At 50.8% G+C, this 54,630-nt stretch carries 54 protein-coding genes, 2 pseudogenes and 3 riboswitches; of the genes and pseudogenes, 15 read left to right on the top strand and 41 right to left on the bottom strand.

All coding sequences use genetic code 11. The features are described from left to right. Window positions 1-279 (top strand): ATP-binding protein (locus tag LZ11_RS07725; RefSeq protein WP_170240332.1); only part of this gene is annotated, 279 nt, incomplete at its 5' end. On the opposite strand, the gene LZ11_RS07720 is transcribed toward LZ11_RS07725, so the two are convergent. From LZ11_RS07720 to LZ11_RS07695, 7 genes and pseudogenes are all read right to left on the bottom strand, one after another. After that, the gene (locus LZ11_RS07720; RefSeq protein ID WP_148867321.1) at window positions 260-1,090 is read right to left on the bottom strand and encodes an ABC transporter permease; all 831 of its coding nucleotides are present in this window, start codon (window positions 1,088-1,090) and stop codon (window positions 260-262) included. The two genes, LZ11_RS07725 and LZ11_RS07720, sit on opposite strands and share 20 nt — an antisense overlap. Further along, a complete protein-coding gene (locus tag LZ11_RS07715) occupies window positions 1,083-2,582 on the bottom strand; it encodes a sugar ABC transporter ATP-binding protein (protein WP_246110753.1) in 1,500 nt (499 codons plus the stop codon). The genes LZ11_RS07720 and LZ11_RS07715 overlap by 8 nt, the downstream gene beginning before the upstream one ends. 449 nt (window positions 2,583-3,031) lie before the next feature. Beyond that, window positions 3,032-3,305: pseudogene (locus LZ11_RS13175) on the bottom strand (IS21 family transposase); the annotation flags it as partial. A gap of 30 nt (window positions 3,306-3,335) precedes the next feature. Beyond that, window positions 3,336-3,639: pseudogene (locus LZ11_RS13170) on the bottom strand (IS21 family transposase); the annotation flags it as partial. A gap of 10 nt (window positions 3,640-3,649) precedes the next feature. Further along, window positions 3,650-4,669 carry a LacI family DNA-binding transcriptional regulator gene (locus LZ11_RS07705; RefSeq protein WP_148867320.1) on the bottom strand — a complete coding sequence of 340 codons (1,020 nt, stop codon included), beginning with the start codon at window positions 4,667-4,669 and terminating at the stop codon, window positions 3,650-3,652. Between the two features lie 484 nt (window positions 4,670-5,153). After that, a complete protein-coding gene (locus LZ11_RS07700) occupies window positions 5,154-6,698 on the bottom strand; it encodes an AbgT family transporter (RefSeq protein ID WP_148867319.1) in 1,545 nt (514 codons plus the stop codon). Continuing rightward, window positions 6,695-7,900 (bottom strand): M20 metallopeptidase family protein, encoded by a 1,206-nt coding sequence (locus tag LZ11_RS07695; RefSeq protein WP_148867318.1) that lies wholly within the window; start codon window positions 7,898-7,900, stop codon window positions 6,695-6,697. Before LZ11_RS07695 ends, LZ11_RS07700 begins: the two co-directional genes overlap by 4 nt. Window positions 7,901-8,214: 314 nt before the next feature. Here LZ11_RS07695 and LZ11_RS07690 point away from each other — a divergent pair, with 314 nt between their 5' ends. The 4 genes from LZ11_RS07690 to LZ11_RS12880 all read left to right on the top strand — a co-directional run bounded on the left by LZ11_RS07690 (window position 8,215) and on the right by LZ11_RS12880 (window position 13,636). Further along, on the top strand, window positions 8,215-9,369 hold the full coding sequence (locus LZ11_RS07690) for an MGDG synthase family glycosyltransferase (protein ID WP_148867317.1): 1,155 nt from the start codon (window positions 8,215-8,217) through the stop codon (window positions 9,367-9,369). A 105-nt stretch (window positions 9,370-9,474) separates the two neighbouring features. Beyond that, complete coding sequence (locus LZ11_RS07685) at window positions 9,475-10,155, top strand: heparan-alpha-glucosaminide N-acetyltransferase (protein ID WP_148867316.1); 681 nt, start codon at window positions 9,475-9,477, stop codon at window positions 10,153-10,155. 105 nt (window positions 10,156-10,260) lie between these two features. Beyond that, window positions 10,261-13,230 (top strand): phosphodiester glycosidase family protein, encoded by a 2,970-nt coding sequence (locus LZ11_RS07680; protein WP_148867315.1) that lies wholly within the window; start codon window positions 10,261-10,263, stop codon window positions 13,228-13,230. A 277-nt stretch (window positions 13,231-13,507) separates the two neighbouring features. After that, on the top strand, window positions 13,508-13,636 hold the full coding sequence (locus LZ11_RS12880) for a hypothetical protein (RefSeq protein ID WP_281282722.1): 129 nt from the start codon (window positions 13,508-13,510) through the stop codon (window positions 13,634-13,636). A 57-nt stretch (window positions 13,637-13,693) separates the two neighbouring features. Here LZ11_RS12880 and LZ11_RS07675 read toward each other — a convergent pair whose 3' ends face one another. Both LZ11_RS07675 and LZ11_RS07670 read right to left on the bottom strand, forming a co-directional pair. Beyond that, complete coding sequence (locus LZ11_RS07675) at window positions 13,694-14,812, bottom strand: DUF362 domain-containing protein (RefSeq protein ID WP_148867314.1); 1,119 nt, start codon at window positions 14,810-14,812, stop codon at window positions 13,694-13,696. A 162-nt stretch (window positions 14,813-14,974) separates the two neighbouring features. After that, window positions 14,975-16,312: an NCS2 family permease gene (locus LZ11_RS07670; RefSeq protein WP_148867313.1), complete on the bottom strand. Its 1,338-nt coding sequence runs from the start codon at window positions 16,310-16,312 to the stop codon at window positions 14,975-14,977. A gap of 60 nt (window positions 16,313-16,372) precedes the next feature. Next, window positions 16,373-16,476, bottom strand: a riboswitch (purine riboswitch). A 155-nt stretch (window positions 16,477-16,631) separates the two neighbouring features. On the opposite strand from LZ11_RS07670, the gene LZ11_RS07665 reads away from it, so the two are divergent. The 3 genes from LZ11_RS07665 to LZ11_RS07655 all read left to right on the top strand — a co-directional run bounded on the left by LZ11_RS07665 (window position 16,632) and on the right by LZ11_RS07655 (window position 20,401). After that, window positions 16,632-17,558 carry a hypothetical protein gene (locus LZ11_RS07665; RefSeq protein ID WP_148867312.1) on the top strand — a complete coding sequence of 309 codons (927 nt, stop codon included), beginning with the start codon at window positions 16,632-16,634 and terminating at the stop codon, window positions 17,556-17,558. 28 nt (window positions 17,559-17,586) lie between these two features. After that, window positions 17,587-17,880, top strand: coding sequence for an EscU/YscU/HrcU family type III secretion system export apparatus switch protein (locus LZ11_RS07660; RefSeq protein ID WP_148867311.1), 294 nt, complete (start codon window positions 17,587-17,589; stop codon window positions 17,878-17,880). Window positions 17,881-18,229: 349 nt separating this feature from the next. Continuing rightward, entirely contained in the window at window positions 18,230-20,401 is a 2,172-nt protein-coding gene (locus LZ11_RS07655; protein ID WP_148867310.1) for a YcdB/YcdC domain-containing protein, read from the top strand. 46 nt (window positions 20,402-20,447) lie between these two features. Here the strand turns inward: LZ11_RS07655 and LZ11_RS07650 are convergent, their stop codons facing one another. The 7 genes from LZ11_RS07650 to LZ11_RS07620 form a co-directional block, all read right to left on the bottom strand. Continuing rightward, window positions 20,448-22,175 carry a PEP/pyruvate-binding domain-containing protein gene (locus LZ11_RS07650; protein WP_148867309.1) on the bottom strand — a complete coding sequence of 576 codons (1,728 nt, stop codon included), beginning with the start codon at window positions 22,173-22,175 and terminating at the stop codon, window positions 20,448-20,450. Window positions 22,176-22,649: 474 nt separating this feature from the next. Next, the gene (locus LZ11_RS07645) at window positions 22,650-23,201 is read right to left on the bottom strand and encodes a DedA family protein (protein WP_246110752.1); all 552 of its coding nucleotides are present in this window, start codon (window positions 23,199-23,201) and stop codon (window positions 22,650-22,652) included. A 78-nt stretch (window positions 23,202-23,279) separates the two neighbouring features. Next, the gene (locus LZ11_RS07640; RefSeq protein WP_148867308.1) at window positions 23,280-24,425 is read right to left on the bottom strand and encodes an NAD(P)/FAD-dependent oxidoreductase; all 1,146 of its coding nucleotides are present in this window, start codon (window positions 24,423-24,425) and stop codon (window positions 23,280-23,282) included. After that, complete coding sequence (locus tag LZ11_RS07635; protein ID WP_148867307.1) at window positions 24,409-24,693, bottom strand: (2Fe-2S)-binding protein; 285 nt, start codon at window positions 24,691-24,693, stop codon at window positions 24,409-24,411. The genes LZ11_RS07640 and LZ11_RS07635 overlap by 17 nt, the downstream gene beginning before the upstream one ends. Continuing rightward, window positions 24,690-25,187, bottom strand: coding sequence for a 4Fe-4S binding protein (locus tag LZ11_RS07630; protein WP_148867306.1), 498 nt, complete (start codon window positions 25,185-25,187; stop codon window positions 24,690-24,692). The genes LZ11_RS07635 and LZ11_RS07630 overlap by 4 nt, the downstream gene beginning before the upstream one ends. Before the next feature lie 15 nt (window positions 25,188-25,202). Next, entirely contained in the window at window positions 25,203-26,294 is a 1,092-nt protein-coding gene (locus LZ11_RS07625) for an NAD(P)/FAD-dependent oxidoreductase (RefSeq protein WP_148867305.1), read from the bottom strand. Then, window positions 26,291-26,596 (bottom strand): (2Fe-2S)-binding protein, encoded by a 306-nt coding sequence (locus tag LZ11_RS07620; protein ID WP_148867326.1) that lies wholly within the window; start codon window positions 26,594-26,596, stop codon window positions 26,291-26,293. The genes LZ11_RS07625 and LZ11_RS07620 overlap by 4 nt, the downstream gene beginning before the upstream one ends. Before the next feature lie 274 nt (window positions 26,597-26,870). Here LZ11_RS07620 and tsaD point away from each other — a divergent pair, with 274 nt between their 5' ends. Beyond that, a complete protein-coding gene (tsaD, locus tag LZ11_RS07615; RefSeq protein WP_148867304.1) occupies window positions 26,871-27,884 on the top strand; it encodes a tRNA (adenosine(37)-N6)-threonylcarbamoyltransferase complex transferase subunit TsaD in 1,014 nt (337 codons plus the stop codon). Between the two features lie 104 nt (window positions 27,885-27,988). On the opposite strand, the gene rimI is transcribed toward tsaD, so the two are convergent. From rimI to tsaE, 3 genes are read right to left on the bottom strand one after another with little or no spacing between them, the layout of a single operon-like run. Next, window positions 27,989-28,459 (bottom strand): ribosomal protein S18-alanine N-acetyltransferase, encoded by a 471-nt coding sequence (rimI, locus tag LZ11_RS07610; RefSeq protein ID WP_148867303.1) that lies wholly within the window; start codon window positions 28,457-28,459, stop codon window positions 27,989-27,991. Further along, window positions 28,425-29,159: a tRNA (adenosine(37)-N6)-threonylcarbamoyltransferase complex dimerization subunit type 1 TsaB gene (tsaB, locus tag LZ11_RS07605; protein ID WP_148867302.1), complete on the bottom strand. Its 735-nt coding sequence runs from the start codon at window positions 29,157-29,159 to the stop codon at window positions 28,425-28,427. The genes rimI and tsaB overlap by 35 nt, the downstream gene beginning before the upstream one ends. Continuing rightward, complete coding sequence (gene tsaE / locus LZ11_RS07600; protein ID WP_148867301.1) at window positions 29,156-29,614, bottom strand: tRNA (adenosine(37)-N6)-threonylcarbamoyltransferase complex ATPase subunit type 1 TsaE; 459 nt, start codon at window positions 29,612-29,614, stop codon at window positions 29,156-29,158. Before tsaE ends, tsaB begins: the two co-directional genes overlap by 4 nt. 293 nt (window positions 29,615-29,907) lie before the next feature. Between tsaE and LZ11_RS07595 the strand changes: the two genes are divergently transcribed. Then, window positions 29,908-30,303: a nucleotidyltransferase domain-containing protein gene (locus tag LZ11_RS07595; RefSeq protein ID WP_170240331.1), complete on the top strand. Its 396-nt coding sequence runs from the start codon at window positions 29,908-29,910 to the stop codon at window positions 30,301-30,303. Then, window positions 30,300-30,722: a type VII toxin-antitoxin system HepT family RNase toxin gene (gene hepT, locus LZ11_RS07590; protein WP_148867300.1), complete on the top strand. Its 423-nt coding sequence runs from the start codon at window positions 30,300-30,302 to the stop codon at window positions 30,720-30,722. Before LZ11_RS07595 ends, hepT begins: the two co-directional genes overlap by 4 nt. A gap of 54 nt (window positions 30,723-30,776) precedes the next feature. Here the strand turns inward: hepT and LZ11_RS07585 are convergent, their stop codons facing one another. The 10 genes from LZ11_RS07585 to acpS all read right to left on the bottom strand — a co-directional run bounded on the left by LZ11_RS07585 (window position 30,777) and on the right by acpS (window position 39,636). Further along, window positions 30,777-31,394, bottom strand: a complete 618-nt coding sequence (locus LZ11_RS07585; RefSeq protein WP_148867299.1) for an ECF transporter S component — start codon at window positions 31,392-31,394, stop codon at window positions 30,777-30,779. A gap of 68 nt (window positions 31,395-31,462) precedes the next feature. Beyond that, window positions 31,463-31,593, bottom strand: a riboswitch (FMN riboswitch). A gap of 90 nt (window positions 31,594-31,683) precedes the next feature. Then, entirely contained in the window at window positions 31,684-32,844 is a 1,161-nt protein-coding gene (locus LZ11_RS07580) for an amidohydrolase (protein WP_148867298.1), read from the bottom strand. A 19-nt stretch (window positions 32,845-32,863) separates the two neighbouring features. Further along, on the bottom strand, window positions 32,864-33,682 hold the full coding sequence (locus tag LZ11_RS07575; protein WP_148867297.1) for a M55 family metallopeptidase: 819 nt from the start codon (window positions 33,680-33,682) through the stop codon (window positions 32,864-32,866). A gap of 60 nt (window positions 33,683-33,742) precedes the next feature. Then, a complete protein-coding gene (locus tag LZ11_RS07570) occupies window positions 33,743-34,453 on the bottom strand; it encodes a gamma-glutamyl-gamma-aminobutyrate hydrolase family protein (RefSeq protein ID WP_148867296.1) in 711 nt (236 codons plus the stop codon). Continuing rightward, window positions 34,413-35,693 carry an HD-GYP domain-containing protein gene (locus LZ11_RS07565; RefSeq protein ID WP_148867295.1) on the bottom strand — a complete coding sequence of 427 codons (1,281 nt, stop codon included), beginning with the start codon at window positions 35,691-35,693 and terminating at the stop codon, window positions 34,413-34,415. Before LZ11_RS07565 ends, LZ11_RS07570 begins: the two co-directional genes overlap by 41 nt. Window positions 35,694-35,820: 127 nt before the next feature. Continuing rightward, complete coding sequence (locus tag LZ11_RS07560) at window positions 35,821-36,171, bottom strand: type II toxin-antitoxin system PemK/MazF family toxin (protein WP_148867294.1); 351 nt, start codon at window positions 36,169-36,171, stop codon at window positions 35,821-35,823. Window position 36,172: 1 nt separating this feature from the next. Then, window positions 36,173-36,448, bottom strand: a complete 276-nt coding sequence (locus tag LZ11_RS07555) for a CopG family ribbon-helix-helix protein (RefSeq protein ID WP_148867293.1) — start codon at window positions 36,446-36,448, stop codon at window positions 36,173-36,175. A 60-nt stretch (window positions 36,449-36,508) separates the two neighbouring features. Further along, entirely contained in the window at window positions 36,509-37,684 is a 1,176-nt protein-coding gene (gene alr, locus LZ11_RS07550; protein WP_148867292.1) for an alanine racemase, read from the bottom strand. Continuing rightward, window positions 37,647-39,260 (bottom strand): NAD(P)H-hydrate dehydratase, encoded by a 1,614-nt coding sequence (locus tag LZ11_RS07545; protein WP_148867291.1) that lies wholly within the window; start codon window positions 39,258-39,260, stop codon window positions 37,647-37,649. Before LZ11_RS07545 ends, alr begins: the two co-directional genes overlap by 38 nt. Continuing rightward, a complete protein-coding gene (acpS, locus tag LZ11_RS07540; protein WP_148867290.1) occupies window positions 39,208-39,636 on the bottom strand; it encodes a holo-ACP synthase in 429 nt (142 codons plus the stop codon). The genes LZ11_RS07545 and acpS overlap by 53 nt, the downstream gene beginning before the upstream one ends. Before the next feature lie 228 nt (window positions 39,637-39,864). Between acpS and LZ11_RS07535 the strand changes: the two genes are divergently transcribed. Then, window positions 39,865-40,299, top strand: coding sequence for an Hsp20/alpha crystallin family protein (locus tag LZ11_RS07535; RefSeq protein ID WP_148867289.1), 435 nt, complete (start codon window positions 39,865-39,867; stop codon window positions 40,297-40,299). A 54-nt stretch (window positions 40,300-40,353) separates the two neighbouring features. Here the strand turns inward: LZ11_RS07535 and pilO are convergent, their stop codons facing one another. From pilO to LZ11_RS07480, 11 genes are all read right to left on the bottom strand, one after another. Then, window positions 40,354-41,592: a type 4a pilus biogenesis protein PilO gene (pilO, locus tag LZ11_RS07530; protein ID WP_170240330.1), complete on the bottom strand. Its 1,239-nt coding sequence runs from the start codon at window positions 41,590-41,592 to the stop codon at window positions 40,354-40,356. A gap of 37 nt (window positions 41,593-41,629) precedes the next feature. Then, complete coding sequence (locus LZ11_RS07525; RefSeq protein WP_148867287.1) at window positions 41,630-42,196, bottom strand: PilN domain-containing protein; 567 nt, start codon at window positions 42,194-42,196, stop codon at window positions 41,630-41,632. A 6-nt stretch (window positions 42,197-42,202) separates the two neighbouring features. Further along, window positions 42,203-43,099, bottom strand: a complete 897-nt coding sequence (pilM, locus tag LZ11_RS07520; RefSeq protein ID WP_148867286.1) for a type IV pilus biogenesis protein PilM — start codon at window positions 43,097-43,099, stop codon at window positions 42,203-42,205. A 54-nt stretch (window positions 43,100-43,153) separates the two neighbouring features. Continuing rightward, complete coding sequence (locus tag LZ11_RS07515) at window positions 43,154-44,329, bottom strand: PilX N-terminal domain-containing pilus assembly protein (RefSeq protein WP_148867285.1); 1,176 nt, start codon at window positions 44,327-44,329, stop codon at window positions 43,154-43,156. A 14-nt stretch (window positions 44,330-44,343) separates the two neighbouring features. Continuing rightward, entirely contained in the window at window positions 44,344-44,883 is a 540-nt protein-coding gene (locus LZ11_RS07510; RefSeq protein ID WP_148867284.1) for a type II secretion system protein, read from the bottom strand. Further along, window positions 44,880-45,308, bottom strand: coding sequence for a type IV pilus modification PilV family protein (locus tag LZ11_RS07505; protein ID WP_148867283.1), 429 nt, complete (start codon window positions 45,306-45,308; stop codon window positions 44,880-44,882). Before LZ11_RS07505 ends, LZ11_RS07510 begins: the two co-directional genes overlap by 4 nt. Before the next feature lie 108 nt (window positions 45,309-45,416). Beyond that, complete coding sequence (locus LZ11_RS07500) at window positions 45,417-46,163, bottom strand: prepilin peptidase (protein ID WP_148867325.1); 747 nt, start codon at window positions 46,161-46,163, stop codon at window positions 45,417-45,419. A gap of 179 nt (window positions 46,164-46,342) precedes the next feature. Beyond that, the gene (locus LZ11_RS07495; RefSeq protein ID WP_148867282.1) at window positions 46,343-46,855 is read right to left on the bottom strand and encodes a prepilin-type N-terminal cleavage/methylation domain-containing protein; all 513 of its coding nucleotides are present in this window, start codon (window positions 46,853-46,855) and stop codon (window positions 46,343-46,345) included. Window positions 46,856-46,959: 104 nt separating this feature from the next. After that, entirely contained in the window at window positions 46,960-48,228 is a 1,269-nt protein-coding gene (locus LZ11_RS07490; protein WP_246110751.1) for a type II secretion system F family protein, read from the bottom strand. Between the two features lie 7 nt (window positions 48,229-48,235). Beyond that, window positions 48,236-48,323: riboswitch (cyclic di-GMP riboswitch) on the bottom strand. A 24-nt stretch (window positions 48,324-48,347) separates the two neighbouring features. Then, complete coding sequence (locus LZ11_RS07485; RefSeq protein WP_170240329.1) at window positions 48,348-49,376, bottom strand: type IV pilus twitching motility protein PilT; 1,029 nt, start codon at window positions 49,374-49,376, stop codon at window positions 48,348-48,350. A gap of 39 nt (window positions 49,377-49,415) precedes the next feature. Further along, entirely contained in the window at window positions 49,416-51,116 is a 1,701-nt protein-coding gene (locus LZ11_RS07480; RefSeq protein ID WP_148867280.1) for a GspE/PulE family protein, read from the bottom strand. 225 nt (window positions 51,117-51,341) lie between these two features. Here LZ11_RS07480 and LZ11_RS07475 point away from each other — a divergent pair, with 225 nt between their 5' ends. From LZ11_RS07475 to LZ11_RS12365, 3 genes are all read left to right on the top strand, one after another. After that, window positions 51,342-51,650 (top strand): ArsR/SmtB family transcription factor, encoded by a 309-nt coding sequence (locus LZ11_RS07475; RefSeq protein WP_425473436.1) that lies wholly within the window; start codon window positions 51,342-51,344, stop codon window positions 51,648-51,650. Window positions 51,651-51,740: 90 nt separating this feature from the next. After that, complete coding sequence (locus tag LZ11_RS07470) at window positions 51,741-54,254, top strand: FAD-dependent oxidoreductase (RefSeq protein WP_148867322.1); 2,514 nt, start codon at window positions 51,741-51,743, stop codon at window positions 54,252-54,254. Between the two features lie 50 nt (window positions 54,255-54,304). Continuing rightward, window positions 54,305-54,454 (top strand): hypothetical protein, encoded by a 150-nt coding sequence (locus LZ11_RS12365; RefSeq protein ID WP_170240328.1) that lies wholly within the window; start codon window positions 54,305-54,307, stop codon window positions 54,452-54,454. Here LZ11_RS12365 and LZ11_RS12520 read toward each other — a convergent pair. Then, window positions 54,451-54,630 (bottom strand): hypothetical protein (locus LZ11_RS12520; RefSeq protein WP_222927214.1); only part of this gene is annotated, 180 nt, incomplete at its 5' end. The two genes, LZ11_RS12365 and LZ11_RS12520, sit on opposite strands and share 4 nt — an antisense overlap.

Genomic DNA, 54,630 nt, shown 5'->3' with positions numbered 1-54,630 from the left:
CAGCTTTCTAAACCAGATCTTCTGATCTGCGACGAATGGGGCTATGTTCCTTTGGACCGCGAAGGGGCGCAACTGCTGTTTCAGGTGATTTCGGACTGCTATGAACGTCGCAGTGTAGTAATTACCACTAACCTGGAATTCAGCCGCTGGGCGAGCATTTTCTACGATGAGCAGATGACAGCAGCAATGATTGACCGACTAATACACCACAGTTACCTGTTGATCTTTGATGGTCAAAGCTACCGGATGAGGCAATCGCTCATGAGGCAATTAAGTTAACATAAAAATTCCCCACCGGTGCCTGGGGAAAAATCTTTGCAAAAATGGGGAATTTCCTCTTGCAAAAAACAGCCAGTACTATACCAGATATTCCAGCGAATATACCAGATATTGTATAAATTATTATTTTATACTTATTAACATCTACACCTGATAGCTTTGTTGCTTCTTCATTACCACCAATTGCATAGGCATATCTACCTAATTTTGTTTGTGAAAGAATAATATGGGTAATTATATATATACCACCCCCTATTATGACTGGTACTGGAATCCCCAATATCTTTCCTGCCCCTAAAAATCTCACCATTGGGGGTAAACCAGAAATAGGATAACCTTTCGTAATGATCAGAGCAAAACCACGAGCTATACTCATCATTCCTAGAGTTACTATAAAGGGTGGAAGATCTAACCTAGTAATTAATAAGCCATTTGTTAAACCGCACAATGAACTTACTAATAAACCTAGTAAAATTGCAAAAAATACATTGCTCAGATTTTGTAAAACGATACCCATAGTAACACCGCCAAGCGCCAGTATTGAACCAACCGACAAATCTATACCTGAAGTAATGATTACGAATGTCAATCCGAATGCTAAAATTGCATTTATTGAAGATTGTAATAGAATATTTATGATATTACCTATTTTTAAGAAATGGGGTGAAATTATGCTTAATATAGCGCACATTAAAAATAGCGCTAATAGTATTCCATACTTTTGTAAATATTCTACGCTTGTCAGTTTTTTAAATTCATTTATTATTTTATCATTTTCTCTTAATAAAATTTGACCTTGACTTTTATCCAACTTTCTTTAACCTCCCCATAGCATAAGCTAATATTTTTTCTTCACTTGCATCCTGTCTCAACAATTCCCCTGTTATTTCCCCTTCATGCATTACCAATATCCTATCACTCATGCCAAGTATCTCCGGTAATTCCGAAGATATCAATAATACAGCTTTTCCTTCTCGGACAAGCTGATTTATTAATTTATAAATTTCAACTTTCGCTCCTACATCGATACCTCTAGTGGGTTCGTCAAATATCAACACCTGAACATTTGCGCAAAGCCATTTTGCTAAAACAACTTTTTGCTGATTACCTCCGCTTAAATAACGCACCTCTCTTAAAGGAGAAGGGGTTTTAATGTTTAATTTTTTAATATACTCAGCAGTTGTACATTTTTCTAGTTTTTTATTAATAAAAAATCTTTTTATGAAGTTATTTAAACTCGGGAGTGTAATATTGCTCGTAATGCTCATTATTTGAATTAAACCCTGCATTTTTCTATCTTCAGGTAATAAACCTATCCCATGCTTTATGGCCTCTAATGGTGAGTTGATATTTACCTTAACACCATTTATATAAATTTCTCCACTATCAATAGGATCTGCTCCAAAAATTGCTCTCGCTAGCTCAGTTCTTCCAGCTCCCATTAAGCCAAACAAACCCAAAACTTCACCTTTTCTCAAACAAAAAGATATGTTTTTTAATATACCTCCTCTATTAATGTTTTTTACCTCAAGAACTTTTTCTGAGATAGTAGCAATCTCTTTTGGGAATTTTTCTTCAATTTTCCTTCCTACCATTAACTGTATTATTTTATCTAGATTGAGACTGTTCACTTCATAAGTTCCAATATACGTGCCGTCTCTTAAAACAGTTAATCGATCTCCAATTTTTTTTATTTCTTCCAATCTATGTGAAATATATATTATCGATACTCCCGAATTCTTTAATTGGTTTATTACTTTAAAAAGTTGTTCAATCTCCTTTTCCGCCAAAGCAGAAGTAGGTTCATCCATAATTATTAACTCTGACTTGAACGATAAAGCCTTTGCGATTTCTATCATCTGTTGTTGGGCAATTCCAAGATTCTTTACTTTAACTCTGGGATCCAAATTGAGGTTCAACCTTTTTAATAACTCTTCAGTATTTTTATACATATTTTTCCAATCAATTAAACCATTGCCATTAAGTGGTTCCCGACCTAAAAAAATGTTTTCGGCTATACTTAATTGTGGCACCAAATTTAACTCTTGATAAATTATGCTTATTCCTATGTTTTGGGCTTCTTTCGGATTTTTTATATCTATTTTTTCTCCTTTAAAAATTATTTCCCCCTCATCTTTGCTATAGACGCCTGTCAGGATTTTCATTAGCGTAGATTTACCTGCACCATTTTCTCCAACTAAGACATGAACTTCTCCTGGTTTTATATAAAGATTTACTCTGTTCAAAGCTCTAATTCCAGGAAAGTCCTTTGAAATATTTCTCATTTCTAGAATATAATCCAATTAAGTTTAACCTCCTCCCTACATAAGTTTTGGGTTACCATAATAAACTAGTTGATATTTACTTTAATTATTCGAATTCTTGAGTTTTTTAGCGTACTATTACCCTACTCTGGTCAAAAAGAGAATATATAATTCTTGATGAATAATGCTGAATATGTCAATAGTAAATTTAAATTGACCTATTATCACCGGTTTTAAATTGACCCACCCTGTCCTTCAGGCAGTAGCTGTTGCCCTTCATAAAGTCTTCAATGAGCCGCGCGAAGCTCGTAAAGTATTGATAAACTTTCGCCTTTTCCTATCAGCAAGTTCAGTTTCAATTAGGCTGTTTTTGAACGCTATATACTTGCTATTTTTGCGCTGGGCTCTTTAAAGGAGGGCATTGAGGAAAGACGCTGCTTTTAAAAATTCCCAATTCTTTAAGGTGGGCTTGGTTTTTTCAAGGTCTATCATGCTCTGCTCATCTCCAGCAGGCCTTCATAAACCCCAAGAGAACGCTTTTCAACTTCGGTGAAGATAACTTAATTACCCGCGATCTGGGAAAAAGCATTCCTTCGACTTCTTTTAGACCTATATACCGGTCTTTGAGAAAACCGCAGTCCTTGAGTGTAATGCTTCTCGTAAGTAGCGTCACTTCCCATAATAGAGGATTTCAATTTTACCGTTTTTGTCCCTCACAACTACGTCTTTTCCGCTATACTGCAATGAAACGCCGCATCTTAGCTCGAAAGGCCTTCTTGTGGCCTTTCCCTGGTGAATTCTCCTGTTTTTTACACTACACTATTGCCAGACGGTTTAAGTCTCCGTAATCTATGAACTTCTTACCCGACAGAAAGTTGCTGTTGACAAAGTCTATTCCGCCCTCTACCTTGCCTTTGGTCTGGAGACGTCGTGCCCTGCATATTTTAGGGGTAAATCCAAGGGTTGCAGCCAGGTCTTCGAAAATTGAGTTCCATATGGGCTTTCTGTTTCCGCCAGTGCTCATTATTACAGTTTTCATTCTGTCAGTGAGGACTATATCGGTTATCTCGCCGAAGTATTCAATGCCGTGGACCAACTTAATTTGTTCAACCCCTATTAAAAAGTTCACCCGTTGACCTTCTAACAACGAGATCAACATCAAGTACTATTTTCTGACCCGGAGACCTCTTACCTTTTATCCTCTTTATCAAAAGCTCGGTCGCCATGTAACCCATCTTCCTCATCTGCTGGTTGATTGTAGTTAGCGGTGGGTCTACCATTTCCGCCAGCATGGTATTATCGTAACCCACTACCGATATATCCCGTGGGACTTCCAAGCCCATGTACCTGGCCGCCTTAATTACCCCTATAGCCGTTAGATCGTTAGCAGCAAAAAATGCCGTAGGTTTGTGTACCGAGTTCAGTATCTCTATGGCTTTTCTAAAACCAAACTCAACCTTAAATTCTCCAAACGCTACCAGTTCAGGCCTTACTTTTAGATTCGTTTCCTCCAACGCCTTTAAGTAACCCTTTTCCCTCTCGAGATTCACCTTTATTTGGGGAGGCCCGAGGAGGCAGGCGATATTCTTGTGTCCGAGGTCTATCAGGTGTTTTGTAGCGATATAACCGCCCCTGACGTTATCGGATACCACCACATCTACCGGCATATCCGCACGGTCTATGTCCCGACCCATAAGTACCAGTGGTGTATTTGACTTGATAAGGTTGATAACATTCTCGTCATTATAATAAGCTGTAGATATAATAAAACCATCGATGCTCTTCTGTTTCAGTAGGCGAATATATTCGGTTTCCTTATCGGACCTGTAGTCGGTATTACAAATTATAATATTAAAGCCGAAATCCACACTTGCATCTTCCACACCTCGCGCTAGTTCTGCGAAAAATGGGTTTGCTATATCGGGGATTAAAAGGCCCAAAGTTAGAATTGATTTTTTAGTCAATGCGGAGGCGATTACGTTCGGTGAATAATTCAATTCTTCCATTGCTTTTTTTACTCTTTCTCGCGTTTTTTCAGAAACCAGATCGCTGTTGTTTAAAACCCTCGATACGGTAGCTATAGAAACTCTTGCCCTTTTAGCCACATCGTAAATAGTAGCAGGCATACGTGTACACCTCTCGTTTAAACATTGCGTTTTTTATTACAGTGTTGCATTATTCGGCTAATAATTTTTAATTGTATATCTTGTAAGATAAATGTAAGCGGTTTCATTTAGTAACTTTAATTCACCCCTTCTCTTTTAGGAAAGAAGAGGTATTAAAATCATTTTCTGAAATTTCTTTTTTGTAAGGGGTTTCATTTTATTTTAAACCAATTTTTTATTGTATATAATTCGACATTTGATTTAGAATTCCTGCTAATTAAATCAAAAAAATTTATCATAAAAGCAAACTTTCTAAACTAACTGCAGAATTATATTTAAAAATAACCCTCTCTACCACCGAAGAACCCGCCGCTGAACATGCCTCCATCTTTCTCCACCAGTTCTACAAATTCTATCGGAACGGCACTATAGGGGGCAGTCACCACTTTTAAAAAAAAAACAAAATCCCCGACCGATATAACCGGTCGGGGACGAAAAAAATTTACTACAGCCTTATCATGTTCCCCGGGCCCAGAGGCAGGTCGAGGAAATACCAGATAGAAAATAATATGAACCATGTCACGGCAAAGTAAATTGAAAAAGGAAGAAGTGTAGATATAAGCGTTCCCATCCCCAACTTTTCGTCATATTTGCGCGCGTGCGAAAGGACAATGGGGAAATAGGCAAGCAGAGGGGTGATGGGGTTGGTAATGGAGTCCCCGATCCTGTAGGCCAGCTGGGTAAAGGCCGGGGAATACCCCAGCAGCATGAGCATCGGAACAAAGACCGGCCCGAGTACAGCCCACTTGGCTGAAGCACTGGCAACCAGCAGGTTGATCATAGAGGAGAAGATAATTATGCCGAGCAACAGGGGCAAACCGGTAAAGCCGATATTCCGGAGGAGTTCAGCACCTTTGATAGCCAGGATAGTACCCATATTGCTCCAGTTGAAATAAGCCATAAACTGGGCGGCCAGGAAGGCTAAAACGATATACGATCCCATTGTGCTCATAGCTTTCCCCATCATTACGGCCAGATCTTTATCAGATTTTATGGTTCCTGCAGCAATGCCGTAGCCGATAGCCGGAAACAGGAAAAATCCGGTCATTATCGGCACTAAGCTTTTCATAAATGGGGAGATGATCAAAGAGCCGGTTTGAGGGTCTCGCAAAAGCGCATGTGGCGGCAAAGTCAAATAAGCAATAAGACCTACATAGGCCAGGGCAACGAGACCGGCAACCCCCAGGGCTTTCTTTTCTACATCGTTTAAGGGGTGGAACTTCTCATTCTGGCCCTGGAAGGCGCCCAAACGGGGTTCAACGATTTTCACGGTCACCCAGCTACCCACAAAGGTGAGAAGGAATGTGGAAGCGATGAAGAAGTAGTAGTTCATTGCCGGATTGGCAATATATTTGGGGTCGATTATTTGAGCTGCCTTTTCCGTAAAACCTGCCAGCAGTACGTCCAGCATATTAATAAATAGATTCGCACTGAAACCGGCGGCTACTCCGGCATAAGCAGCTGCAATTCCGGCAATGGGATGCCTGCCGACGCTTAGAAAAATCATGGCAGCCAGGGGCGGAAGTACTATGAGAGCCGAGTCACCGGCTGCGTTTCCTAAAATTCCTGTAAATACCACCGCCGGCACGATAACCGACGTAGAAGCGCCGATTAATAGCCTGCGAAGCAGTGCACTTATCAAACCGCTGTACTCGGCGACGCCGACACCTAACATTACTACCAGTACCAGCCCCAGAGGTGGAAATGTGGCGAAGTTATTGACCATTTCTGTGAGAATCCTGACTATATTCTCTCTCTGAAGCAAGCTGACCGCTTTCACCACTTCCTTAGTTGCGGGATTCACCGCCTGCCACCCGGCAGCCGCAGCCAAATGGGAAAGAATAATTACCAACATTGCAAGCCCGAAGAACATGGTGGCGGGGTCCGGCAGTTTATTACCGCTTTTTTCTATAAAATTCAAAAATTTATCCAAAAAAGATGTTCTGGTCTTTTCGGGTTTTTCGGCTAATTTTTTTGTTGCTACGCTCATCTGCATACCTCCGTCTTATTATTGTATATTTTTTCATTATTTAAAACATAACTTGCAAACAGTTCCACCCCAATAGCCAGGGCATCCTCATCAATGTCAAATTCCGGGTGGTGATGGGGAGCCACAATACCTTTAGCCTCGTTTTTAGCTCCCACAAAGGCAAAGGTACCGGGAACCTTCTGCAAATAGTAAGCGAAGTCTTCACTGCCCATCACCGGTTCGGCGTCGATGACATTTTCCGCCCCCACCACCTCTGCGGCAATTTGCCGGGCGTAGCCTGTCACCTTTTCGTCGGTAATAACCGCCGGATAACCACGCGTATAGTTAAAGCGATAATCGGCCCCATAAGCCCCAGTTATCCCTTTCAGAATTTCCTCCATTCTCTTCTGAATGAGGGTACGCACTTCCTCGCTGTAGCTGCGAACAGTACCGGAGATTTTGGCGATGTCGGCGATTATGTTGAAGGTGTACCCCGCCTGCAATGTACCGACGCTGACTACCGCCGGTTCGCTTGGTTTTACAGACCGGCTGACAATGGTCTGCAGGGCGGTAACCACCTGAGCGGCCACCACCACGGCATCAACGGTTTCATGGGGCGCGGAACCGTGCCCTCCTTTGCCGATGATCTCGGCTGTAAATGAATCAACGGCTGCCATAAAGGGACCGGCTTTTAACCCGACAGTGCCGGCAGGGTAATTGGTCCACAGGTGAAGGCCGAACATGTTATCCACTTTAGGATTTTCCAGCACCCCGGCTTCAACCATAAATTTCGCCCCGCCGGGAAGTATTTCTTCACAGGGTTGGAAGATGAATTTCACTTTTCCGGTAAAAGTGTCTTTCAACGATGACAGAACCATGGCCGCCCCTAACAGCATGGCGGTATGGCCGTCATGACCGCAGGCATGGCAGACCCCTTCCACGGTAGAGGCATAAGGTACCTTTTTGGCATCCCTTACCGGAAGGGCATCCATATCAGCCCGCAGGGCTACCGTTGGACCGGGCTTTCCGGTATCCAGCAGCCCAACAACCCCCGTTTTGGCGATTCCGGTCTGCACCTCAAGGCCCAGACTTTTAAGGGTTTCAGCTACAATTTTTGAGGTACGCACTTCCTCAAAGCCGAGCTCCGGATGCGCGTGAAAATCGCGGCGTAAAGCCTGCACTTTCGGGAAAATTTTTTGTACTTCTTCTCGAATTTCTTTCATGTTCTTCCCTCCTTAAAAAAATAGGATTAAAGTTGCTTTGACCCTTCCGCAGAGATATTGCGAAAAATTATATATAATACTTTATATTTATGCAAGCAAAAAGATATTCGTAAAAACTCGTATGACTCAAATTATCATGGGTTTTCAAGCCATTTTCGGTCGAAGGTCTCTTTTTCGACCGTATTTGAAACACTCCCGAATACACCGGACGAAAAAAGTCCGGGCACGACGGCATAAAAATTCCTAAAGCTTTACTCTATATTAATTTTGTGTTAATGTTATCTTAATTCCCTTCAGAAACGGGGGTAATTTTGATGAACAGCAAAAAAGTCCTGATACTGTCGGAGAAATTCGGGGCCGGTCACGAGAGGGCCGCCATCGCCCTCTCAAAAGGCATAAAGAATATATCGCCCAACACCAGAGTCAGGGTTATCAACTTTTTTCAATTTTTACATCCTCATGTTTCAAAAGTCACTCTGAAGATGTACCTGAACGCCATCAACATGAAGCCCGAAATCTGGGGCTATTTTTATGAGAGGGAAAGAAATAAAAAGAGGGCCGGGCTTGCAAAGAAACTGCTCCGGGTGGGTATGTCCTTTTTTCTCAGGGAAATCCTTGAAAGGGAGAGGCCCGATGTAATCGCCTGCACCCATCCCTTCCCAGCCTGCGTGGCGTCCCGTTTGAAGCAGAAGGGACTCGAAACCCCGCTGGCCGTCGTGATCACCGACTTCGACGTCCACGGCTTCTGGATAAACGACCACACGGATGCCTATATCACCGCCGACGAATCCCTGCTGAAACCCATGCTGGATTTCGGGATCAATCCCGCCATTATACACCCCACCGGCATACCCATAGACCCCAATTTCGACCGGGAGGTGATCGGGTCCGACGCCAAAAGGGCGTTAGGGTTCAGGGAAGACCTGCCCCTTTTGCTTGTAACCGGAGGAGGCCTCGGCCTCACGGTCCTGGATGAATATACCGTTAAACAGCTGGCTTCGGCGCCGGTACAGCTCGCAATAATTTGCGGTAAAAACCCGCCTCTGCGGCAGGCCCTTCGGAGAGTCGTCGCGGAAAACAACCTGGACAACGTAAGGGTGCTGGGCTTTGTGGGAAACATGTGGGATTACATGGGAGCAGCCGATCTGCTCATCACAAAAGCCGGCGGTCTCACCATCGCTGAAGCCATCTCAAAGGAGTTGCCCGTCGTCGTATATAACCCCCTGCCCGGCCAGGAGGAGAGAAACGCCGCGTTCCTCCTTAAAAAAGGCGTGGCAAAAAAGGCCGGAAATCCAAAAGAACTGGTAGGTCTGGTAAAAGAATTGATCCGCAACAAGCACCTCGTTCATACCATGAAAGGGAACGCCGCAGGCTTAAAAAAGACCCGGTCGGCGGAGAAGGCGGCGGAAATAGTACTCAGCCTGGCGGATCACGGCAATAAAACCGCATTGATTTCCTTTCGATATTGACGAAATATAAAATCCCCTGCCCTCGAGACCGGGGATTTTGCACTATATTTTTCCCCTCCGGGATGGTATACTAGGATAAAGACAACCCGGAGGGCTGGAATTTTTATGAAGCGCATCGTTGAACTCGACTATTTCCGCGGCATAGCCATCGTCCTGATGGTAATATTCCATGCCGTATTCGACCTTTCATACTACTTCGGCATCGACATAGATTATACAAGAGGGTTCTGGTACTACGAAGGGAAGCTTTCAGCAATCATGTTCATCGCCATCGCCGGCGTAAGCTCCTGTTTCAGCCATCGCCCCGTTTTAAGAGGCGTCCGGCTCTTCCTGCTCGGAATGGTCCTCACGGCGGCAACCTACACCCTGGATAAAACCAACTATATAAAATTCGGGATACTGCACTTCCTGGGCTCGGCCTATACTATATCTGGGCCTCTAAAAAGAATGAAACTGGCGGCGGTGATCCTCCTCGGAACCGCCGCAATTGCAACCGGAATCTATTTCAATGCCCTTGCGGTCCGGAATCCATATCTTTTCCCTTTCGGGCTTACCACCCGGTCTTTCGCTTCTCTGGACTACTACCCCCTCTTACCCTACTTCGGTGTCTTCCTATACGGCACGGCTCTCGGGCGGCTGTTTTACGCCAGGGGCTTCAGGCTTCTTGGAGGTCTTACCGACAACCCCTTATCCCGCCTGGGCCGGCACTCCCTTTTCATCTACCTGGTTCACCAGCCTATCCTCCTGCTTCTGCTATACCTCGCCGAGAGAACGGGTCTTTTATAATGAATATTACAAGTTTGTTACAAAAAAAGGAAATTCCCCGGGGACATAGAAATAGAATATTTAGATAGGGACACTGCAAAAAATTAACAAGGAGTTGAATTAAAAATGCACCGCTTACTACAAAAGCCCGTGGGAATTGCCGTCAGGCGGATTCTACCGGCTTTTCTCGTGTTTCTGCTGCTTTTCACTTCGGCATTCCAGGGTTTCGCCCAGGAAATTCTCCTGCATGAAGAGGTGGACGGATTTCCGGTAACCCGCGGAGTCACCTATGAGGGCAGGACGGTATTCACATCCCTCGGGTGGCAAAAAATACATATCCTGAAAGTAGACCTGGCTTCGCAAAATGTGGACATAGATGCCATAATGAACAGGAACGGGCTTTCAGAGCGCCAGATTCTGAGCAGGATGGTGGCGGAAAACGGCGCCGTTGCCGGCGTAAACGGCGATTTCTTCGTAATGGCCAACCCCTCTTCGCCTATAGGCGTGCAGGTAACTGACGGCGAACTGGTTTCGTCTCCATCCGGCAGAAAGGACATGGCCGCTTTTGCCCTCACCTATGAAAAGATACCTCAGCTGCTGCGCCTGGAATTCACCGGGAGGCTGGAGGCTCCCGACGGCACATCCTTTGAAATCGGCGGTGTAAATAAGCTCGGTAACGGATACGGCAGGATAATGGTCTACACCCCCGAATTCGGAAAAACGACACCGGCGCTCCCGGCGGCCACTCCCGACATAACCTTCGCCGTTGTCAGAAACGGCGAGCTTGTAAATATCTTTGACGGCAGATCGACCGAAATTCCGCAGGACTCTCTTATACTCGCCGCCGGAGGAGAAGGTTCGGCGTTCTTAAAAAATAAGTTCGCGATTGGAGACAGGGTAAAGATCGACCTGCATATTACGCCCGATATCTCCAACTTAAAAATGGCCCTGGGCGGCGGCGCGGTTCTTGTGGAAAACGGGGCCATACCCCCTACCTTCTCCCACAACATAGCCGGGCAACACCCCCGAACCGCCATAGGTTTTACGAAAGACGCCAGGACTCTCATACTGGCGGTGGTGGATGGAAGGCAGGCGGGAAGCAGGGGTATGACCCAGGAAGAGATGGCCCGACTGATGCTGAACCTGGGAGCTTACAACGCCCTTAACCTGGACGGCGGCGGCTCGTCCACCATGGTAGTGAGGGCCCCGGGCGAAAAAGCTCCCGCCGTCATAAACAGCGTTTCGGAAAAAACCGAAAGGCCCGTCGTCAATGGCCTGGGCATCTTCGCCAAGTTACCTTCTTCGGGAAAGGTCCACGGCTTTAGAATAGTCGCCAGTTCCTTCAATATACCGAAAAAAGGCCACCGAGTATTTGATATAAAGGCTTTCGACGAGAACTACAATCCCATCGACGTAGACCCTAACCTTATCAGATGGAGCGTTTCGGGAGGGCTGGGCACTTTTAGCGGGAACGTGCTTTACGCCGAAAAGAGCGGCACCGGCACCGTTACGGCTTCTCTGGGTGACCTCAAAGCCTCCGTCGACGTCAGGGTGCTGGGAGATGCGGCGGAAATCGCCGTCGAACCTGCCAGGGTTCAGCTTTCACCGGGCGGGAAGAAATCCTTCGCCGTTTATGCGGTCGACGCAATGGGGTACAGAGCTCCTGTTGATCCGGTTGACATTACCTGGGAGGTCATGGGAAACCCCGGACACTTTGAAAACGGAGAATTTGTTGCATCGACCGGTCCCGGGGCGGGTGCGGTGATCGCCCGGTTCATGAATCTTAAGGCTGGCGCCCTGGTAAAGGTAGGAGAATCCGGCGAATTCGACGAATCGCTTTTACCCCCTGTTACTTTTCGGATTGACGGGGCAAACGCCCCGTTCCAGAGTGGAGGCGTAACTTTCGGCGTTTTCGGCGACCTTTTGATGGGCGCAAATTACAACCCAGCCTACCAAAAGACCTTCAATATTGCGTCTTCGGTTTTTGACCGTTTCAAGACAGGGTTGAACGTCATTGCAGGACGCACCTACGCAGGCGGCTCTACACCGCAAAACGGCAGTGTTGCGGCGACCTTAAAAAATTACCGGATGGCTGGATCCGGATATTCCACCCACGCCGAAGCCGGCACCTTCTTTATATTCCTGGACGCTTCGATGGGCAGCCTCAGGCTTACGGACCCCGGCCAGTGGTTAAAACTTAAAGAGGACGTAAAATCCGCCGCCTCCAAATACAAGAACCTCCTGGTGGTCCTCGACAGGGCTCCCGAGGCTTTCCAGGACCCGCTGGAGGGCGACCTCCTCAAAAAGATCCTTTCAAATCACAGGGATGCTTACCGGAACGTGTGGGTGATATCCGGCGGGGCAGAAAAATTCTCCACCAGGATGCAGGATGGGATCAGGTACGTAAACGTGCCGGGAGTAAACGCCGGAGAACCGGCAGCGGTACTGGTCAATGTTCAGGGAGACAGGATCAACTACAGAGTGGTACCGTTACTTGAAAAGATCATCACCGAGACGCCGGCGGTTAAAAAAGGCCTGCCGGCGGCTCTTAAGGTCTACGGTATCTCGCCGACCGGTCGCAAAATCCCGCTGGGATACTCGTATTCCGTAGAATACGCCGTGTCACCGGCCGAGTCGGTGAAGTTCGACGCAAAAACCCTTATCATCAACGCCCAAAAGACCGGCGAAATTTACCTCACCGTCAAAACCGAGGGTTTGACCGAAAAAATAAGGCTTCAGGTGGTGGACCTTACCGTGAAGGTCAACGGCGCCGAGATGGCCTTCCCGGACCAGCAGCCCTACATTAACAGCGAACATCGCACCATGGTGCCCGTCAGGTTCATCTCGGAGAGCTTGGGGGCCAGGGTTAACTGGGACGAAAAAAACAAGATGGTCATAATAGAGGGGAACGGGCATAAAATCAGCCTGAAGGTAGGCGATAAAAAAGCGACCGTGAACGGCAGGACCGTGCCTTTCGACACCAAGGCCGAGCTGAAGAACTCCAGGACAATGGTTCCGCTGAGGTTCGTGAGTGAGGTACTCGGGGCAAAGGTGTTATGGGACCCGGCCACAAGAACGGTGGAAATAAGCCGTTAGTTCCGACTGAATAAGAAGGGGGAATTTCATATCCCTCTTCTTTTTTTATGTAACTCGGGGAAATACGAGGGCATATAATATATTAACCACAGCACCGGAGGAAGGATTCAAATGCTGAATGGCCGGAGGCTTTACTGGGGCCATCGCAAGGCTTTTATAGCTTTTCTGATACTGATCCTTCTCTTCCTCGGCTATTAAAGTGTTACCTTAGAAAAGTAACCCCGATTACCGCTTTATAATATATTATAACTAGAAAATGTGAAAAGGAGGTACCGGAATGACCGGTGGATTTTTTGACGACCGCAAGGGATTTTTTGACGATCGCAGGGCGTTTCTAGTATTTCTGATACTGATTCTTCTCCTGTTGGGCGACTTTAGAGACAAAGACTTTCATGATAAATGCTAAATAAGAGCCGTGCCCTAGGCACGGCTCTTATTTTTGTAGATCCTTTGTCCTCCCTCTCTAGTTTAACTCCACCAGCTCGTATTTCCTGGTACCCATCCCCAGTTTTTCGGCGTATTCCAGCTGCACCAGACCGTTGGCCTCCGGATGCACAGCGGCGAACTTGTCCTCGCCGGGCTCGAAACCCCTATTTGCCTCCCCCAGAGCACTGTTCCTGTGGCCGTGCTGGTTCGTTACCAGGTCATAGCTCGCCTGGTCTATGGCCACCGGGTCCAGGGACGCCAGGATGCCAACATCGGGCACCAGCGGTGCGTCGCTCCAGGGGGTGCAATCGCACAGCGGCGTCACGTTCATTACGAAGTTCATAAACGCTATTTTGCCCTTTTTTGTGAGAAAGGCTCCGCAGGCGTACTCAGTCATTCTCTCGATGAACTCCCGGTTACCGGTCTTCCACTGGGGTTTAATCACGCCGAAGTAGCACATCGAGATGCACTCGCCGCATCCGACGCATTTTTCAGGATCGATGTACGCCGCCCCGTCAACCAGCGAAATTGCCTCCTCGGGGCAATTCCTGATACACGAGAGACACCTCCTGCAGTTTTTGTCCACGAAGGGCTTCACGGTGGAGTGCTGCTGCTGCTTGCCCGCGGCAGGGGCGCATCCCATGGCCAGGTTCTTTATGGCTCCGCCAAAACCCGCCATCTCATGGCCTTTAAAATGGGACATTACTATCATGGAATTGGCGTAATAAATGCCGGAAGCGATCTTCACAGTCTCGAAATGCTTTTTTTCTATCTTAACCTCAACAGAGTCCTTGCTCACAATCCCGTCGGCGATGACTACAGGAGCCCCAGCCACTGCATACGCAAAACCGTTTTCAATTGCGGTCACAATATGGTCAATGCCGTTGCTCCTGGAACCCTTGTAGAGGGTGTTCGTATCCGTGAGGAAAGGTTTGCCTCCACTATTTTTAATCTTTTCCACAACCTGCCGGACGAATACCGGGTTTATGTAGGCGTTGTTTCCCTTTTCTCCGAAATGAATCTTTATCGCTACAAGGTCGTTTTCAGATATGATGTTTGCAAATCCGGCGGCATCGAAGAGCTTCGCGACCTTCGCTGAAAGGCTTTCGGACCTCCTCTTTGCGCGCATGTTGAAAAAATATACTTTTGCACTCATGGCATTACCCCCACCCTTTGTATGCCGTGTTTTCTATAATTATACCAAAAAACGCCGCTATTTGCATGAAGCTCGCGGATACCCTGCAGGTCCTCCAAAGTCCAAATTTTTAGCCCGCACCCTTGGTCGGTGCGGGCTAAAAGTCCCCGCTCATCGCTCCTGTTATCTTACGAACACGAAATACAGCGCGAAGGTCACCGTGAGCACGTACATCATCCAGTGGACATCTTTTCCCCTGCCCGACAGGAACATCAGCAGGGTATAGGATATGAAGCCTACGGCAAGTCCCATCGAGATGCTGAAGGTCAAGGGCATGAGCACGGCGGTGATAAAGGCGGGGAAAGCCTCGTAAAAGTTGTCGAATTTTATCTCATTAAGGCTGCTCGCCATGAAAATACCTACTATTATCAGGGCCGGAGCGGTGGCCTGGGCCGGTACAGCCAGCGCTAAGGGCGAGAATATTATGCTGGCTGTGAAAAGCAGCGATACCACCACCGAAGTGAGGCCCGTCCTGCCCCCCGCGCTGACGCCGGCGGCGCTTTCCACATAGGTGGTAGTGTTACTGGTGCCCAGCAGTGAACCTATGACGGTACCCAGGGAATCGGCAAACAGGGCTTTGTTGCCATTCTTTAAATTGCCCTTCTCATCTATCATACCGGTGCGGCTGGCAACCCCGACGAAGGTGCCGATGGTATCGAAGAGATCGGCAAAGAAAAGGGAGAATATCACCGGATACATCGAGAACTTCAGGGCTCCAGCTATATCGAGCTTTAAAAGGCCGGGCGCCATGCTGGGGGGTGCGGATATCAGAGAACCGGGTAATTTCGTTATTCCCATGGGTATCCCGATTATGGTGGTTATTATTATTCCCAGGAGCATTCCGCCCCTGACCCCCCGCGCCACCAGAACCGCCGTAACGACGAGGCCGATGGTGGCGAGCAGAGTGCCCGGATCCTTGAAGTTGCCCAGATCCACGAAAGTGGCCGGATTTGACACTATTATACCTGCGTTTTTAAAGCCTATAAATGCTATGAAAAGTCCTATACCGGCGCCCACGGCGTGCTTCAGGTGCAGCGGAATCGCTCTGATAAGCATCTCCCTGAGGCCGGTCAGCGTAACGATTACGGCGATTATACCCGAGATAAATACTGCACCAAGAGCGGTCTGCCATGGAATCTGCATATTGCCTACCATTACGTAAGCGAAGAAGGCGTTGAGGCCCATCCCGGGCGCAAGGGCAAAGGGGTAATTGGCATAGAGCCCCATGAACAGGGTCGACACTGCGGCAGCCAGAGCGGTAGCCATAAACACCGCCCCCTGGTCCAGGCCCGCATCCTTGAGGATTATCGGATTGACCAGGAGTATATAGGCCATCGTGACAAAAGTGGTGAGACCTGCGGTGACTTCAGTCTTGACGTCGGTTCCGCTTTCGGAGAGGTTAAAGAACCTGTCCGCCAGACTACCGGATGTTTTGCTGGAAATCGCCATCTCCTCCTTCAACTGAATCCCTCCATGGTTTATTATTCCCCCTGTTAAAAAGAAAAAAGTCCCCGACTATGGGGGAAATAAACTTTCCCCTATAGCCTGCGGTGGTTTACGGCCACCCGGTAGAGACTTCCGGGCCATATTCCCGGAATTATATAGGGGGTTAAAGGATGAACGATTTTTTATGAATATATATTACCAGATACCGTCGATAAAGTCAATATATAATCGAACATTTAATAGAAATTTTTCGTGATTGTTCGCTCATATACTGTATCTTAAATGGAAAAATTTTTATATAATAAAGGTAAATATATTAAAGGGTGACAACGCTATGAGAACCTTCCTGGTCGAGAACCTGAGTACGAACCTTCCGGTATCGATGGATATGACCTGCAGGGCCGTTGTCTGCAATAAAGTTGAAGGCGGCTATATCATTGATATAAACGGGGAAAAAATCTTTGCCAGGACCGGCCTCTTGTTTGCGGAAGGGCAGACCGTCACTCTAAAGCCAGTCCGGTTTTTTGAGAATCAGGTCGTGTTTAAAGTCTTAAACCGGCAGGATAAAGCATCCGGCCAGACTCAGACCGCCGCCCCCACTGCCGGGGATTTTTTATCTCTCCTTACCCTGTCAAAACTGAACATACCCATAACTCGTAACAGGCTGAAAATACTCTCCCGGTTCATTGAACAATTGCTGGAGGAAATCGACCGTCCCGGTGAAAACCCGGCCCGGTCCGAACGAGCCCAATTCCGGGAGCCCGGGAGCCTTCGAAATAATTCGGTCGAAGAAACCACCGGTGCTGTGACCCGGGAATCTACGGAACCCACCACCTCCGCCCTGATCGCGGTGAGGGTTCTGAATGCGGCCCACGCCAACCTTAAAGACGTACAGGTGGCGTTTTTCTCTTTGAACCATCCCTTTTTTGGAAATATCCTGCTGAAGGTAAAAAAGCGGCGGGAAGAAGGCCCTGATTCATTACCCGTCACCCTGTCTTTCCTGGTGAACGCAGCCAGCCTGGGAAGAATTCTCGTTAATCTTACTTATTCAAAGGGAGTTATAGGCGGTAGTTTGGTATTCGAAGACCGGGAAAAGCTGGACATTGCAAGGAAAAGATACGAGAATATAAAGGAAAAGGTCTCTTTTTCTCGGGTGATCGAATCCCTCAGCTGGCAGTGGCACAGAATAGCAGCCGATAAATTCCTTTTAGAAGACCTGGACGCCCTAGGCGTCAACAGCGGCGTGGACGTCACCGTATGAATAAAACCGCGAAAAAGGAGAGGTTGTCGTGAGTGAAAGGGAAAAATTTCCCCAAAAGAAAGCCGTAGCTTTAAAATACGACCCCGAAAGGGACGGTGCTCCCAAGGTGGTGGCTTCGGGCAGGGGTGAAACCGCCGAAAGGATAATAGAAACAGCAAAGGAATACGGAGTTCCCATCCACTCGGACCCGGAGCTGGCCCAGGCCCTTCTTTCAGTGGAAGTCGGATTTGAAATTCCACTCGAACTCTACAGAGCGGTTGCCGAAATTCTCGCCTTCCTATACCAGCTGGATGATAAAAATTCTCAACATATTCTTGATTGAGAATTGTTTTCATGTTATAATATAACCAGCAGCAATATTGATAATAATTATCAACGGGAGGCGACTATAATGCTACGGCTGCTATTTTCAGAGGACCGGGTGGCTATGGAAAAAATCCATAAAGCCATAAAAGATACGGAAAAAATTCTTAAGATCGTATGGGAACAAAATTAAGGGGCCGGACAGGCCCGTTATTTTTTATAATTAATTTGTAACATTAAATTAACTGGAAATCGGCCCCTGCCGATAGAAGACTTTTATAAATAATGTTATAATTTCAATAACGGGAGGTGATTTGAACGGTTCCAGAAAAGCGCACCTTAAATATCATATCAGGGAGGGAAAACATGTGAAGAGATTCAAGGCCCCTTTTGTATGGGCGCTTATCCTTCTTTTCATTCTTTCAACCGTTCCCGCTCTTGCTCTGGCCGGTGAAAATCCCAAATTCTCGCAGGAGCAGACCGTCGAGCTCGTAAAAAAGTTTTTCGACACCAGCATCTATGACAAATTTTCTATAGACTTTAGAGAAACGCCAGAAGGCAGGATGTGGAATCTGAACTGGAGTACTTCCAAAGAACCCTATAAGAGGCTCTACGTTACGGTGGACGCCGAGAGGGGATACATAATCCAGCTGTCCAATTACTCCGGAGAAGATACTAGAAAGAGCACTCTTTTGCCTAAGATTTCTGAAGAGGATGCGAAAAAGATTGCCCAAGAGTTTGCGGCAAAACTCCAGCCCCAAGAATTTGCAATGACCGTTTACCGCCGGCAGGATGTCCCGCCGGTAAGGCCCCTAATCGACATTTACACCCGCCATTACAACTTATATTTCCAAAGGATGTATGAGGGTATCCCGGTAATCGATAACGGTTTTAATATCACCGTGGACGCCTTTACCGGCGAAATTATCAACTACAACTTCCGGTGGACCTTTGAAGAACTGCCGTCTCCGGAAAAAATAATATCAAAAGAGGATGCTGAAAAGGTATTCCTTGAAAAATCCGGACTGACTTTGATGTACAGGCGGTTTTACAATTACGAAACAAGAGAGCAAAAGGTTAAACTGGTATATCAGGTTAACAATCCCCACAACTTTTACGTGGACGCCTTCACCGGAGAGGTGCTGAGCCGGGGATCTTACGGGTATCCCATATACTTTGACGGGGCAGGAGCCGGAGCAGCTAAGCAGGCTGAAAGTGAACTGACGCCTCAGGAACAGAAGGAACTGGAGGCTACAAAAAAGCTTATCCCCAAGGAAAAAGCCGTTGAGGTCGTAAAAAAATACGTGGAAATACCCGGTGATTACGAGCAGCGGTATGCAGGGCTTTACGAGGATTACGACAACCCCGGGCGCAGGGTGTGGAGTATAAGCTGGGAGAAAACCTCCGGAAAGCCCGACGATTACGGCTCAATAAGCGCTCGGGTCGACGCTTCGACCTCAGAACTTCTGAGCTTTGATATATACGACAGCTCGCGTTACAGAAATGATTTCAAACAGAACCTCGACCGAGAAGACGCCGCGAAAAAAGCCGGTGATTTCCTAAAAAAGGTTCAGCCCGAGAAGTACCTGACGGTTAAACTCGAAAACCCTGAAAATTCGCAGCCGGTTCCGGAAAAAACAAGAGAATTCGTATTTAATTACACAAGGCAGGTCAACGGGATACCCTTCCTGGACAACGGCTTCAGCGTGACTGTCGACGCCCAGAGCGGCAAGATCGTAAGTTATTACAGCAGATGGTACGATACCACCTTCCCCGAACCGGAAGGCGTCGTTGATGAAGGCCAGGCTGAAAAACTCTTCCTCGAAAAAGTAGGCCTGCAGCTGGCTTACATGCGCTTTGTTGAACCGGAAAAAAGCGGCTACAGGCTTGTATATAGTATCAGCCCGTCGCCCTCGTACACCTTCGACGCCTTCGACATGAAACCCCTGGATTATGCCGGCAATCCCATCGAGGAAAAGCCCAAACCTGAATTCACCGATATTAAAGGCCACTGGGCCGAAAAAAACGTGCAGCTGCTGGTAAATATGGGTATCATCGATTCGCAGGGCGAAAAGTTCGGCCCCGACGAAAAAATCACCGCCGCCGAATTCCTTAAAATGATGCTTACCGCCACCGGTAATTACCCGGTCGGGAAAGAGCTGGGAATTATCCTCAAGTTCGGAACCTCCGTACCGCCGGAAAAGGACGGGGAAGAGGCCGAGAGGATCATCGACGCCGCAGTCAGGGCGGGATTTGTTAAGAAGGGCGAAGTCGAGGCTGAAGGTCCCATTACGCGGGAACTGATGGCGGCAATCCTGGTGAGAGCCATGGGGTACGACAGGGTCGCTTCCCTTCAGGAGATATACGTTATCAAGGCGGGAGACGCCGCATCGGTTAATCCCGCTTACAGGGGCCATGCGGCCATCGCTATGGGCCTCGGCCTCATTAAGGGCATTTCCGGCAGATTCCTGCCGCAGGCCCCGGTTACCAGAGCCCAGGCCGCCACTGTCGTCGTGCGATTTATGAGTACGGAAAGGTAAGTCATAAAAGGCGGGTTAAACTGGCTCGCGCCTGTTTAACCCGTCTTTATTTTTTTAATATAATTCCCTTCATGTTATCCCCGTCCAGGTAAACATCGAATTCCCCCTCGTAAATCCAGACTGCCCTGTGACCGGTGGCTTTTCTGGGGGCGTTTCTGAACCAGTCGAAATTGATTATATTGGTCTCGATGCTGTCGAAAACCGGCATATAGAGGATTCCGTCCAGCTCCAAACCAGCGAAAAAATGGGTGCCGTAAGACAGCTCCGGTGTGAAGCTCTTCCTTTGGATTCCCACTTCTATCAGCACGCCGCAGTTGCATATCTCATTGTAGTTTACGGGAACACCCAGCATGGGATTGCTGGAACCCCACCGCCCCGGCCCCACCAGGATATATCTTTCGCCGGCCAGATTTTCGTTCACCCTGCCCACTTCCCGGGCGATGGCGAATTTGTCGGGGCTTGCGTGGAATTCGTCGTGGTCGACGTACACCAGGTATTTGATGCCCTGCACCATACCGTTGGTCAGCATCCGGTCGCCGGCGAGGATGATATCCTCCTTCTTTATTCCTTCGGGAATCCTGACCTTCCGGTACTCTTCCCAGCTCGACATGGGCCTCACCTGGATAAGGGCGAATCTGGGCTCTTCCAGCTCATAAGCCCATTCCACGTCCACTGCGATCCCCATAGCGTCTTCGAGCACCGAAAAAAGATATTTCATAAGCGTGAAAAAGCGCGGTTTATAAGCCGGAAATCTGTCGAAGGTGAATATGAGCTTATCTCCCGGGCTGATAGAGGTCACTACGGGTGGAATGTCCTTTATCGCGTTTTCAGCTGCGGAATACAGGGAACACAGCCTGTTGAAACCCCTGTGATAGGGTATCAGGTCAAGCCTCTCATTTATATTATACGATTCCAGCTTCCCCGTCTCCAGATTGAGCATGTCAAAGGTCTCCTGAGAGTACTTGGCTATTTCCTGGGCGTTGTTGCCTTCGGGCCTCAGCTCCAGGTTCGTCAGAGAAAAGGTCCTGGCATATCCCCTGCCGGTGCTCCTGGTGCCGAGCCCGAACACCATACGGACGACCCCGTCTTCCTTTCTTATCCTCTCGGTAAAACGGCGGTAGTTCTGGGAAAAACCTACACCGGCGATTTCCGGATAAAAGCCGTCGCCCCTCTGCTTTCCGAAAAGCTGCTGGATAATCACCGCCATCTTCTCCTCCGCCAGCCCGTGCTTTTTTCTGTAAACCACCGCGTTTTTGCCGAAGGTGCTGGCGTATACCTGTTTTATGGCGCCGGCCAGCTGGTGCAATCTCTCCTTTTCGCCGCCCCTGTTGGGTATGAACGTGGTAAAGTACTTACCCGCAAAGGAGTATTTGACACTGTCCTCCAGCATGGAAGACGACCTTATCGCCAGCGGACACTTCATTATGCTCAAAACCCTTTTCAGGAAATCATTTACATATCCGGGAAATTCACCCTCCATAATTGCCCCCTGGATTCTCCCCAGATCCTGCGGCGATTCTTCTATAATTTTGCTAATACCGTTTTTTTCTAAAAAATCCTCGTACACGCTGGTGGCGATGAAATAACTCGGGGGAATCATTACATTTGCTAAAATCTCATCGTTATTTTCTCTGAGTATAATTTTGGAATAGAGAAAACCTTTGGCCTTTCCGCCTATGGTGCCGCAACCCAGAGTCTGCTGCCTGAACCGCTCGTATTGAAGCGGGTCGAAGGCTATATATTCTTTGAGCTTTTGTTTCCTGTATTCCGCCATTTTTACCGCCTCCTGCTTTATAATTATTTCATAAAAAAAAATTTTAGTAAGTATATAAATTCATCTTAGGAGTACAATAAAAACGTAGGGGTTCGCAATGGCCGAGCCAAGACTGCTGCAGGATCCCTTTACGGGGTTCTGCGGTAGTCGGCCAAAGGTCGGTACCGGGTAAAGGCTCGGTACCGGCCGGCGGGCAGAGTGTTATGCGTCTTGTAAGGCTTCAGAGTGGCCTTTTGGGTCACTCTGGGGTCAAAAGAGATGTATAACATTCGAGCTAAGATTGTCATGGGTTCCGCAGGTTAGGACCTTTTTTTACAAGGTTTAACTGGAGGTCTGCAGCAGTCGAGAGATTGCTGCAGGCTTCTGAGGAACTCATGGCAGTCGAGCGGAGGTTATCAGGGGTTTTGTGATGGTCCCATGCAGCCGAAAGGTTGCAGCGGGCTGTGTAGAGATCCCTGATAGCTGCAGCGTAGGTCATTGCGGGCTCTTACTTTTTATTATAAACCGCCCGATCAGGTGGAGCAGCGCCAGGCCTTTATACATTAAGAAGGTGTAAAAGGATGCCCATATAAAATCTGCCAGAAAACTATAAATTACATAGACCCTGAAATCGATCCCGATGATCCCCGAAGCCCAGACGGCCGGTGTACGCGGAATGCCTATAAGGCGGCTGCCCACGATCACCAGGCCGCCGTAGCGGCTGTACCACTCCTTTATCCGGTCAAAACCTTCCCGCCATAGCTTGATTTTTTCCCCGTACCTGTCGAAAAAGGGTTTCCCCTTGATACGGCCGGCATAATACGCGAGCACGTTTCCCAGCAGGTTGCCCAGAGCCATGGTGAGCACCGCCGTCCAGAAAGAAATTTTACCCTTTTTTATGAGGAAGGCCGCCGCCAGGAATACCACCTGGACCGGTGCGGGCATGCCCGTGCCTTCGAAGGCCAGTATAGCAAAGATGGCGACGTAACCGTAGTCTAGTACCACCTCGTATAGCTCCGATAAAAGGGAGTTCATGACTATCACCATAAAATTTTATTTCTTCCCGTCTTGTTATTTTCCCTCTTTTAATAAAAAATATAAAAAAATAAGGGGTGAAAACACCCCTCATACGACAGACGGTTCGAAGATAAGCTCTCCTCTCTCGAACCTCGCCAGGTCCAGTTTGTCGATGGGTATCGTCGTGGGAAGGCCCAGGATACATTGAGCCATGAGCACACCGGTGATGGGGCCGAACATAAATCCGTGGCCGGAAAAACCGGTGGCAACATAAAGTCCCTCCACCTGTTCCACCCTTCCCAGGATGGGCTGGGCGTCGGGGGAGATTTCATACAGGCCCGACCACTGGCGCACAATCCTGATGTTCCTGAGATAGGGCAGGAAGCGCACCGCCTTCCGGCACATAACCTCCAGAAAATCCCAGGAGGAGGTTATGCTGTATGTTTCGTGCTCGGCCGGACCGTAACCCATTATGAATTCACCGCCCGGCTCCTGCTGACAGTATATATTGCCTGCAAAGGACATTATCATGGGACCCAGCCGGTGGTTCACCGGCTCTGTCACTAGTATCTGGTGGCGCTCCGGCCTGACGGGTATGTCTACGCCGGCCATCGCGCCGACTTCTCTGGACCAGGCGCCGGCAGCGATGAGCACCCTGCCGGTAAATATATCTCCCCTGTTGGTTTTCACTCCCCTAATCCTGCCGCCTTCGACCATAATGCCCGTAACTTCGGTATAGGTATAAATCTTTACGCCGAGCCTTTTGGCAGCTTCCGCATAAGCTATCATGGTATGGAACGGGTTTGCGTGACCGTCCTTATGGTGAAAGGCGCACGCCAGTATACCTTCTATGTTGAGGTCCGGCACTATTTCCAACGCTTCTTCCGGGCTTAGAAGCACCGATTTTATGCCCAGGCTGTTCTGAAGGGCTACGTTCTTCTTGAACTGTTCGACTTCTTTTTCGGTGACGGCCATGAGCAGGTAGCCGCCCTGCTTGAACTCGATATCCCCTTCGTAGTCCAGAATCTCGTTTAGATTTTCGAATATCTCGCAGGAAGCTTTGGCCAGCAGGCAGTTCATTTCGGTCCCCCACTGCTGCCTGACACCCGCGCCGCAGCGGCCGGTGGAACCGCTCATGAGATAACTCTTTTCGAGAACCACCACGTCCTTCATACCCATAGCCGCCAGGTTATACGCCGTAGCAAGCCCCGAAATACCCCCGCCGATTATTACGATTTCAGCCGTTCTGTTCATTATCAATACCTCCCAGTATCACCGACATCTTGATGTTTTTGGCAGGGGGCCGGAACGTGGTTATCTTGATTTCGGCCGGATGGGTTTTCACAGCCTTTGCCAGTTCGGCCAAAAGCAGTGTCCTGCAGGTGCGGCCTTGGCACTGGCCCATGCCGCAACGGGTGATGCGCTTTATCTCATCCATCGAGGTATATCCCTTTTCCATCAACTCCTCAATTTCCTCGAGGGTCACATCCTCGCACCGGCAAATTACGGTCTTGCTCTTCATCTCCTATCCCCTCCGACCCTTATATTCCTCACTACCATGGAAAGCTCTTTGGGAACGGCAACCGTGACGACCGGGGTTCTGTCCTCGTATTTACCGTTCCTCACCCTGATAACCTTACCCCTTCCCACCGTCTTTCCGCTCCTGTCCAGCACGTCTACTTCTTCGCCCTCGGCGGGAAGCGGCAGAAACTCGAAGGGTAGCGATACGGCTGCTTCCATCTCCGAATAAGTCTCATCGACGACGAATATCGCCAGGCCCGGGCACTTGCTTATGCAAAGACCACAACCGGTGCATTTTTCAAGATCGACGGAGGGAAGGTCATTTATGTCTTCGAACTTCTCTATCGCACCGGTTTTGCACGCGGTAGAGCAGGGGTTACAAGGGATTTTCTGGAAACACTCTATAATAGCTACCGGTCCCTTTTTAAGTCTTTCGGCCGGCGGAATCCTGGGAGCCAGTTCCTCCGCTGTCGGAATACCGTTGGTAGCGAGCATACTTAGCCACCTCCCTCACGACGCTAATTGTGCCAGGCCTTTGCGGATTTTTCCGCCCACAGGCCCAGAACGCAGATTTTCGAGTTCTTTCAATGCCTCGGCTTTTTTCTCCTCGTAGGTTCCGTCATCATAGCCCAGGCTCTTGGCCGCCGAAAGGCCCGCCAGCCTTCCTTCCATCATAGCGCTGCTGGCCTCTTCAACTCCGGCCACATCGCCGGCTACGTAAATCCCGGAAACGGTTGTCTCCATATTATCATTCCTTACGGGTACGTGCCCGCCCAGTTCCGGGACGTACATCATCTTACACCCGGCCTGCCACAAAAGCTCGGCCAGCGGCGACAAGCCCACTGCTATGCACATAACATCTACGTTAAATACCTTTTCTGTACCGGGTACAGGCTGCCACCTGTCATCCACCCTCCATATGACGGCTCTTTCCAGGGCTCCGGTCATTTCATTGGGATAGGCTGCCTTCACCGTATACGAGGTGAGTATGGGCACCCCGAGCCTTGCCACCTTTGACGCGTGCACCCAGTATCCGCCTATGGAAGGAGCGGCATCGATGATGGCCTTGACGTTCACCCCGGCCTGCATTAACTGATAACTGACAATCAGTCCTATGTTGCCGGCCCCGACCATAAGCACGTTTTTCCCCGGCACAACCCCGTGCTCGTTCATGAGGGTCTGAACGGCGCCGGCTCCGTAAATGCCGGGAAGATCGTTGTTTTCAAAGAGCAGGTATTTTTCCGACGCTCCCGTGGCCACCACAATCCTTTCGGCCTTCATCTTGACCCACTTTTTCTCTTCCACCTCTATCCCGAGCACGCCGTCATCGGGATAGTATGCGACAACAGTGGAATTCAGCATCGTCTCTATATTCGGGTTTTTATGCACTTCAGTTGCGAGTATCCTACCTATGTCAATACCCCTGATGGAGGCGTATTCCTTCTCAGAGCCGAAAAACTTGTGGGTCTGCTTTACGAGCTGGCCGCCCAGCCTGGAATTCCTGTCTACAAGGGTAACCTTCGCCCCCATTTCCGCCGCCGCCAGCGCCGCCATCAGGCCAGCCGGCCCGCCGCCTATAACTGCTATTTCCGCGTGCTTCACTTGAGATCCCCCCTGCCCTGCTGTGTTTCAATTACCATGCCCTCCCGGAGTTTTTCGGTGCACACCCTGACATTAGGTTCCCCGTTTACGGTCATGAGACAGGAGGAACAGTTGCCTATGGCGCAGTAAAATCCCCGGGGCCTGTGGAGTTTCTTGCTGTAGCTCAACACTCGCACGCCGTTGGCGTGTAAGGCTGCGGCTATAGGCTCTCCTTCGTAACCCTTCATCTTCCTGCCGTTGAAAGTGAATTCTACTTCTCTGCCCCTATCAAAGGTCAGAATTGGGTGCTCTTCGATCCGCATCATATCCTCCCCTTGCCATCAAATTATCCATTCTTTCTCTTAAGTATGTCCCGCTTCAACTCGCCCAGGTGTTACGCGGTTCTTGCCCATCGCCGGCAGGTAGCAGACCACCTCCTCAAAAACAAAATTTTCAAATATAAATATTCGATGCTCTTTGTTAAAATCCTCCGAATACAGTATAATTTTTAAATATTTGATTTATTCGTCTGCACTTTCACAAATTGCACCCGTCGCTCCGGTGTGCTAACATTGATATAGAAAGGAGAGTGCAGAATTGAAAGACGGCACATTCATTACCCTGGGCATAGAGACCTCCTGCGACGAGACCTCGGCGGCTGTAGTAGCTGACGGCAGGAATATCCTCTCCAATATCATACTCTCGCAAACTGAATGGCATGAGAGATTCGGCGGCGTCGTGCCCGAGATCGCTTCAAGAAAGCACCTGGAGTCGATCTGCGCCGTTGTCGAAAAAGCCCTGCTGGAAGCCGGCGTAGGGTTTAAAGACGTAGACCTGGTGGCCGTTACCAACGGTCCGGGCCTCATAGGAGCCCTACTGGTGGGGGTGTCCTACGCAAAAGCCGTGGCCTACGCAATAAAAAAACCCCTCATAGGTGTTAACCATATAGAGGGGCACATATACGCCAACTTCCTTGAAAACGATTTTGAACCTCCCTTCATTTGCCTGGTGGTTTCGGGAGGACATACGCACCTTATACACATGCGGGATCACGGGGTATACGAGGTGCTGGGTAGAACACTGGACGATGCTGCGGGCGAAGCCTTCGACAAAATAGCCCGGGCTCTAGGCCTGGGTTATCCCGGCGGACCGCTGATCGATAAAATCGCACGATCCGGTGACGAGAACGCCATCGCATTTCCGGTGGCCCGCATAAAGGACGGGGACCTGGACTTCAGCTTCAGCGGGCTCAAGTCGGCGGTGCTGAACTTCCTCAACAACAGCAGGCAGAAGGGGATTCCGGTGAAAGTAGAAGACGTAGCAGCCAGTTTCCAGAAAGCGGTGGTAACTGCCCTGGCGGAAAACACCCTGGAAGCGGCAAGGCGAGTTAATTCGAAGGTTATAGCGCTGGCGGGAGGAGTCGCGGCCAACAGCCGCCTTAGAGAGGAACTGCTGAATAGGGCTGGCGGGGATCTGGAAGTCCGCTTCCCACCGGTCAAACTCTGCACCGACAACGCCGCTATGATAGCGTGCGCGGGTTACTACAGGTACAAGCAGGGGTTTTCCTCAGATCTGGGTCTTGACGCCTATGCAAACCTGAGGCTCTTTTAATGAGCTGTGGAAAATGAATCTGGGGATATTGTGGATAAGTTGGGTACAAGGGGCGGTTTTTTAATTTTTGTCTGTGGATAACTCTGTGGATATGTGGATAAAACTTACTTTTCAATCAAATCTGTCCACATGATGACCGCATCTTCCCGGTTGTCGGTATAATAGCCGCGCCTTATGCCCATGGGCTCAAACCCCAGCTTTGAATAAAGGTTCTGGGCAACGTAGTTGCTCTTTCTTACTTCAAGGGTCATTCTACGGGCGCCGTTTCTCCAGGCAATGTCCATGAGAGACCTCATCAGGAGCTCCCCTATCCCCCTTCCCCGGTACTCGGGCAGGACCGCCACATTGGTTACGTGGGCTTCGTCCACAATCAGCCACATCCCGGCATAACCCACTATTGTGCTGTTAACTTTGGCCACTATGTAGGTGGAGAAATGGTTGTCCGTCAGCTCCGAGGCAAAGGCGTTTCTGGACCAGGGGTTGGTAAAGCTTAACTTTTCTATCTCTATCACCTGATCCAGGTCTTCCAGCCTCATAAGATCAATGGTTACCTTTTCCCGTTCCGCCCTTTCCATATCTTTCCTCCCATTTTTCCTCCGCATGCGATTTTCTCATGTAAAAGGGCCTGATGGAAAAACAGTTCCAGGTCTTGCCGTTTAGAAAATCCTTTAATCCCGCCGCCGCCACCGAAGAAGCCCTGGGCATGGCAAATACCCGGTGGGCAACGTTGATTCTCCCCCTGGCCGGTAGACCTTCAGACAGCGCTGCAGTCACCAGGCCCGCACCGTCCCCTAGCAGTATGGTTTTTTCGTCCAGTTTGAGCAGGCGCTCGGCAAGTTTTTCCGCCTTAACTACTTCATAATTCCCGAGGCGCTTCAGCTCCCCTTCTTCCCAGCGGTAGAGGCAGGTATAAACTTCTCCCCTCTGGGCGTCGACGGCGGGGCATATGAGGTCGCCGCAATGCATTAAGTTGTATGCCAGGGCATCCAGGGTATTGACCCCCACGAGAGGTATACCGTAAACGTGAGAAAGCCCCTGGGCACAGGCCATTCCTATCCTGATACCTGTAAAGGACCCGGGCCCGACGGCCACCGCTACGGCATCCAGCTCCTTCAGTTCTGTGCCGGAATCGGTAAGCAGCCGGTCTATCATAGAGATAAGTTTTTCCAGGTGAGGATGCCGGTTGTTCAGGACGAATTCGGCCGCCAACCTGTCCTCATGGAGCAGCGCTGCTGTTGCCACCGCCGAAGATGTATCTATTCCCAAAATCTTCATTGCTGCTTCAACTCCCGTATTATTTTTTCGTATCGCCCGGCCGTTGCCGTGAAGGTTATTCTCCTCCTTTTATCGTCCAGGATTTCGAATTCTACCCAGAGAACTTCCGGCGGCAGGATATCCGCCACCTTACCGGCCCATTCCACCACCACCACATGGCTTCTTAGATACTCCCTGAACCCTATGTCTTCCAGTTCAAAGGCGTCGTTAAGCCGGTAGACGTCCATGTGGGCCAGGGGTATATCACCCCCGTACTCGTTAATTATCGTAAAAGTGGGGCTCGTCACATAATCGACGGCATCCAGTCCCCTTGCAAGCCCCCTGGTAAAGGCCGTTTTACCGGCGCCCAGCTCTCCTTGGAGAGCCACGCAGTCCCCGGGCGAAAGCAGTTTGCCCAGGGCTTCGCCCAGCTTTTCGGTCTCCAGCACACCGTTTGTTTCAAAAGTTGCCTTCATTTCCCTCATTCTTTCTCCATTCATATATATTCACATTTACATTATACCGCAAATTACCTAATGGTAAAATCAGATAAATTCCACTCCCAGGCATTTGGGCCCAACCTCCGGCTGTCATAAGACTCATTGATGCTAAAAATATTGGTGCTATCACGGGGTGAAATCCCGCTTCTTTTTTGCCTTTTGATTTGATATAATAGACTACGGTAAATTCTTGTAACAATTAATTGGAGAGAGTATAAAATGCGGCATACCGATGAAAGAAACAATTTACATAAAGAATTGGAAAAAATATGTCACAAACACGACTTATACTCGTGTACCTCTTTGGTTCACAGAAGGAAAACGCTCGAAAAATAATAAACGGCGAAAAAGTAACTATTGTTGACCCGTTGGCGGATATCGATGTAGGTGTAGTTTTTTCGTTTGATGTAAATAAGATTGTCGACAGGCGTAAACTGTATGCAGCCGTTTATAATGATTTTATCGATATATTTCCTTCTCTTGATCTGGTTTTTTTACAGGAAACTCATTCAGTTTTTCAGGCGGAAGCTATACTTGGTATTTGTGCATATGCCAAATCTGAAAGTTTAAAGGACGACTATGAACTCAAGATACTGGCTAGAGCCGCAGACTTCAGATACATCCTCAATAAATATTACGAAGAACGGTTGGAGGAATTACGATGATTAATAAAATGGCTATTATAGAACGGCTTGAGCTAATTCAATCATATCTAAAAGAATTAGAGGAATTAAAAAAATTTCCAAAAGAAGAGTTTCTTAAAAGCGGAATCTATACCGGAGCAGCTGAGAGTTATTTAAGGAGGTCATTGGAAGCTATTTTTGATATAGGAAGGCACATTCTTGCAAAAACCGGGCACATTGACTTAACCCTTGAATACAAGTCCATCGCGAAAGGATTGCAAAAAGAAAATATTGTCGACGAAGAATTAGGACAAAAATTACTGGAAATGGCGGGTTACCTGAATCGCATGGTGCATTTATATAACCTTATAACCAATGAAGAACTTTACCAAATAATATGCGACGACCTTGATGATATTAAAGATTTTGTAAAAGCAATAATGACGTATTTAAATCGCTAACAAAAAGGCTGCCCCTGTTACACTTAGGGACAGCCTTCTTATTTACCATACCTATTACATATGCAATAGCGGCGAAACCCTTTTGTAGATCAGCATGGTGACGGCCGTAAGCATGAAGCCCTTTATGATGTTGAAGGGCACGATGCTGTATACGACCAGCGTCTTGAGGTCTATGACCCTACTGTTGACACTGGTGCCCATACCTACAATAGCATCCACGGGAATGTTGAAGACCTTCGCGTACAGAGGTATGAAAACATAGTAATTGGCCAAGGCCATACCCAGGGTCATTATGACCGTACCCGCGGCCATTCCCAGTATTGCGTTCAGCCGGGTCTTCCTCACCGAATACAACAGGGCTGCCGGCACCACAAAAAGTATGCCCGTAAGCAGGTTGGCGGCTTCTCCCACAAAAGCGGTCTGATTTTTAAAAATGGCGTGCAGGATGTTCTTGAGCACCTCCACCAGCACCGCCGCCCAGGGGCCCACCCCGAAACCGGCGAGCAGTGCCGGCAGATCGCTCAGGTCCATCTTCAGAAAGGCAGGAAATAACGGCAGCGGAAACTCAAGATAGGTCATTATGAAAAAGGCCATTACTCCGAGCACCGCCACCTTAGTAATATTTTTGGTCTCGCGCCACGCTGCTGCTTTGGGCTGGTTTAAAGCGTTCATATTTACACCTCCAGTAAAATTTGAAGCCCCGGGACACACCCCGGGGCTATAGCGTCAAATTACTTCATGATCGCCTTCTCCCATCCGGACTTTACCGTCGGCCCCGGATTTTCACCGGGTCAACCCCTTAAAAGGGCTCGCGGGCTCGCCATGAAGGCTTACCGCCGGTCGGGAATTTCACCCTGCCCCGAAGGCTTAACCCTTGATTTACTTATTTCCTAAATTAGTATACCACACACTCCTTACAAGTGCAAGTGAAATCAAACACCCATCAGCCTATTAAATAAAACTACTCAGAGTTCTTATACACCACCTGGCCCTCTATCATTACGAGCTCCGGCTTTGACATTATCTCCAGGGGGAAGCCGTCCCATACCACTATATCGGCGTCCTTGCCTTCTTCGATGCTGCCCACCCTGTCGGCGATGCCTATTATCTCGGCCGCATTGATGGTAATGGCGGCCAGGGCGTCCTCGGTGCGCATTCCCTCTTTTACCGCCAGGGCGGCGCATATGTTCAAATACTGGATGGGTATAACCGGATGGTCGGTCATTATGGCCACTTTAACGCCCCTGCTCGCCAGTATCCCTGGAGTCTTAAAGCTCAGGTCCTTCAATTCCACCTTGGAGCGGGACGTGAGCGACGGGCCTACAACGGCGGCTACGCCCAGCTCGGCCAGTTCGCCGGCTATCAGGTGCCCCTCGGTGCAGTGTTCAATAGCTATGTCCACATCGAACTCCCGAGCTATCCTGACGGCCGTCATTATGTCGTCGGCTCTGTGAGCGTGAGCCCTGAGGGGAATCTTCTTCTCCAGCACGTCACACAGAACTTCCATCTTCAGGTCCCTTTCAAAGACCTCATTCTCCTTCCTCTCCCGGTCCCGTTTCTCCTTGTAGTTTCTGGCCTTAACCAGAGCTTCCCGCAGAAGAGCGGCGGTGCCCATGCGGGTAGACGGCATCTTTTTTTGGTCACCGTAAACGCGCTTCGGATTTTCCCCGAAGGCTACCTTCAACCCCGCGGGGGCTTTGACCACCATCTTATCTATGACCCGGCCGTAGGTTTTTACGGCTATAGCCTGACCACCTATGACGTTGGCACTACCCGGCCCTGTAAAGACGCAGGTAACGCCGCCCTTCACCGCGTCTTCAAAGGCCTTATCCCTGGGATTTACCGCGTCAAGGGCCCTGAGATGCGGTGTGAGGGGGTCCGTCCACTCGTTGCCGTCTTCGCCGATGGCCCCGACAGCCTCCTCGAAAATGCCCACGTGGCTGTGGGCGTCGATGAAACCGGGGAACACGTACTTACCCCTCGCGTCTATTACCTCGCAGCCTGACGGAATCCGCAAATTTTTACCGACCTTACTGATCCTGCCGCCTTCGACCAGCACAATTCCGTTTTCCAGAACCTCGCCTTTCATGGTGTAAACCGTGCCGCCTTTTATGGCTATCATACTCATCCCTCCAGCCTTTTTATCGTATCCCGGAATTTATGGCCAAAGCCGCTCTGAACGCTTTATACGCCTCTAAATAATCCGCAGCGGTGTAAACCACGGTCCTGGCATCCTTTTTTGTCATGCCGGGAATAAGAAGGGCCATATCGGCCAGAATCGACTGGTTAAAGGTAACTTCCAGCTCGACGATTCCCTCCTCGACGGTTGGCCTGAAACGCGAGACGTCCTCAAGGGCCTGCCTTACCCCTTCCCGGATCCGCTCTTTCACCACATCGAAGGGGTAAACCCTGGCCGAATACCTGGTGACAGCCTCTTTCACCACCACTCCCACCGGATCGTCGAGCTCCTCCCTGGCGCACTTTACCGCGTTCTGGTCTCCGGTCACCAGCACCACGGGCACGCCGTAGTAACCCGCCAGCCTGCCGTTCAATCCGGCCTCGCTCATGGATTTGCCGTTTATTTTAGCGCACATCACCCTGCCGGTATAGGTATGGTCCATTATGGCTTCGGAACTACCGGCCCGGGCGTGGTATCCGATGAAAAATACCGCATCGAAACTCCCATCGATTCCCTGCATCATGCTGAGGGGTTTCGGACTACCGCTTATCAGGGAAGTCCGGGGATGGAGTTCTTCCACCAGGATATTGTCCATGTTATTGTGAGAATCGTTCACAACGACTTCAGAGGCCCCAAATTCAAAGGCGGCCTCCACCACCGCGTTTACCTCCCTGGTCATCAGCCGCCTGAACCTCTCGTATTCCCCTGACCCAGGTTCCACGTGAGCCAGCGAGACGACTCCAGAAATGCCTTCCATGTCGGCGGATATGTAGATCTTCAAAAGAGCCCCTCCTCCCTTGATTAAAATGGCTATTAAAAAGTTATTAAAGTCCGTTCAATATTATTCGTTAATCCGGGCGGCAGCCTCGACGAAGCTTTTGAACAACTCGAGCTGCTCCGGGTAGACTTCCCACATCTCTTCCGGGTGCCACTGCACTCCCACCAGAAACGCATCCTCCGAAACACCCTCAACGGCTTCCACTACACCGTCCGGCGCGAAGGCCGCGGGCTTCAGAGGACGGGCGATATCCTTCAGGGCCTGGTGGTGAAAGCTGTTCACCAGGAGTTTCTCCCCTTTGAACAGGCCGTAAAGCATCGAATCTTTCTCTACCCTGACTTCGTGGCTGCCGTACCACCTTGGGGCCTCCTGCCTGTGCTTCAACGGCTTTACTATTTCCAATCCGATATCCTGGTAGACGCTGCCTCCCAGGGCGATGTTAATTACCTGCATGCCCCGGCAGATGCCGAATACCGGCTTCTTCCTCCTAACAGCCTCCCGGCAGAGGTAAAGTTCGGCAGCGTCGCGCTTCGGGTTTATTTCTCCAAGTCCGGGCCGCGGACTCTCGTTGAAGTGGCGCGGGTCCACGTCGGGCCCCCCGGAAAGCAGCAGGCCGTCGACTCTTTCGAGCAGCTCGCCGAGGTCCTGCTCCCTCCCCAGCGGCGGGACGGTGACGGGTATCCCGCCGGCCCTCTCTACGGCCCTGTAATAGCCGTGATTTAGAAAAATCCTTTCATCTGCCAACGAACATGTTATCGCTATCAGAGGTTTCACCGCTTATCACTCTCCCCGATTCTACTGACTGTGGATGATCCGGCAGAGCCCTGACGGCCACCTTCACCACCTCCGGGTCGAACTGGGAGCCCGCTCTTTTTACAAGCTCCTCTTTTGCCTCCCAGCCGTCTTTCATCTTCTGGTAGGGTCTCGCCGACGTCATGGCGTCGAAGGCGTCAGCCACCGCCATTATGCGGGCGCCCAGCGGGATGACGTCCCTGGACAGGCCGTCGGGGTAGCCGGAACCGTCGTACTTCTCGTGGTGGTGTCCGGATATGGGAGCCAGCTCCTTCAGGGCGCTGACCATGCTCAATATCTCCATCGTATAGACTGGATGTCGCTTCATTACCTTGAACTCTTCCAGGGTGAGGCGTCCCGGCTTATCGAGTATTGCCGGTGGGATGGCCACCTTGCCCGCATCGTGCAGGTATGCAGCAAACTCGAGTTTTTTAACCTCGCTCCCGGCAAGACCCAGGTTTTGGGCTATGAGGGACGTATAGAAGGCCACCCGGCTGGAATGGCCGGCGGTGTATTCGTGCTTGGCGTCTATGACCCGGCCGAAGACCTGTATAATCTTAGATATGCCCCTCTCGCAGTATCCGGTTTGGGGGTGCGGCATGCTTTCAACCGTTTTGACCACCATTTCTCCAACCTTCTGATCATCCATGATCTCGTAGAAGAAATTGCCTTCCTCCAGGACAGCAATCATAAGCTCAAAGATCTGGTCCGAAAACTCCGACCCTCTTCTGGCAGCAAGGAGGGTTTTCATACCGCCGATGTCGAGGGGTGGTTTTACCCTGGAGAGCACGTCAAAGGTATCACAGATCCTGAGAATCTGACCCCCCAGGCTTATCCTGTTGCCCCTGATACCGCGCGGGTATCCGCTGCCGTCCCAGTGCTCGTGGTGGTCCAGGATCATCGCCGCCACACCTTTCAGCGGCTCGATCTCCCCCACTATTTGAGCTCCCTTGTGGGGATGGTTGAAAATCACCGGATAGCGAAGATGATCTTCCGGATCGGTATAGTGCACCACGTGGTCGGGTAGGGATATGGCGCCGATGTCGTGCAAAAGGCCGGCGTAAAATATTTGGCTGGCGCATTCCGGCACTACCTTCCGGGCCATTTTTTCGGCCAGCACACCCACCCTCCAGGCGTGGTAGAGCTTCCGATTCTCGTCCAGGTCCATCATCAAGGAGAGCGCGGCCATTAATTCGGTAAAAATTTTATCCTTAATCTCCATGCAAACCTCCAATGCTGAAATAAAAACTCCGTACAAAATCGACAGCAATGTATATATTCTAACAAAAATTGAAATATCCTGCTTTAAAAAACTAAAAAGCCCTTAACGGGCTTCATGAAATTCATCGTTAAAAGTCCACCAGTCCCAGGCTTATTTTCAGCGCTTCATTCACCTTGGCCATGATGTCCTGGTCAAGGAAGGTTATCTTCTCCCTTAACCGCCTCTTGTCGATGGTCCTGAGCTGTTCCAGAAGGATTACCGAATCTTTTTCCAGGCCGTAATCTCCCCGCTTCAGTTCCACGTGAGTCGGCAGCTTGGCCTTGTCAATCTGGGACGTAATTGCAGCAACAATTACGGTAGGGCTGTACTTATTTCCCACGTCGTTTTGCACGACGAGGACGGGCCTTACACCGCCCTGCTCGGAACCCACAACCGGGTTTAAATCCGCATAGAACACATCTCCGCGCCTCACCAGCACGTTATTCACTCTCCGAAAGCCTTATCTCGTACAGCGCCAGATCTCTAAAATCCTCGTTTATCCCGAATTCAGCGATCCTAACGTTGATATCGGCCATTTCCTGGTAACCGTTCTTAAGCTGTTCTCTCATTCTTATCCTTTCCCTTTCTCGAATATATAATCTCATCGCATCCTGAATAAATTCGCTGCGGTTCTTTTTTTCCTTAGATATTATACCATCCACCTGCTTTAACAGGCTGTCCGGTAAGCTGACGACTATCCTTTTTAACTCAGCCACAGCGGCACCCCCCTCAAAATAATGGCAAGTCAGTATCATTATGTGAATAGTGTATGTAAATTATACCTTTGCTGCCAAATAATTTTTTATTTTTATCATTCTACCATCTTTAATATATACTCTGGGGACTCTTTTAGAAATGCCGCAGACGATCTCGTAGGGGATGGTTCCCACGATTTTTGCTATTTCATCGGCGGTAACGCCGCCGTTTTCACCGGTGCCGAAAAGCTCCACTTCGTCTCCGGGCTGAACTCCGGGTATGTCGGTGACATCGACCATGCACTGGTCCATGCAGACCCTTCCGACCAGCGGTGCCCTCCGGTCTTTTATGACGACTTCGGCCCTGGACGACAGGAGCCTGGGGTAGCCGTCCGCATAGCCCACCGGCAGGGTGGCTATAACACTGGGCCTTTTCGTGACAAAGGTGCCGCCGTAGCTGATGGGCGTACCGGCGAGCACGGTTTTTACATGGGATACTCTTGTTTTAAAGGTCATTACCGGCTTCAAGGCGATTTTGCTCTTTTGTACCTCCTCCGAGGGGTATATACCGTAAAGGATTATACCCGGCCTGACCATATCCATGTGAAGCTGATGCAGGTCTATAATAGCGGCGCTGTTGGCCACGTGCTTCACGGGAACCCGAAGACCGCGGCTTTCCAGGGCGCCGGTTATCTCGCGGTACTTTCTGAACTGCTCCTCGGTAAAGCTCTTGTCTTCCTCGTCGGCTCTCGCAAAATGGGTGAAAATACCCTCAACCTCTATTCCGGGCAGCGAAAATATTTTCTCGATGTCGGAAAGGGATGACGGTTCGGCCGGAAAGCCAATGCGGCTCATCCCGGTGTCGAGCTTTATGTGAACCCTTGCCTTTACGCCGCGCTTTTGGGCTTCCTGGGACAGTACCTCCGCGGACCTCAAGTTATAGACGGTCTGCGTTATGCCATACTCTAATATTTTATCAAACTGGTCTTCCGGTGTAAAACCCAAAATTAGGATGGGGGCCCTGATCCCCGCTTCCCTGAGGACGACGGCCTCGTCCAGGAAGGCAACGGCGAGGTACTTCGCCCCGCACGAAAGGGCGGTCATGGCCACTTCCACGGCACCGTGACCGTAGGCGTCGGCCTTGACTACCGCGCATATGCCGGCGTCCGGGCTGGTTATCCGCCTTATCTCCTTCAAGTTGTGCTCCAGGTTGTCCAGGTTAATCTCGGCCCTGGTGGGCCTGACCTTCACATCCATTCAAGCTCTCCCCTTCTAATGCGTATTTAAAGGCTTCATGGATATGATCTATAATATCCCCGGCGATCAGGGGGATTTCTCCTTTTTCCCGGGCCGCCAGATCTCCGGCCAGACCGTGCAGGTAGACCCCTGCGGCGGCCGCCTCATGGCATTTCAGGCCTCTTGCCGCAAGGGCAGCTATCATGCCGGTGAGCACGTCCCCGCTGCCGCCGGTGGCCATCCCGGGATTGCCGGTGGGGTTGATGCTGACCGGATGATCCGGCGAGGCCACCAGAGTGCGGGCACCCTTTAATACCACGGTGCACCCGAACCGGTCGCAGGCTTCGCGCACTGCATCCCACCTGTTCTCCTGCACTTCTCCGGCGGTTATCGAAAGCAGCCTGGCCATCTCCCCCGGGTGCGGAGTAATTACAACAGGAGCTTTCGCTTTTTTCAGCATACCCGGGTATTCGGAAAGGGCATTCAGCCCGTCGGCATCGATCACCACCGGCACCGGGCTCTCGGTCACAAATTTCTTTACGAACTCTGCAGTCTCCTCATGGCGGGATAAGCCCGGCCCCATGGCCACGGCATCGCACTTTCTTGCAAATTCCAGCGCAGGCTCCAGCGCCTTTATAGACAGGCTTCCCGCGGGCGTCTGGGGAAGGGGCAGGGTCATCACCTCGGTAACCTTTACCTCCAGGATATCGTTCAGCCCCTCGGGGACACCCAGAGTCACAAGGCCGGCGCCGCACCTGGCGGCCCCGAGACCTGCCAGGACTGCGGCTCCCGTCATTCCCTTCGACCCGGCAATGATAAACACCCTGCCGAAATCGCCCTTGTGGGCGTCCGGAGCGTAGGGCTTGAAATAACATGAGATCACCTGCCGGTCCAGGAGGAGGCCCTCGGCCTTCACATCATCCAGAATTTTCGCCGGCAGGCCTATATCCGCCAGCGTGATTATCCCCGCATAGGATGCGCCCGGATAAAGCAGCAGGCCGATCTTGGGCAGCCCCATGGTCACCGTCACCTCGGCGCGCACCGCAGCTCCCAGGATTTTCCCGGTCAGACCGCATATCCCGGAAGGTATGTCCACAGCCACCACGGGGCAGCCGCCTTCATTTATGAATTCTATCACCTTCCGGTGAAACCCCGTTATCTCTCCCCTGAGGCCGGTGCCGAAGAGGGCGTCTACGCCGGCGAACGATTCCGTGTAAAACCCGCGGGCCTTTTCCAGGTCGTTTTCACCCCGCAATGGGATTACCGGAATCCCCATCCTCCTGACGATCTCGAAATTCACCGCTGCATCACCGGTTATTTCCGTCGGATCTGCTGCGACAAACACCCGCACTTCAAACCCCATATTGGCAAGATGCCGGGCGGCCCCGAAACCGTCTCCCCCGTTGTTTCCTCTACCGCAGAACACGGCCACTTTCGGAGGGATACGGCGGTTATCCTTGACCCGCTCCCATATCCGCCATACCGCCGCGGCCACTTCCCGGCTGGCGTTTTCCATGAGCACTACGCCGGGCACGCCGAAATCTTCAATGGCCCTCCTGTCGATCTCCCTCATAGTCGACGGGCTGACAACCTTCACATCGATTCCCCCCCTTCGCAATAGAAAAAGCCACGGCGTAATCCCTGGAATGCGAAATGGTGACGAGAACCCGGGAATATCCCTTGGCTTTGAGTATCTCAAAAGCCCTGCCGGAAAGCCTCACTTGCGGTTTTCCCAGGGCGTCTCCCAGGATTTCGATATCGTGCCACCCGAAAAACCTGATACCGGTACCCAGCGCTTTGCTCACCGCCTCCTTGGCAGCGAACCTGCCGGCTATATGCCGGCAGTAGCCCTCTCCTTTTTTGTCTTTAAAAAAATTTATTTCCCTTTCGGTGAAAATTCGCCGTAAGAATTTCTCATTTTTAAGGACCTCTTTTATTCTGTCGACCTCTACTATGTCAACACCTATTTCCATGAATAAAAATTCACCTCTGAAAGCGGCTTTTCATAATATATGTAATAACGCGGAGAAAAAAGTGAAACACTATACCGGGAGAAATATTATATAATATAAATTCTATATCCCGCCCGCAATACCTTCCGAAATTAAAAAATTTTTACACGCGGGTAATATTGACCTTCTTTGACCTTTGTTTTATAATAATAATTACAAATAGTAAAATTTGTAAAAGGAGGCATGGTTATGCGGGGTCGGGATTTGTCTCCCTGGAGGAGAAGGAGCTTTTTCCCCGCCGTTTTCGAATTCGATGTGGAGAGTTTCCTGGACAATTTCTTCGACTCCATCTACCCCCAGGCCATAAGGATTGACATGAGGGAAACCGAAAGCGAATACATTGTCGAAGCCGATATGCCCGGTTATGACAAGAACAGTATCGAGATTCGCTATGAAAACAACCTGCTCACCATTTCCGGGCAGCAGGACGAGTTTACCGAGGAAAAGCGCGACAACTACATCCACAGGGAACGGCGCAGGGGCAGCTTCAGAAGGACCATCCCGGTACCCGAAAACGTGGACGCCGAAAAGATAAAGGCCAGTTACAACAATGGCGTACTGCGGGTAATCCTCCCCAAGATCACTCCGAGCAAACCCACCGGCCGCAGGATAGAAATAGAATAATGAAATTTAAGGTTGGGTATGGCGCCCAACCTTTTTGTTTTGCCGCTGCATTTATTATTTTTGCGCCGGTTGATCTTCCGCCTGAAATATCATATTTGCCAGGGCCGCCGCAATACGGTCATAGTCTCCTGGTCCGCTTTCCTGCCATTCAACCCGTACTGTCAGGCGTTTTACACCTGTTACGTTCAATTCCACGTAATGGGGATAACCGCCGGGCTTAAGAACGGGCGTCTTCAGTAGTTCCCGCTCATCGCCCAAAAAAGTCAGTATGAAACTGCCGCTGCTGTTTTGGGTTTCATCCTCGACCCCGGCAAAACCACGCAAAACACGATATCGCGCCTGCAAATCCATAACCGCTTCCGCCACCGGCCTGCCTTCATCAACTTCCACAACTACACCGCGGTTAAACTCCCTTGCTGCTATGGCTATTTTCCTGGAACCAACGGAATAAAAGGGCCCCACATTGCGCAACACCTTTGCCCCCTCAAGCCACGGAAGCGGTACCTGATTGCTTTTTCCGTCAAGGGATGGAAAGGCATAGCTGGCGGTACTGGGAATCGCAAGAGGCCCGGTCTTTTTCTCTGAACCACCGGGTGCTTCGGGTGAAGAAGGAGACAGTTGGGGTAATTGCTCCTGCGCTTTCCCCGGCCGGTTGATCGCCACCGGTTCAAAGATATTCTTTCGGTTCTGGGAAAAGCTTGTTTTTTTATCATTATAGTCATTACTAAAAGGAATGCTTTCTCCTTCCAACCCTATTTCATATAGATCTATGACAAAACCGGCTTCCACTTCCCCCGGCTTTTCACCCCCGGCCGAAATTTTGAGCTCCCTGATTTCCGTCAACGCGGGCAACGTCTCAAGGTACAGCAAATAGCTCACAATCCTCGGGTAATCCCCGGACACGGTAACCTGGAACGGCTGCACACTGAAAATTCCTCTCTTTTCCTCCTGCAATGGCTGAAAAAGCATCACCCGGACTGCCGGTTCCTTGGGCTGGGCCGCCAGAAAAAAAGAATCCCTGTCATCGAAAGCAAGGCCAAGCTTTTCCATGACGGCAGCCAGTTCCGCTTCTGCCCTTTCCACATCTTTCTTCAGAACTGGTAAGTTGCCGGCAGTCTCCCGGGCAGAATCCAGCTTTGCCGTTTCATCCCGCAGCCGGGCTTTTAACTGGATATAGTAGGGCAACCGTTGTGCGAAGATCAACCTCTGTATAAAAAACAGGGTGAGCGCCATCAGCAGTATTATTATCAAGAATTTTTCCCGCCGGCTTAAGTTTATGTTCGGTAACCTCATCCTGATCCTTCCTTCCTCTACCTCGCGTCTGGAAGTCTTACTGCTTTTCTTTTCCGGCCGGCGCATCAGGCTTTATTACGTCCGCCGTTATGCTGAATTCCAGTACTTCTTCTCCGGATACATCCCGTGCCGATTCTAATCTTACGTTTTCCAGAAACGGCTGGTTTCGCAGGGCGAAAAGAAACCTCCCCGCCGCTTCCAGACTGACAGACCGCCCCGTAATTTTAACTTCCTGTTCCCGGTTTATCTCCAGCCCTGTCAGCCATACTTCCGGCGGAATTGCATCACTCAAAGTCATCAGCAGCTCCGACCATTTTTGATGACCTTTAACGAGTTTTTCCAGCTCCGTCTTTTGTTGACGAAAGCTGTTTAGTTTCTTCTCCTCCTCTTTCACCGTTTCTTCCTGTTGCCGGTAAAAAGCGACCTCTTTTTCTATTTCCGCCAGGCGCTTTTCCAGCAACCATGTATGCACCAGGAGAAACAAATATGCAGAAAAGATAAGCATAAATACCGAGATCAGGGCTAAAACCGGCTTGGACCGGACCAAAAAAATCCGCTTGTTGGAAGGCCTTAACTCCTGCGGAAGCAAGTTGATAGACGCCATAATCTTTTATCTCTCCCTTAAGGCCAGCCCTGCCGCCACTGCAAATTCCGGCCCCAGCGAAAATGGGCTGGCAATCTCCGCCGGTAAATCAAGTTCTAAACTGAAATGATCCTTTATACCTTCAAGGTAGGCTCCTCCGCCTGTCAGCCATAACCTGACCGGATTAAAACCGCCTCCACCCTGGGAACGGTAAAAATCCACGGAACGCCGCACTTCCTGGATTAGGTCTACGGCGCGGTTTAAACCGGAAGACAGGGTGCCCCCTACCAGTTGGCGGCAACCTACTCTAACTGCCCGGCTGAAAAGAAGCCGGTCCCCTCGAGCCAGCACCACCTGGCTCCACTGCTCACCCAGGTCCAGGATGATGGATTCCTCTTCTCCACCGGTGGTTCCCAGGGCGCGGCACAGGGCTGCGGGTATGAGGTCTAAAGCTTCCAGCTCAAGACCGGCTTCCTGAAAAAGGTGATAATACTGGATTACCTGTTCTCTGGGCGCTGCCGCCAGCAGGACCAGCATCTGGCCGGGCTGGCCGGCCGGCTCCTCATCCAGTATGGCGAAATCTATCACCATATCCTGGGTCCCCACGGGAAGATAGCGTTCCGCCTCATACTGTAACCCGGCCCGCAAGTCCTTTTCCGGCATGCGGGGCAGGCGCAGGTAGCGCACAACCACCCGCTCACCGCTAACGGCGCCCACTGCCTTCCGGCCCCGCCAGCCTGTTTCCTGTACCGCTTCGGCCAGGGCGGCTACCATTTCCGTTATATTATCCCATCCGCCGGCAGGAGCAGAAACCGCCCCTTTAGCCAGCAGGCAGTCTCCCTTTACCACCGCTACTTTAATCCGGGCAGTCCCCAGATCCACCCCCAGCAATCCTTTCTGCCCCCTCAACCTAAGCCAGTTCACTTTTTGACCTCCAATCTTTCAACATCGCGCGGTTGATCGAAAACTTTAAAATACCTATTGCTCGCTCCAGCTTTCAATTTTAATGCCTGTGGGGCTGCTGCCGCCGCCAAAAGCCAATCCAATTAATTCCGGACGGCTGTCAATCAGATCAGGGTCACAAATTATTGCAGCTCTGCCATTTATATCCAATATCCGCGCTATTATTCCTCCGTAAATTCTAGCGGACCCGTGAACCCTTAACGCACCGCTGGTTATGATCAAAGCATCAACCGAAGCACTACCATTTACTTTCACACCACCGTCGGGGTTTAATGAAATAAGAACCAGTAAATCACTGCCGGGGTTTTCAGCTGTAAGTGATGAAGTGACCTCTATATCTCCCGTCGCCACGATAACGGCATTTCCTCCGTATGTACCGGAGATTTCACCGTTTCCCTCCACAAAATACACGCCGCTGTAATCGGTCTGTGAAAAAGACTTTGTATAATTCTTCTTGCCATCCTCATCACTGTAATACTGGTTGGTTTTAACGGCCTGATCCCGGTACCATTCTTCGTCTAATTCCGGAAAGGGCGGAATATCGGAATAGTTTTCCTGGACATCACAGTCATACAGGCTCATACTCCCTTTAGTATCAATATAACCTGAAGCATATATGTCAAAGCCGTTAATTGCAGCCGAACCATTAATTTGAAGATTTCCATTAATATAAAATACCGGCCTGGATTTCACTGAAGCACTTGATAAAATAACACTACCGTTAAGTTTTTGTATATAATCCCGGTCCTCCGGTAAGAGGCTGACACCTTTAAGCAATTCTGACGGGCCGCCGGAGGTATAAACCCGCGCCCTTACGACCAAAGTCCTACGGGCATTATTAAAAGCTCCCACGGAAGTTATCTTCACACCGGTACCGGGTCCTCCCGGAATTTCTTCGACGGTTACCCTTTCAATGCTGCCGCCGGCATAAGGTACCATCAGAGGAAACCTGCTCCAGAAACCCGATGGATTCTGCTTTATAATCACCAAGGCCCTCTCCACGCCGGCGTCGGCTGCGTAGTATGCCTGCAGGCGGTTTCGCTGCCTGGCTGCTGTCTGCCGGTGGCTGGCAGTCAAAGTTACTGTGGCGCTGCCGAGTATAACCACCACCATCAGCACAAGCATGACCAGGACGAGGGCCTGTCCCTGTTCAGCGCCCCGCACCCCCTGCATAACGGTATTCCGCTGCAAACCCCGGCACCTCCTCAGTCAAGGGCCCTTACCCTGACGGAAGTAGTTATCCTGACCTCAGGTCCGCTGCCCTTCCGCCCGGTGAGGGTGATCTCAACCCGGCGGACTTTTTTGAGCTCCTCACCGGACAATTGACCTTCCAATCTATGGTCATTTTCATCGTAGTATGCCAGCTGAAAAGCCGTCACATGGCCGGCCGCCGGGTCTTTTTTCCCGTCCAGTTCGCGAACCAATCGTTTTTGGGCGGAATCCAGGTAATAATATATATACTTCGTAGCATTATCCGAATCTCCCCCCGGTTCTATAACAGCCAAACCTATCCTCGATTCCCCGGCTTCGACCAGTTCCCGGGCGGACCTTATTTCCCCGCTCATCCTTTCCAAGGCGATGCGCAGGCTTTCCTGAACATCGACTCTTGCCTCATCCTTATGCCAGGACAGCACCGCCTGCTGATATAAGGCCAGTGCCGCTCCCACCACCAGGCTGAAGATGGACACTGCCACGACGACCTCTACCAGGGTAAAACCGCGCTCCCCCGCGCACCTGCCCGTCATTTCCAGTCACCCCTGTCCATTGTCAGGGAGACGACCTCCTTGCCGGTGGCGGCTTCGTAAATTTTAATCGTTATCGTTTTTAAGTTTTTTTCATCATTTTCGATGACGGCAAGCCGGTAAGTATATTCCGGATAACCGGTAAAGGGACGCGGCGGTTGATTAGGATCTACCGGTTCCCCTGACTCAAGACTTGCATAGGGCCTGTTTTTCAATTCCTCCAGCTTACCCTGGGCCAGATTTACGGCCGTTATCAGGTCGCGCGACTCGGCCGTCCAGCGCGCGCCGTGGATAAATGCGGTCATCAAGGGAACAATAGCAGCCACGAGAATCAGAGTGGCTATTAACACCTCTATCAGGGTAAAACCACTGTTATTCGTGTCATCCCACTGACTGCTTTTTCCCCCAACTTTTCGTGCCGAAATCACTTACCCGCACCCTCCCTTAACGATAAAGGCGTTTCTCCTGCAGTGTTACCGGATTTCGGGTGATCCGCCTTTCCTGGCCTCATGTACCCCGCTACGGCACCGCGCCGACTAGAACAGAAAAACCTGCCTGTACCAGTTAATAATATGCCAACCCCAGAGGATCGCTGCAAGCGCGCCCGCTGCAATAAAGGGGCCAAAGGGAATAGCATCCTTCCGCCCCTTCAACCCGAGCAGCAGGAGAGCGGCCGCTGCCAGACCGCCGGTAACCACAGCCAGAAACAGGGCTAGAGCCGCCAGCGGCCATCCGAGAAAGAGCCCCGCTACCGCGGCCAGCTTTACGTCGCCGCAGCCCATCCCGCCTTTACTAAATACGACAACAGCAAATAAAAATCCTGCTCCCGCCGCGCTTCCCGCCAGAGACGACCATACTCCCACATCCCGGGCCGCAAACCCCAGAATTGCGGCTCCCGCCAGCCCGGCCAGTACAAGGCGGTCCGGGATCAGGTAGTGTTCCAGGTCGATAAAGGCGGCCGCTATCAAGACGGCACCGAGAAAAAGATACTTGGCCAAGGCCGGTGTGGGCCCGTAACGATAAAACAGCGCGGCAAACACCGCGCCTGTCAACAGTTCCACCACAGGATACCGCGGGGAAATTTGCGTCCCGCAGTAGCGGCACCTCCCCCGCAGGGCGAGGTAACTTGCCACCGGCACGAGATCGTACCAGGCCAGCACCCGCCCGCAAGCGGGGCAATGGGATCGCCCCCAAATTACCGTCTCTCCCCGCGGCAGGCGGTAGATGACCACATTCAGGAAACTACCGGTGATAAGACCCAATAAGAAGAAAAAAACTCCCATCAAAAGCATACTTCCCCTTTTGGCGAATTCCTATTAGATAATTTTATAAGTACTATGTAAGTCCTAACTCTACCCTACCGGCATACTATGATGGCAATGAACACCAGAAGCTCCATCAGAGTGAAAGTCATTTTCTTGTCTGTTGAACTACGTTGTTACGCAGCACTATTTGTTAATATTTAGTCTTTCGAGATTGTGATTTTGACAGTATAGGTATTGCTAGAACCCGTTTCCTCTACTTTTACTATATCATCGCCAAGGTCAGTTTCCATGCTATTTGCAGCTTTTTCTGGGACAGAATCAAGTTCAAGATATCTTTCCGAACCATCATTTTTAAAAGTGTATTTCCCGCCCCACGGGTTCTTTGTCGGCCAGCGATCCAGGTAGGGGCCGTTCCAATGTTTATATTCTGGATCGTTGTCTTCATCAAACGGATTGCTCACAAGTCCAGGATCCGTTCCATCTGCATTATCCTCTGGCCACTTTCCAATATCCGCATAAAAATTCATTGTCGCAGCCTTAATCGATTTATAATCTGCCTCCGCCGCCACTACCTTGCTCTTCTCGATGGCATTGAAGGCGCTGGGAAGAATTATGGCAGCCAGGATGCCGATGATGGCGATAACCACTAGAAGCTCCACCAGGGTAAAGCCGCGCTGGTCTTTGACTTTTTTCCAAATGGATTTCCACATAATAAATAACGCCCCCCTATAACACATTTGGTTTTATGAACATGATGGTTCAGAGTACGTCACTGTTTTTTCGCCGATTTCCGACCCCCCTTCATTATCACATATTATCCTATATTTCCAAGTATCTGGAAGTACGGCAGCAATATGGAAATCACAATGAATCCCACTGCCGCGCCCAGCACGACGATCAATATAGGCTCTATCAAGGCAGACAGGCGGCGGACGGTCTCTCTGACTTCACGATCGTAAAAAGCGCTGATTTTCCCAAGAAGAGAGTCGAGGGCACCGGTTTCCTCGCCTACGGCGATCATTCCAATGATCATTGGATGAAAGAGGCCGCTCTCCTCTAGCGGGCCCGCGATGCCCTTCCCATCCCTGACACTTTCCTGTGCCCGCGCTACCGCTTCAGCTACCACCCGGTTGCCCACCGTTCGCCGTACTACATCCATGGCCTGGAGAATCGGAACCCCGCTTCGCAGTAGCGTGCCCAGAGTACGGCTGAAGCGGGAAAGGACAGCCTTCTGGTAGAGCGGGCCAAATACCGGCAGTTTCAGCAAAATGCCGTCCAGGCGGTATCTGGCACTCTCTGTTTTGAGGACACGGTAAACCACGTAAGCCAGAATACCTGTAGCAAAGATCAGGATTAACCATCCCCGCCGGAGAACTCTGCTGACGCCCATCACGACCCGGGTTGGAAGCGGCAAGGGAACTCCCAGCGCGTCCAGCATGTTTTGAAAAGCCGGAAGCACGAAGGTCAGTAAAACAATCAAAACCGCTAAAGCTGCCGATACAACTATAGCAGGATACATGAGAGCCGACTTGACCTTCTCCTCAAGCTCGTGCTCGCGTTCCAGGTGGGCAGCTAACTCTTCGAGGGCCTCATCGAGGGATCCTCCTACCTCAGCCGCCTCTACTGCATGCACCATGACTGGAGGGAAAATCCCCTGCGACCGCCCCAGCGCTTCGTGAAAAGTCCCGCCTTCTTCGAGGCTTCTCAAAATCTCTTCGATGCTCCGGCGCAATGCTTTATTTTCAGCCTGGCTGGCCAGGATTTGGAGGGCCGGGACGATTGGAAGTCCGGCCCCCAGCATGGTGGCCAGTTGCCGGCAAAAAACCGAGAGATCTCGCTTTCCAATACGGCGTAAAAAAGTGCGTTCTGAATTTATGGCAAACCACCCACGCACAGGGCGAACTTCCACGATAAACAAGCCCTTATCCCTTAACTGCCGGATAACGGCCGCCTCATTTTCCGCTTCTACAGTACCTACCACCGGTTGACCTAAAGTATCGCGAGCGCGAAAACTGTAAATCGCCATATCTCCACCTACACTGCCGTAAAAACACGCACGGGCTGCTTGGAAGAACGATTTCATACCGTTCCCCGGCAGCCCGGCGGCCAATAGGCATTTTCACCCTTAGGCCCGTAGCTTTGCGCCCCCGGCTTTCACCGGGTTTGCCCTTTACAGGGTGTTTATAAATTATTTCGGCAATATTATCCAAATTCCTTCTTGATTTGGCATAAATCCAGGTTAATTATTCCCTTTTCCCGCAATTGCCTGAGCGACATTTCCATGGTTTGCATTCCGAAACGGCTGCCCGTCTGCATCAAAGAAACAATCTGGTGGGTTTTCCCTTCCCTTATAAGATTGCGCACAGCAGGAGTAGCAATTAGAATTTCAACCGCCACCACCCGTCCTTTGCCATCAGCGCGGGGCAGCAGTTGCTGAGTAATAACCCCGGTCAGAGTATCCGCCAGCTGGATTCTGATCTGGTTCTGCTGGTGCGGGGGAAAGACGTCTATAATTCGGTCAATGCTCTGAACGGCACTGCCGGTATGGAGGGTAGCCAGCACCAGGTGCCCGGTTTCCGCCGCAGTAATGGCCGTGGCTACTGTCTCCAGGTCCCGCATCTCGCCTACCAGAATAACATCGGGGTCCTGTCTCAGGGCAGCCCTCAATGCGCTCGCAAAGGAAGGAGAGTCGCTCCCAATCTCCCGCTGGTTCACGATACTCTTTTTGTGCTGGTGCAGGTACTCTATAGGGTCCTCCAGCGTAATTATATGACAGCTGCGCCGCTCGTTAATTCGGTCGATCATAGCCGCCAGCGTAGTGGTCTTACCGCTGCCGGTAGGCCCGGTAACCAGGACCAGGCCGTGGGGCTGGTCGGCCAGCTCACCTACCACCGGGGGTAGCCCCAGTTCGTCAAGGCTGCGAATAACCTCGCCTACCAGGCGGATAGCCACCCCTACGCTGCCGCGCTGGTAAAAAATATTCACCCGGAAACGCCCCAGTCCTGCTATCGAGTAGGCCAGGTCCAGTTCCTTTCGCTTAATAAATTCTTCCCATCTATCGGCCAAAATTTCCCTCGCCAGCGCTTCAGTATCAGAAGCAGTCAAAGGAGGACACTGCCCCTGAGGTTCGAGCCTTCCATGTTGCCGGAAGACCGGCGGTAAACCCACCGTCAAATGTATATCCGAAGCCCCTTTTCTTACCGCTTCTGCCAGAATTTCCTGTACGTGCACCAAAATTACCACCCGGCCTTTACTTGTAAAAATAGTTTCTTAATATCCGCCCAAGGATACGCGGATGACTTCTTCCACAGTGGTTAATCCCTGGCCGGCCTTGAGCAGCCCGTCCTCCCGCAAGGTAACCATTCCACCGGCAACGGCGGCCTTTTTTATCTCCGTGGCGGGCGCTTTGGCAGCCACCAAGGCGCGGATCTCATCGGTCATCACCAGGATTTCCTGAATAGCCGTCCTGCCCTGGTATCCTGTGAAATTGCACTGCTGGCAGCCGCGGCCCCGGTAAAACTTTTTCCCTGCGCTTTCACTCAGGAAGGCGTAGGACGCATCGCCAGGTACCGGCTCGTAGAGTTCGCGGCACCGCGGGCAGATGAGGCGCACCAGGCGCTGGGCTACCACACCGATAAGGGAAGAATTGACGAGAAACGGTTCTATCCCCATATCCAGCAGCCTGGTTACCGCTCCGGCCGCGTCATTGGTGTGCAGCGTGCTAAAAACCAGGTGACCCGTTGTAGCTGCCCGGACGGCTATATCAGCTGTCTCCCTGTCGCGGATCTCCCCTACCATTATAATGTCAGGGTCCTGGCGCAAAATAGCCCTCAAGCCCGCTGCAAAATCCAGGCCGACTTTCGGGTTCACCCGCACCTGATTGATGCCGGGCAAAAGGTACTCCACAGGATCTTCTATGGTAATTATATTTTTTTCCGGGGAACTCAAGGCGTTTAAAGTGGCGTAGAGAGTAGTGGTCTTGCCGCTGCCGGTGGGACCGGTGATCAAAATCATGCCGTAGGCGCTGTGTATCATACTTTCATACTGCTCCCTGGCGGCTGCGGAAAAGCCCAGACTATCGAGAGTAAGAAGCATGTTTGCTTTATCCAGTATACGGAGCACAACTTTTTCGCCGTAAACAGTAGGCATGGTGGAAACGCGCAGGTCAATGCTGCGCCTTTCCAGCGTTACCTGGAACCGGCCGTCCTGCGGCAGCCGCTTTTCGGCGATATCCATACCCCCCATGATTTTGATTCGTGAAATCAGACTGCTAAGTACGCCCGGCGGCAGGCGCAGTACTTCCCGTAAAAGCCCGTCCACCCGGAAACGCACCAGCACGGCCCCTTCCTGAGGTTCGATATGAATATCGCTGGCCCTGGAGTGTACCGCCTGAGCAATCAGCCGGTTCACCAGCTGAACTGCCGGCGCGCCTTCCATACCAGCCTGCGCCGCAACATCCAGGTCGAAAGAGTCCCGCCCTGCTGCGGAGGCGTCCACCGCTGTCATCTCTTCCAGACCGGCCATGGCCTGGCTCTCCAGGGAAGGCTGCCAGAAACGGGACAAGGCAGCTTCAATCTCTCGTTCCGAGGCGATGGCCGGTATAATTTCCAACCCCGCAGCCAGGCGCAGGTCGTCCAGGGCTGTAAGGTTTAAGGGGTCCGCCATGGCCACCAGCAACCTGTTCCCGTCCCGGCGGACAGGTACAGCCATATAGCGGCGAGCCAGGCGTTCCGGTATCAGCTGTACCACTTCGGGTTCCAGCTGGTAATCCTCCACTACCACTTTAGGTATACCCAACTGAAATTCCAGGACCTCCAGGATGTCTTTCTCGCTCACATAGCCCAGGCGCACCAGTATCTTGCCCAGGCGCTCCCCGCTCCGCTTTTGTTCATTTAAGGCCTTCTCCAGCTGTTCGGGGGTAATCATACCCGCCTTCACCAGCAAGTCCCCCAGCCGCCGTTTACCTTCCACCCATGCCACCTTCTTCCATTGTGTGAAACTATATTGCCAAAAAGTCATAATATTAATTAATATTAATTATATCATGCATATGAGCCCATTACTATACAAACTCTCTTATTTACAAAGCAGGACCTCTGCCTAAACATCCAAAGTCTGCTATGGTAAAGTGTTGATCTTGACATATATATCTCAATATTGTAATATTTGAATATATGAGAGTAAATCCAAGGTCAGGTGGTGAACAGTTTGTCACTGCTGGAAACATACCGCACCGACCCCAAATTGTTCGAAGAGAAGGCGGAATTATTAAAAGTTATAGCCCATCCGGTACGGCTTTGCATTGTACGGGGATTGATGGCGCAAGAAAGCGCGAACGTCACCCAAATACAGACCTGCCTCGACATGCCGCAATCCACCATCTCCCAGCACCTGGCCAGGCTGCGGGCAGCCGGGATCATCGAAGGCCGGCGCGAAGGCGTAGAAGTCTACTACTCGGTGGTCAATGAAGACGCCAAACGAATAGTCAAAGCCCTGTTTCCATAATTATTATTAAACAGTAAGGAGCAGGGAAAAAGTTTTTAACACATATATCTAATATTCTATATATATAAATATATTGGGGGTAGATTGATGATGGGCAAGAAAGTGCTGATAGTGGGGGGTGTAGCCGGAGGAGCCAGCGCCGCCGCACGGCTTCGCCGGCTGGACGAAAGTGCGCAAATCATTATGTTTGAGAGGGGAGAACACATCTCTTTTGCGAACTGCGGCCTGCCCTACTACGTGAGCGGAGTAATCGCCGAGCGCGAAAAACTCCTGGTGCAGACCCCGGAAAAATTTAAGGCCCGCTTCGGCGTCGACGTCAGGATCAACAGTGAAGTCACGCGGATTTTCCCGGACAAAAAAGAAGTCGAGGTGCAGGAAAAAGGCGGCCACACCTACCGTGAATCTTACGATTATCTTATCCTCTCTCCCGGAGCCGCACCGGTGCGTCCGCCCATTCCCGGGATCGAGGCCGAAAATATCTTTACCGTGCGCAACATCCCGGACATAGACAGGGTGAAACAATTCGTTGATCAGCAAAAGCCGGCTCGTGCCGTAGTGGTCGGCGGCGGGTTCATCGGCCTGGAAATGGCGGAAAACCTTCACACCCGCGGCGTCAAGACCACCATCGTGGAAATGATGGACCAGGTGCTGGCACCGCTGGATTTTGAAATGGCGGCCCTCGTTCACGGCCATATCCGGGCTAACGGCATTGAACTGGTGCTGAAAGACGGGGTAAAATCCTTCATCACCGAAAATTACCGGGCGAATGAGGTGGAGCTGCAGAGCGGCCGCCGCATCCCTTCGGATATGGTGATTCTTGCTATCGGCGTCAAACCCGAAGTGAAACTGGCTAAAGAAGCGGGCCTCGAGATCGGCGAGCGGGGCGGAATAAGGGTAAACGAAAAACTTCAGACCTCCAACCCTTACATTTTCGCCATCGGCGACGCTATCGAAGTTAAGGACTTTGTGACCGGCACCTATACTTTAATCCCCCTGGCGGGTCCGGCCAACAAACAGGGACGGATCGTGGCCGATGTCATCGCCGGGCGGGATGCAAGATACGAAGGCACCCAGGGTACTGCCATAGTCAAGGTATTCGACTGCGTGGCGGCATCCACCGGTGCCAACGAAAAAACCCTAAGGAAGCTCGGGATACCCTACGCCGTTTCCTACACCCACCCGGGTTCCCATGCCGGCTACTACCCCGGTGCCACCACCATGTCCATTAAATTGATATTCGATCCGCAGAGCGGTAAAATTCTTGGCGGGCAGATCGTGGGTTGCGACGGAGTTGACAAGAGGATCGATGTTATCGCCGCCGCCATCCGCCGGGGCGACACGGTCTTCGATCTGCAGGAACTGGAACTGGCCTACGCACCGCCTTTCTCTTCCGCCAAAGACCCGGTGAACATGGCGGGTTATGTGGCCGGCAATATCGTAAACGGCGACGTATCCGTCATTCACTGGCACGAGATCGATAAACTGGACCGCAGCAGGACGTTGCTGGTGGACGTGCGCACCCGGTTGGAGCACGAACTGGGCCATATCGAGGGCTCCATCAACATCCCCGTGGATGAGCTGCGCAGCCGCCTGGCGGAACTTCCGAAAGACAGGGATATCGTAATATACTGCCAGGTGGGCCTGCGGGGATACATCGCCTGCAGGATTCTCACCCAGCACGGGTACACCCGGGTTAGAAACCTGAGCGGCGGCTGGAAGACCTATAAAGCCGCTGCGGAAGAGAAAAAAAGGCTGGGATCGCAGCCCCCCGTTACAGCAGCCCCGGGCCCTTCGGGAAGCGGCCAACCGGCGGTTCAGGCAGGCGTGAACGAGACGGCCGTCACGGGCGAGACCGTAAAGCTGGACGCCACCGGCTTACAGTGCCCAGGCCCCATCGTCCAGGTTTTCCAACATATGAAAACCCTGAAGGAAGGCACCATCCTGGAGGTGACCGCCACCGATCCAGGATTCCTCAGCGACATTCGCTCCTGGTGCGAGACCACCGGCAACGAGCTTTTAAAAGCCGAAAAGCAGGGCAGTGTTTACGTAGCCTGCATCCGCAAGGGGCTCGAAAGCGCACAAGGAGGTGCCGCCCCGTCCACCTGCTGTTCACCGGCTCCTTTAGCAAAATCCGCCGAAGAGAAAACCATGGTGGTCTTCAGCGGGGACCTGGACAAAGCAATAGCCGCCTTCATCATCGCCAACGGCGCCGCCTCGATGGGCAAACCGGTGACCATGTTCTTCACCTTCTGGGGGCTTAACATCCTGCGCAGAGATCAATATGTACCCGTTAAAAAAGGCTTTATGGACAGGATGTTCGGCATGATGATGCCCAGGGGAAGCAAAAAGCTGCCGCTTTCCAGGATGAACATGCTGGGGATGGGCCCGCGCATGATCCGCATGGTGATGAAGAAAAAGAACATCTCGTCGCTGGAAGAATTGATAGCCCAGGCCCGGCGCCTCGGCGTGAAGCTGGTGGCCTGCAACATGTCCATGGATGTAATGGGAATCAAGCGCGAGGAACTGATCGACGGAGTGGAGATAGGCGGCGTGGCCACCTTCCTCAATTCCGCCGAAAAGTCGAATATGACGCTGTTTATATGATGACAGAAAGGCGGGCATGCGCCCGCCTTTTCCTTTTATGTGCGCCCGGCATGGGCGTTAACTCGGTGGTGAAAGTCCACTGCAGGCGAGGCAGCACTAGCCCGCTAGCCGAAGGCAAGGGTGTCCACTGCGAGGTGGAATCTGAAGGAAGTTGGAGGCAAAGCCACGGCCTGATGAACAAGAACCCCATAGGAGGCTAGACCGTTCGGATGAGCTGGCATAACACAGCGAAATCCCAGGCTGCCAAGGGGCGGTAGAGTATATGGGGCGGGCGCGGGGCGAAGGTTAACGCTCTTACCCGGGGAGGCCTGCCGGTAACGCCAGGTAAAGCTGGTAACCCGTGCTGAAAGGCACAGCTGAACCGGCAGGAGTCAGC

This window comes from Thermosediminibacter litoriperuensis (assembly GCF_008124715.1).
In the GTDB taxonomy this organism is placed as follows: Bacteria; Bacillota; Thermosediminibacteria; order Thermosediminibacterales; family Thermosediminibacteraceae; genus Thermosediminibacter; species Thermosediminibacter litoriperuensis.
Note: the sequence above shows the minus strand (reverse complement) of the source record. Positions and strands in the feature narration are given on the sequence as shown.

Coding starts and splice junctions, on each gene's coding strand:
- LZ11_RS07525 (WP_148867287.1), bottom strand. CDS start 42,196: ATGGCGTCTATCAACTTGCTTCCGCAGGAGTTAAGGCCTTCCAACAAG.
- LZ11_RS07690 (WP_148867317.1), top strand. CDS start 8,215: ATGAACAGCAAAAAAGTCCTGATACTGTCGGAGAAATTCGGGGCCGGT.
- pilO (WP_170240330.1), bottom strand. CDS start 41,592: ATGAGGTTACCGAACATAAACTTAAGCCGGCGGGAAAAATTCTTGATA.
- tsaB (WP_148867302.1), bottom strand. CDS start 29,159: ATGAAGATTTTGGGAATAGATACATCTTCGGCGGTGGCAACAGCAGCG.
- LZ11_RS07500 (WP_148867325.1), bottom strand. CDS start 46,163: ATGGGAGTTTTTTTCTTCTTATTGGGTCTTATCACCGGTAGTTTCCTG.
- LZ11_RS07650 (WP_148867309.1), bottom strand. CDS start 22,175: ATGGCGGAATACAGGAAACAAAAGCTCAAAGAATATATAGCCTTCGAC.
- LZ11_RS07580 (WP_148867298.1), bottom strand. CDS start 32,844: ATGATAGCCATAAAAGGCGGCACGGTTTACACCATGAAAGGCGAGGTT.
- LZ11_RS07675 (WP_148867314.1), bottom strand. CDS start 14,812: ATGAGTGCAAAAGTATATTTTTTCAACATGCGCGCAAAGAGGAGGTCC.
- LZ11_RS07695 (WP_148867318.1), bottom strand. CDS start 7,900: ATGAAAGAAATTCGAGAAGAAGTACAAAAAATTTTCCCGAAAGTGCAG.
- LZ11_RS07700 (WP_148867319.1), bottom strand. CDS start 6,698: ATGAGCGTAGCAACAAAAAAATTAGCCGAAAAACCCGAAAAGACCAGA.
- alr (WP_148867292.1), bottom strand. CDS start 37,684: ATGGATGTGAAGGTCAGGCCCACCAGGGCCGAGATTAACCTGGACAAC.
- LZ11_RS07635 (WP_148867307.1), bottom strand. CDS start 24,693: ATGAAGAGCAAGACCGTAATTTGCCGGTGCGAGGATGTGACCCTCGAG.
- LZ11_RS07535 (WP_148867289.1), top strand. CDS start 39,865: ATGCGGGGTCGGGATTTGTCTCCCTGGAGGAGAAGGAGCTTTTTCCCC.
- LZ11_RS07585 (WP_148867299.1), bottom strand. CDS start 31,394: ATGAACGCTTTAAACCAGCCCAAAGCAGCAGCGTGGCGCGAGACCAAA.
- LZ11_RS07640 (WP_148867308.1), bottom strand. CDS start 24,425: ATGAACAGAACGGCTGAAATCGTAATAATCGGCGGGGGTATTTCGGGG.
- LZ11_RS07490 (WP_246110751.1), bottom strand. CDS start 48,228: ATGAAATCGTTCTTCCAAGCAGCCCGTGCGTGTTTTTACGGCAGTGTA.
- LZ11_RS07680 (WP_148867315.1), top strand. CDS start 10,261: ATGCACCGCTTACTACAAAAGCCCGTGGGAATTGCCGTCAGGCGGATT.
- acpS (WP_148867290.1), bottom strand. CDS start 39,636: ATGGAAATAGGTGTTGACATAGTAGAGGTCGACAGAATAAAAGAGGTC.
- LZ11_RS07685 (WP_148867316.1), top strand. CDS start 9,475: ATGAAGCGCATCGTTGAACTCGACTATTTCCGCGGCATAGCCATCGTC.
- LZ11_RS07470 (WP_148867322.1), top strand. CDS start 51,741: ATGGGCAAGAAAGTGCTGATAGTGGGGGGTGTAGCCGGAGGAGCCAGC.
- LZ11_RS12880 (WP_281282722.1), top strand. CDS start 13,508: ATGACCGGTGGATTTTTTGACGACCGCAAGGGATTTTTTGACGATCGC.
- hepT (WP_148867300.1), top strand. CDS start 30,300: ATGATTAATAAAATGGCTATTATAGAACGGCTTGAGCTAATTCAATCA.
- LZ11_RS07630 (WP_148867306.1), bottom strand. CDS start 25,187: ATGCTCGCTACCAACGGTATTCCGACAGCGGAGGAACTGGCTCCCAGG.
- LZ11_RS07565 (WP_148867295.1), bottom strand. CDS start 35,693: ATGGAGATTAAGGATAAAATTTTTACCGAATTAATGGCCGCGCTCTCC.
- LZ11_RS07510 (WP_148867284.1), bottom strand. CDS start 44,883: ATGACGGGCAGGTGCGCGGGGGAGCGCGGTTTTACCCTGGTAGAGGTC.
- LZ11_RS07495 (WP_148867282.1), bottom strand. CDS start 46,855: ATGTGGAAATCCATTTGGAAAAAAGTCAAAGACCAGCGCGGCTTTACC.
- LZ11_RS12365 (WP_170240328.1), top strand. CDS start 54,305: ATGGGCGTTAACTCGGTGGTGAAAGTCCACTGCAGGCGAGGCAGCACT.
- LZ11_RS07705 (WP_148867320.1), bottom strand. CDS start 4,669: ATGCCTGCTACTATTTACGATGTGGCTAAAAGGGCAAGAGTTTCTATA.
- LZ11_RS07620 (WP_148867326.1), bottom strand. CDS start 26,596: ATGCGGATCGAAGAGCACCCAATTCTGACCTTTGATAGGGGCAGAGAA.
- rimI (WP_148867303.1), bottom strand. CDS start 28,459: ATGGAAAGGGCGGAACGGGAAAAGGTAACCATTGATCTTATGAGGCTG.
- LZ11_RS07665 (WP_148867312.1), top strand. CDS start 16,632: ATGAGAACCTTCCTGGTCGAGAACCTGAGTACGAACCTTCCGGTATCG.
- LZ11_RS07645 (WP_246110752.1), bottom strand. CDS start 23,201: ATGGTGATAGTCATGAACTCCCTTTTATCGGAGCTATACGAGGTGGTA.
- tsaE (WP_148867301.1), bottom strand. CDS start 29,614: ATGAAGGCAACTTTTGAAACAAACGGTGTGCTGGAGACCGAAAAGCTG.
- LZ11_RS07595 (WP_170240331.1), top strand. CDS start 29,908: ATGTCACAAACACGACTTATACTCGTGTACCTCTTTGGTTCACAGAAG.